This is a genomic window from Tenacibaculum larymnensis (assembly GCF_028829235.1).
GTDB classification, from domain to species: domain Bacteria; phylum Bacteroidota; class Bacteroidia; order Flavobacteriales; family Flavobacteriaceae; genus Polaribacter; species Polaribacter larymnensis.
In genome coordinates this window covers 57672-115342 of record NZ_JAIWJY010000011.1, presented here as the reverse complement: position 1 = coordinate 115342, position 57671 = coordinate 57672, and the positions used below count along the sequence as shown (strand labels likewise).

The following is a 57671-nucleotide window of genomic DNA, read 5'->3' as shown; positions in this document are numbered from 1 at the left end:
GTTAATCAACTAATTCAAATAATTTACACAATGAAAACAATGTTACTTGCTTACGGTATTGTTGTTTCCAATATCTGTGCCAAAATTATAAATAAAAAGGCGTACTTTATTTAATTTTTAATTATTTGACATTTTTTTAACGTTAAACCGTTAAAAAGTTAAGGATATTTTAATTTAAGGTTAGCTAGCGTGTTTATGTGCTTTATATGAAGAACGTACTAAAGCACCGCTTTCTACATACATAAAGCCCATTTCTAATCCTAATGTTTCGTATTTTTTGAACTGTTCAGGAGTTATGAATTCCTTAACAGGTAAGTGTTTTTTACTAGGTTGTAAATATTGTCCGATAGTAATAACATCTAATCCAACACCACGTAAATCTTTCATAGTTTGTATTACTTCATCTTCTGTTTCTCCTAAACCAAGCATAATTCCAGATTTAGTACGCATTCCGTTTTCTTTTAGGTATTTTAAAACACCTAAACTACGATCATATTTTGCTTGAATACGAACTTCACGAGTTAAACGGCGTACTGTTTCCATATTATGAGAAACTACTTCAGGTGCTACTTCAATGATTCGATCTATTAATTTTTCGTTTCCTTGAAAGTCAGGGATTAGAGTTTCTAAAGTGGTATTAGGATTTGCTCTACGAATAGCTTGTACTGTTTCAGACCAAATAATAGAACCTCCATCTTTCAAGTCATCACGGTCAACCGAAGTGATTACAGCATGCTTAATATTCATTAATTTAATAGAACGAGCTACTTTTTCAGGTTCATCCCATTCAACAGTATCTGGACGTCCTGTTTTAACACCACAAAATCCACAAGAGCGTGTACAGGTGTTACCTAAAATCATAAAGGTAGCAGTACCTTCTCCCCAGCATTCTCCCATATTAGGACAACTTCCGCTAGTACAAATGGTGTTCAGTTTATATTTATCAACTAGTCCTCTTAGTTCCGTGTATTTTTTTCCTACAGGTAATTTTACACGTAACCATTTTGGTTTTTTCGTTCTTTCTGGTGTTGCTAAAGTTTCGTTTGCCATTCCATAAAAATTGAACTGCAAATTTACGAAGAAAAGATTTATAAACTAAGTAAAAACCAAATACTAAATCCGAACAAAAAAACAATACCTATAAGACTCAAAATACGTAACCCTATACTTGGTCTGTATTTTTTAGGAGTGTGTTTACCAGTAATTAATATATAGTTGAGAATAGCATAAAAAGGAGCTGTTAAAAAAGATAAAACTGTAGCTATTCTTACAAGAAAAACCATATCACTTAAAAAGTAATATAGAATAACAGAAGTTCCAAGTGTTAACAATATCAACCAAAACCAATACCCTAGTTTTATTTTTTTTGAAAAAAGTAAAAAAGAAGATTTTTCCATGGCTCTAGGTGAAGCATCTAACGTTGTAATGGTAGTGCTAAACATAGTAGTAAAAGCTGCTACTCCAATAAACACAGAAGAAAACTCTCCTAAGTTTTTAGTGTATAAATTAATTAATTGAGAAGCAAAAACAGTTCCTTTACTAGAGAATGATTCCCCAGATTGATACATTACCAATGCTCCTAGCATAACGAAACAAACCCCTAAAAATAAAGCTCCAATATATCCAATATTAAAATCAAAAATAGCTTGCTTGGGTTTAATTTTTACAAAAGTAGTTTTATCTTTTTCTACCGACCATAATGAGTGCCAAATAGAAATATCTAACGGAGCTGGCATCCATCCTAAAAAGGCAATTAAAAAAGTAACTTGGGCAGTTCCGCTTGGTACTATTTGTTGAAAACTAAAACCTTTATCAGTTTTAAATAAAGCAATGTTTACAGCTACTATGGTGCTAATGGTTAAAATAGCAATAATATACTTCATTAAGTTATCTAAAAACTTGTACTTACCAATACCCAAAAAAACAATGCTAACGAGCATAATTAATACTGACCATGTAACTAAATCAAGAGAAATACCAAAAAGGTTAGAAGCTAAACTAGCTGTAACAATGGTAACTGCTGCTTGAATGGTAAACATGGTAGCAAGGTTTAAGATAAAATAACTTACTAAGACTCCTTTACCTAGTTTTTTATAGCCGTCTAACAGTGTTTCACCGGTTGCTGTAGCATATCGAGGACCAAATTGAAAAAAAGGATACTTAATAATATGTACTAGAAGAAGTGCCCAAAGTAAACCAAAACCAAAATCGGCACCAGCTCTGGTAGATTGTACTAAATGAGAAACACCTATAGCAGCTCCAGCAAATAATATTCCAGGACCCAATAAGTTTAAAAGAGATTTTTTCATTGAGGGGATAGGAGTTTAGTTTGCTATAAAACCTGCTTAGGTTCTTCGAAGCTGTTAGTAAATAATTTAAAAATCATAAAAACCTGAATTTTAAAGGTTTTGCAATTTATGATTTCTTTATTATTTCAGCTAATAATTTTTTTGCACGTAATAACTTTACCTTAACATTGTTCATAGGTTCTCCTATTTGCTCAGAAATTTCCTTATAACTCAACTCTTGAAAATATCGAAGATTAATAACTTCTTGATACTTTGGTTTTAGCTTTTTAATGTCTTTTAGAAGCTTTGCTAAATTTTGTTCAGTAATAATTTTGTCTTCAGGAGAAGGGGCATCATCAACAACAGCATAAACTTCTTTTTCTTGTTCTTCTGTTGTTTGAGTGTATATACTAGACTTTTTCTTTCGAAGAGAGTCAATATATACATTTTTAGAAATTGTAATCAACCAAGTTTTAAATTGGTAACTTTCATCAAAAGTATCTATTCTATCAAAAGCTTTAGAAAAAGTTTGAATGGTAATATCTTCAGCATCGTTATCATTCTTAGTTTTTTTTAGTTGAAAAGCGTATACAGTTCCCCAAAAAGTATCTAATAAATAATTAAAAGATATCTGATTTCCTTTTTTTGCTTGTTGAATGTGATGAAGTACTTTTTCTTGATTTATTTCCAATGCTTAGGTTCGAAATTTGATTTGATATAAAGATACTAATTTGCAGCAATACTAAACAAATATCAAGAAATGGTAATAAGAAAACAAAACTTTCTTATGCTGATTTTCCAAGAGAGATAAGTTAATACACTATCTGCATAGCCATAGCTACATAAGTAGCGTAGAGTAGGAGTATGTGTTGTAAAGAAAGTAAAAGGTTAGTTGAGTGATGTTTACTTAGTTATGTTGAGGCTCATTACAAGTATCAAACTGGTCTGGGGTTTTACCACAAAATCCGCAAGCTTCACCGCTTTCGTTTAACATTGGGTTTTGACTAGCACAAGTACCAGCAAACTCTCCGTCTTTTTTTGCCCAAATTTTAATGGCAATTCCAGCAAATGCTAAAGCTAATAATCCTATGGTAACAAAAATTAATTTCATGATGTATTGTTTTGTACTGCAAAGATACAAACTTCCAGTTTTTCTATATAGAATAAAGAGAGATTTATAAAGTTGTGACTTTTATCTGTTGGAGTGTCTTATGTTATATAATCAATTAATTTAAAAACATGGATATGAAAAAATATTTTGCTGAATTCTTCGGAACATTTTGGTTAGTTTTTGGAGGTTGTGGTAGTGCAATTTTTGCAGCTGGTTTCCCTGAACTAGGAATAGGTTTTGCGGGAGTCGCCTTAGCATTTGGTTTAACAGTATTAACAATGGCATATGCTGTAGGGCACATTTCTGGAGGTCATTTTAACCCCGCAGTTACTATTGGGCTTTGGGTTGGCGGAAATCATACAGCTAAAGAAGTAGTACCATATATTGTATCACAATTAGTAGGTGCTGTATTAGCAGCTACTTTTTTATATTTAATAGTAACAGATAACGACGGATTTGAAACACTTGGGGGCTTTGCAGCTAATGGTTATGGAGAGTTATCTCCTGGCGGTTATAATTTAACAGCCGCTTTTATAGCTGAGTTTTTGTTAACTATGTTTTTCTTACTAATTATTTTAGGAAGTATTCATAAAAATGCTCCGAAAGGTTTTGCACCAATTGCAATTGGTTTAGGGCTAACTTTAATTCATTTAATTAGCATTCCTATAACCAATACATCTGTTAATCCAGCACGTTCTATGAGTCAAGCATTATTTGCTGGCGGAGGTTATTTGTCGCAGGTATGGTTGTTTTGGGTAGCGCCTATTGCAGGAGCAATTGTAGGAGGTTTAATTTATAAAGCTTTGTTTGAAAAAGAATAGAAAAAATAGGTGTAGAAATATAAAGGAGCGTAACTACTACGCTCCTTTTTTTATTGAATAATATTAACTTCTATTTCAAGATTAATATCAAATGTATCTTTAATAGTATGTTGAATTTTTTGCGCTAATTCATAAATTTCTTTTCCTGAGGCATCTCCATAATTTACTAAAACTAGGGCTTGTTTTTCATGAACCCCGAAGTTACCGAAACGCTTTCCTTTAAAGCCACTTTGTTCAATTAGCCAACCAGCAGGGACTTTAATTTCGGTATCTGAAATCACATAACTAGGAATGTTTGGATATTTTTTTTGAAGTTTTTCAAAATGTTCTTTAGAAATTACTGGGTTTTTAAAGAAACTTCCGCTATTACCAATCTCTTTTGGGTCGGGTAATTTAGATTGACGAATAGCAATAACAGCATCAGAAATATCTTTAATGGTTGGATTTGTTATTCCTTTTGAAGATAGTTCAGATTCTATTGCTCCGTAAGAAGTATTAAGCTTATGATTGTTTTTAGTTAATTTAAAACTAACAGAAGTTAATATATACTTTCCTTTAGCTTCGTTTTTAAAAATAGAATTTCTATATCCAAACTGGCATTCTTCAGCAGAAAAAGAAACGAGCTTTCCTGTTTTTATTTCAATAGCTTCTACTTTAGTTATAGTATCTTTTACTTCGACTCCGTAAGCTCCAATATTTTGAATAGGGCAAGTACCTACATTTCCAGGAATAAGCGATAAGTTTTCTAAGCCGCCATAATTTAGAGAAACACACCATAATACGAACTCATGCCAATTCTCGCCAGCATTTACAGTTATGTAGACATCGTTATGGTTTTGTTGATCTATTGAAATTCCTTTAAAATTAATATGTACAACTAAGGCTTCAATATCTTTGGTAAGTAACATGTTACTACCGCCAGAAATTAAAAAAATGTCTTTTTCCTCTTTTAAAAGTTGTTGTAATTGGTATACTGAAGTAATAGAAACAAAACGTTTGGCATTTACATCAATACCAAACGTGTTGTATTCTTTTAAAGATATGTTTTCTTGAATATTCAATTAACTATTGTATTTTTCTAAAGCGATTTTTAATATCTCAACTGAACGTTTTAAGTCCGCTTTGTTTAAAACATAGGCTATACGCACTTGGTTTTTTCCTTCCCCTTCGGTAGAGTAGAATCCACTTGCAGGAGCTACCATTACTGTTTCGTTATTATCACTAAATTTTTCTAAAATCCATTGCGCAAAATCATCAGTATCTTTAACTGGCAATTCAACAACACAGTAAAAAGCACCTTTAGGATTAGCAACTTTTACACCGTCTATTTTTTGTAATTCAGTGATTAACGTATTTCTACGATCTTCATACTCTTCTATAACTTCATCAAAATAACTTTGAGGCGTGTCTAAAGCAGCTTCACTGGCAATTAAAGCATACGTTGGTGGGCTTAAACGCGCTTGTGCAAACTTAAGAGCTGTATTTATAAACTCTTCGTTTTTAGAAACTATACAACCAATTCTTGCACCACACATACTATAACGTTTCGAAACAGAATCAATCATAATAGCATTTTGCTCTAGTCCTTCAAAAGCCATAACTGAGTTATGTTTTTCACCATCGTACGTAAACTCACGATATACTTCATCAGCAATTAAAAATAAATCGTGTTTTAACACAATTTGTTTTAGCTTTTCAATTTCCTCTTTACTGTATAAGTATCCAGTAGGATTCCCAGGGTTACAAATTAAGATAGCCTTTGTTTTAGGAGTAATTAACTTCTCAAAATCTTCAATTGCAGGTAAGGCAAAATTATTTTCAATTTTAGAAATAACAGGAACTACTTTCACACCTGAAGCAGTAGAAAAACCATTATAGTTAGCATAAAAAGGCTCAGGTATAATTATTTCATCTCCTGGATCAGTAATACTACCAATACTAAATAACAAAGCTTCAGATCCTCCAGTAGTAGCAATAATATTATTTGCAGTTACATGAATATCATTTTTAGCATAGTAATTAGCAAGTTTAGTTCTGTACTCTTCAGAACCTTCAGATCTAGCGTATGATAATACTTCAATAGTATTGTTTTTTACAGCATCTAAAGCAACTTGTGGTGTTTTAATATCAGGTTGACCAATGTTTAAATGATAAACTTTTGTTCCGTTCTTTTTAGCAGCCTCAGCAAAAGGAACCAATTTACGTATTGGTGATTGAGGCATGGCATTTCCTTTACTAGAAATTGATGGCATTTTTAAAATAAATTAGTTGTTTGAAAAGCAAAATTGCGAAATATATTTGAGAGTATCAGGATGTTTATTGGAAAAAAAACGGTTAAAAAAATCATAAAAATCAGAATTTCTAAAATGAAGATTGTATCTTTAAGAGTATAACCATAAAATAAGTTCTTTTGAATAGATTATTACTATACTTTTTTGCGCTTTTTTTTAGCGTGCCTGCCTTTACTCAACAAAATTTTCAGTTTTTAGGCAAGGAAACTGATAAACAATCTTTAAGATTTCAATTAATTAATAATTTAGTAGTCATTCCCTTAGAAATTAATGGACATCAGTTATCATTTATTTTAGATACGGGTGTAAATAAAACAATCTTATTCAATTTAACATCTAAAGATAGTGTAGGTTTAAATAATGTAAAAAAGGTGTTTATAAGAGGTTTGGGTAGTGGAGAACCAGTAGAAGCCTTGTTCTCTAGAGGTAATAATTTTAGAATTAAAAACATTGCTAGCTCTAATCAAGGATTATATGTCGTTTTAAAAGATGCTTTTGATATTTCTGCTAAAATGGGTACAACCATTCATGGAATTATAGGGTATGATTTATTGAAAGACGTAATAGTTAAAATTAATTATGTAAATAAACGAATAGATTTTTATAATCCTAAAACATATAACTTGAATGTATGTAATAAATGTGAAAGTTTTCCTTTGCAGTTTTACAGAAATAAACCTTATATAGATGTTAAGGTACAAGTTGATACAGTAGCTAATACAATGTTACCAGTAAAATTATTGATTGATACAGGTGGTAGTGATGCTGTTTGGTTGTTTGAAGGGACAAAAGAGGAGTTAAAAACGCCTAAAAAATTTTTTAAAGATATAATTGGAGAAGGTTTCAGTGGTACTATTTATGGGAACAGGAGTAGAGTTCCTAAAGTTTCTATAGGGAAGTTTAAAATAAGGGAACCAACAGTATCTTTTTTAGATTCTTCATCAACTTTTAATGCTAGACAATTTAAAGAAAGAAATGGTAGTATTGGAGGAGGAATTTTAAAACGTTTTAAGGTATGGCTTGATTATCCTAATAAAAGAGTCGTGCTAAAAAAGAATGCTTCATTAAATAAAGGTTTTTATTACAATATGAGTGGCTTACATATAGTATATGACGGACAAGAGTTAATAAAAGAAAAAGGAGCGACTAAGTTTGAAGATGCTTATGGTTCAGATAATCAAACACAAAAGAGTAATGTAATTTCTTTAGTTAGTACTTTCTTTTATCGCTTTAAGCCTAAGTACAAAATAGATAAAGTAGTAGAAAACTCACCTGCTTTTAAAGCAGGTCTTCAAGTTGGAGATGTAATAAAGAGAATTAATGGAAAGGCGGCACATGAATATCATTTAAATGAAATTATAGACATGTTTCATACAAAACCAGGAAAAAAAATAAGAATAGAGGTTGAGAGAGTAGGAGTTAGGCTTAAATTTATGTTTAAACTTGAACAAAGGATATAAAAAAAAGCTCAACTTAAGTTGAGCTTTTTTTTATATATAAAGTAAGTTTTTAGCTATCGCTTACTGTACTTTTCTCTTTGGCAGGAGTAGCATCCTTTACAATGAATCCTTTAATTTTAACTCTTTTTCTTTTGTTTTTAGCATTTGAAATAACAGTTAAAGTTTTAGAGAAACCACCTAATCTTTTAGTGTCATAAGAAACTTCAATTTGTCCTTTTTTACCTGGCATAATTGGTTCTTCAGGTTTAGTAGGTACTGTACATCCACAAGGAGATACGATATCCTTAATTATAATAGGAGCTTCACCTACGTTTGTAAATTCAAATACGCGTTTTCCTTCAGACCCATAAGCTATTTTTCCATAGTCAATAGTTTCAGTTTCAAATTTAAATTCTTGAGCGCTTACTGTTAAGGTGATAAAGCAAACAGCGATAAATGATAAAATTGTTCTCATAATGTTAAAAATTAATTTTTTAGGGTATTAACCGCTACAAATTTAGTATTATTTCTTTAAGTTCTAAAAAAACAACCTCTAATTTTCTGTACCTCATAGATAGTTGTATTTTTGCTAATCGAATTTCAAAAACAATGCCAAAGGTTAAAAAATGTTAAATTATTAACCATAAAGATACACATAACATATGAATATTCCATCAAAATATAATTCTAAAGAAGTAGAAGGAAAATGGTACGATTACTGGATGAAGCACAATTACTTTCATTCAGAAGTAGATGAACGCGAACCCTATACAATTGTTATACCGCCGCCAAACGTTACAGGAGTATTGCATATGGGACATATGTTAAATAATACTATTCAAGATGTGTTAATTCGTCGTGCCCGTTTGCAAGGAAAAAATGCATGTTGGGTTCCAGGTACCGATCATGCTTCAATTGCTACAGAAGCGAAAGTAGTAGCGAAGTTAAAAGAACAAGGTATTGATAAAAATGATTTAACTCGTGAAGAATTCTTGGCACATGCTTGGGAATGGAAAAATGAATACGGTGGTATTATTTTAGATCAATTAAAAAAGTTAGGAGCCTCTTGTGATTGGGAGCGTACAGCTTTTACAATGGATCCAGCCTTGTCAGAATCAGTAATTAAAGTATTTGTAGACTTATATAATAAAGGTTACATCTATCGAGGATATCGTATGGTAAACTGGGATCCAGAGGCTAAAACTACACTTTCTGATGAAGAGGTTATTTATGAAGAGCGTCAAGGGAACTTATATTACTTACAATATGATATTGTTGACTCTGATGAAAAAGTAATTATAGCAACAACACGTCCTGAAACTATTTTAGGAGATACTGCTATTTGTATCAACCCAAACGATGAACGTTTTACTCATTTAAAAGGTAAGAAAGCTATTGTTCCTCTTTGTAATAGAGAAATCCCAATTATTGAAGATGAATATGTAGATGTTGAGTTTGGTACAGGGTGTTTAAAAGTAACTCCTGCACACGATGAAAATGATAAAGCTTTAGGAGATAAGCACAACTTAGAGGTAATAGATATCTTTAATGAAGATGCTAGTTTAAATTCTTTTGGTTTACATTATGAAGGAAAAGATCGTTTTGTGGTTCGTAAAGAAATTACCAAAGAGTTAGAAGAAAAAGGATTTTTAGTTAAAACAGAAGTTCATACTAACAAAGTTGGTACATCTGAAAGAACTAAAGCAGTAATTGAACCAAGATTATCAGATCAATGGTTCTTAAAAATGGAAGAGCTAGTAAAGCCAGCTATTGAAGCTGTTTTAGGTGAAGATAGAGAGGTGAAGTTATTCCCAAAAAAGTTTGAAAACACTTACCGTCATTGGATGGAAAATATTCGTGATTGGAATATTTCTCGTCAGTTATGGTGGGGGCAACAAATTCCTGCTTTCTACTTTGGAGACGGAAAAGAAGATTTTGTAGTTGCAGAGAAAATTGAAGATGCAGTAAAATTAGCTCAAGAAAAAACAGGGAATACATCATTAACTGCTTCTGACTTAAAACAAGAATCAGATGTAGTAGATACATGGTTCTCTGCTTGGTTATGGCCAATGAATGTTTTTGACGGAATTCGTAATCCTGAGAATGAAGAAATCAAGTATTATTACCCAACCAACGATTTAGTTACCGGACCAGATATTTTATTCTTCTGGGTAGCACGTATGATTATTGCTGGATATGAGTACAAAGATGAGCGTCCGTTTGAAAATGTATACCTAACAGGGTTAGTACGCGACAAACAACGTAGAAAAATGAGTAAATCTTTAGGGAACTCACCAGATGCTTTAAAGCTAATTGAAGATTTTGGAGCTGACGGAGTTCGTGTAGGGCTGTTATTAAGTGCAGCGGCTGGAAACGATTTATTGTTTGATGAAGATTTATGCCAACAAGGAAAAGGGTTTGCAAATAAAATTTGGAATACCTTCCGTTTGATTAAAGGTTGGGTAATAGATGAAAGTTTAGCGCAACCAGAGACAGCTAAAATAGGATTAGCTTGGTATGAAGCTAAGTTTAATAAAGTGTTGTTAGAAATAGAAGATCACTTTAGTAAGTATCGTTTGTCAGATGCATTAATGGCAATTTATAAGTTAATTACAGATGATTTTTCATCATGGTTATTAGAAATTGTAAAGCCAGGATACCAACAACCAATTGATGCAAAAACCTATAAGGCTGTAATAGAAGTATTAGAGAATAACTTAAAAGTATTACATCCATTTATGCCTTTCTTAACAGAAGAGATATGGCAACACATTATTGAAAGAGCTCCTGAAGATGCACTAATTATAGCTAAATATCCAACTGTAGGAGATACAAATGAAGAGTTGATTACTAATTTTGAGTTTGCTACAGGTGTAGTTTCTGGAATTAGAACGATTAGAAAGAACAAAAATATTTCGTTTAAAGATGCTATAGAGTTATCAGTTGTAAATAACGAAAACTTCACTAAAGAGTTTGATGTAGTAATTCAAAAGTTAACAAATGCTTCAGAAATTAGTTATGTTTCTGATAAAGTTGAAGGAGCAGCATCTTTCCGTGTGAAGTCAAATGAATATTTTGTTCCAATTTCATTAGATACCATTGATGTAGAAGCAGAAATAACTAAACTAAATGCGGAGTTAAAAAGAGCGGAAGGTTTCTTAACAGGAATCCAAAAGAAGTTATCTAACGAGCGTTTTGTAAGTAATGCACCAGAAAAAGTAATTACTTTAGAACGTAAAAAAGAATCAGATACATTAGCAAAAATTGAAACGATTAAAGCTAGTTTAGCTTCGTTGCAATAATGAAAGTAAATCTAGATAAATAAAAAATCCGCTGTAAACTTACAGCGGATTTTTTTATTGCGGTTATTTAATTTTAATTTCTGTCAATAACATCTCCAGAACCTAAAGAGTTACTATCTATTTGTGAAGGTTTTCCTTTGTAATATACACTTCCAGAACCCACTACTGTAGCTTTTATTTTATTACTAACAGTAGCTAACACATCACCAGAACCAGCAATGCTAGCTTTTAAAGAATTGGTTTTTAAATCGTAACCTTTTACATTTCCAGAGCCACCAATAGCACATTTTAAGTTATCAGTTTTTCCTTTAAGCTTAATATTTCCAGAACCACCTATAGATGCTTTAACAGTATTAGCGTCAACACTAGCAACGATATTTCCTGAACCACCTAAAGCAAAAGAAGCTTCATCAGCTTTTATGCGTTTTTTGGCAATTACATTTCCTGAACCTCCTAAAGCAACCGATTCAATATTTTCAAAAGGAACAGTAACTATTAATTTTTTAGTGGTTTTAATATTGGTGTTTTCTTTAAAGTTAATATTTAACTTTCCTTTTTTAACCTCTGTTTCAATATATTTTAAAATATTTTCTTCTCCTTCTAAAGTTATTTTATCTTCAGTTCCGTCAATTAAATAAACATCAAAGGAACCTCCAACGTTCACTTTGTCAAAAGAGCTAATCTTTCTAGTTTCTGTAATAACCTTTCCATTACCTTTAACTTTTTTAGAACTCCACCAGCTTTGTGCTTGTGTTTGAAAGCTAAAAGAAAGTGTTAATAATAAGATTGCTAATTTTTTCATTGTAGTATAATTTGTAAGTTGTTGGTTAATCATTTAATTTTAAAGAAACGCCTCCGTATCTAGATTTTATAGTAATAGAAGAGTTAGAGTTGTCTTTACCAAAAGTTCCTTCGTAATACTTTTTAGAAGATTTACTAATGCTTTTAAACATTTTTACATGGTTATCAGGATATCCAAACCCGGCATAACCTAGATCAATAGTAAAATTAAAGTTGTTATTACTACTAGTACCAAGTTTAATACCGGCATAACTTCCATCAATAACAATGCTTTCAAAACCTTTTTCAATATTTCTAACTCTGACACCACCATAATCAGTATCAATTTTTAAGTTTTTTCTAAGAGTTCCAATTTTTATACTAGCATAATCAGAATTACCATTAATATTTGAGGCATCATCTACAGAAATACTTCCGTAATCACTATTAAAGTCAACATTGTTTGCTGTACCTATTTTCATGGTAGAATAGTCGGCATTTACTTTTAAGTTTTCTGACTTTATAATAGTTAGTTTAGAGTAATCAACACTTAGGTTTCCTGATTTCATAAAATTAATTTCAGAAGTACCACAGTAATCTAAATTAATGTTATTAGTTTCATTTAGTAATTGGTCAATTTGTATTTTACCATAATCACAATTAATATTGGATTTACCTTCTAGTTTGTCTAATTCAATATTTCCGTACTTATTGTTTAAATCGGCATTATTGGTAACTGGCATTTTAACAAAGTAATTAATCTTATAGTTTGTGTTATTGCTACCCCACCAAGACCAGCTAGATTTTGTTTTTTCAATAATAGTTCTAGCTTCTACTAAACTAGGAGTAGACTCAAATCGAACATCAATCGCTTTTAATTTACGTTCAACGTTAGACAAATCATTACCTTTTACAGTTATTTTTACATTAATCTCTATTCTGTTTTCGTTCCAAGTAGTCACGTTTACATTACCATATTTATTGTTAATATATAAGGTAGCGTTTTTGTTAACAGCAAAAGTTTTACGTATGTTTTTGCTTTTTTCGTGTTTTTTATCATTCGCTACTAAAAGAGTAGGAATGAATAGTAGTAGGAAAAATAATTTATATAATTTCATCTTCTAATATTTCTATTTTAGCGGGGTTTTGTTGTAATTCTAATCGTAAAAGAAGCTTTTCTAACACATCTAATCTTTGTTGATAATTTTGTATCATTTCTCTGATAATTTGATGTTTATTTTCTCTTTTAGATAATTCTTTTACAAGGGTTTTATATTGGTCCTCTAGTTCTTCAATTTCGTTTAAAGAATCTTCAATAACCGTTTCAGTTTCTAAATTTCTATATTGTTCAACCTCTTTTAACTCTTGATTTATAGTTGTTACAAAAAAGTTTTGAGCTTCAGCCATTTTAGGCGAAATATCAGCTAAATCGTAGGTGTTTTTTTGCTGATAACTACCTAGATAAAAACCTAAAACTAATACCACAGATGCTGCAATACTCATCCAAAAATAAGATGGTCTTTTAGCTCTTTTCGGTGTTTCTAGTTTTCGTTGAAAGCGATTTAAATGCCCTTGATGAGGCTCAAAAACATCAAAGTCATTTTCTTTAAAAAATTGATGCAGTTTATCCTCCATATACTTCTGTTTTATTAGTATTACTTGCTAATACCTGTTTTAACTTCTTTTTTGCTCTAGATACCGTTGTACGTACATTTTCATTAGTATAGTTTAGTATTTGAGCGATTTCCTCATAATCATAGCCTTCAATTAGGTTTAAAGTCAATACAATTCTGTAATTATCCTTTAAGCTCTGTAAACAGTTTATAACTCTTTTAACTTCAAGTGAGCTATAATCTATTTCTATATCTTCAACTTCATAGCTAGGAATCACATCCATCCTTACTTCATCATATCGAGTAACTTTTTTTAACTGGGTTAAACTTTTATTAATTACAATTCTTTTTAACCACGCACCAAAAGTAACTTCACCTTTAAAAGTATCTAATTTCGTAAAAGCAGTTAAAAATGCTTCTTGAATTAAATCTTCTGCTTCGAACTCGTCTTTTAATATACGATACGATGTGTTATACATAGCTTTGTAATAGCCCTGATAAACCTGCATTTGAGCAGAGTTATCGTTCTTTTTACAGCGTTCGATTAGTTGGTTGATATGTGTTTGTTGCGACTCCAATGAAATCATTCTATATTAGAGACAATTTAACTTTTAAATTGTGACAGTTTATATCATTAAAAATAAATATTTTTCATAATTCAATCTTTTATTTATTGTATTTTATTGATAATTAAATGGTTGTGTGTTTGTTTTTTTGTTAAAGTTGAGTGAGCAATGCTAAGTAAAAAAAATGAATCAAAATATGTATATTTGACACAATGGTTAACAGTGTTAAAATTATTGAATGTCCAAGGGATGCAATGCAAGGAATTAAAAGCCATTTTATTCCCACAGAGACGAAGGCTAAATACATCAATTCACTGTTAAAAGTGGGATTTGATACGATTGATTTTGGAAGTTTTGTGTCACCAAAGGCAATTCCGCAAATGAGAGATACAGCTGAAGTTTTATCGAAGTTAGATTTATCTACTACTACAAGCAAACTTTTAGCAATTGTAGCAAATGTGCGAGGAGCAAATGATGCTTCACAGTTTGAAGAAATTGATTATTTAGGATATCCTTTTTCGATATCAGAAAATTTTCAAATGCGTAATACGCATAAAACAATAGATCAATCTATAGATACTTTAAGAGAGGTATTAGCAATAGCAAACCGAACAAATAAAGAGGTAGTAGCTTATTTATCAATGGGGTTTGGAAACCCTTATGGAGACCCTTGGAGTGTTGAAATAGTAGGAGAATGGACAGAAAAACTTTCGTCGTTTGGTGTTAAAATCTTATCTTTGTCAGACACAATTGGGAGCTCAACACCTGAAGATATAGACTACTTGTTTTCAAACTTAATACCTAGTTATCCTCAAATAGAATTTGGAGCTCATTTACATACAACACCAACTAAATGGCATGAAAAAGTTGACAGTGCTTTTAAAGCAGGTTGCCGACGTTTTGATGGAGCTATTAAAGGTTATGGAGGTTGTCCAATGGCTAAAGATGAGTTAACAGGTAATATGCCAACTGAAAAGTTATTGTCTTATTTTACAGCAAATAAAGTAGCAACTAATATTAAACCAATGAGTTTTGAAAGTGCTTATAATAAAGCACTAGAAGTTTTTTAAAAGATTATGAAACTAAATATTATTTTTCTTTTTTTCTTTTTCTCAGTTTTTTCACAATCTACAGATAGTGAAAGAATAGGGGTGTGGGATGTGAAAGGTAGTAAAGTGATTAAAAATCAAACAGTAAGTGATGATTTAGCTGCTTATTATTGGGGAGAATTTAACAGGATATTCCCAAAAGAACTCACTCAGAAATATATAAAACGTATCGTTTTAATGACGGATGGGGTAGATGAAAAAACGGGTGCTTTAGTTGCATTGAGTTCAAAAAACGATAAATGGCAGTTAGAAATAGACATTAGAGATGTTAATTTTGAAACTAAAGATAAAAGAAGGTTACACGAGTCAGTATATACTTTAGTACATGAGTTTGGACATTTACTAACACTAAATAGAACTCAGATAAGACCAACAGATAAGAGGCAACAAGAAGAAGGAGAGTTATATTTAACTCTTGAAGGAGAAGCCTATAAAAACAGTTATATAAATAGGTTTGTTAACATATTTTGGAAAGGAGCATTATTAAATCGTTGGGATGTTATTCAAAGAAAATATTGTTATACAGAAGCAAACTGTGTAGAAAAACTGTATGATTTATATTTAAATAATAGAACAGAGTTTCTTACAGATTACGCAGCTGAAAGTCCAGAAGAAGATATTGTTGAAAGCTGGACAGCCTTTGTGTTAAGACCTAAGATTAAAAAACCTAGAACTATAGCACATAAAAAAATAAACTTTTTTTATCAATTTCCAGAATTGGTAGAATATAGAAAAATGATAAGACAAAACACTCGTCAATATCTTCATTAGAATTCGTAAATTTGGTTTTCTTATAAAAAAAGCCAAATGAAGCAATTTAAAACCCTATTACTACTTTTAATAACTTACACTTTAGTTAGTTGTGGTTCTCCTCAAAAGAAAATAAATACAACTACATCAGAGACAACGTATCAGTTTAAAAAAGATACTGATAAAATCTATTTCACAATATTACAGTTAAATGATGTATATGAAATAGCTCCAATTCAAGGAGGAATGTATGGAGGAATGGCAAGAGTAGAAACAGTTCACAAACAACTTTTAAAAGAAGATAAAAACACCATGCTAGTATTAGCAGGAGATTTTTTATCACCATCTTTACTAGGAACAATGAAGTATAATGGTGAACGAGTAAGAGGGAAACAAATGGTAGAAGTAATGAATACTATGAACTTTGACCTTGTTGCATTTGGAAACCACGAATTCGATTTAAGTTTTACACATTTACAAGATCGTTTGAATGAGAGTAAGTTTGATTGGATATCAGCCAATGTATTACATAATGTTGATGGTAAACACTCTTATTTTCATAAAATCGTTGATGGAAAAAAAGAAACGTTAAAGGATTTTTTCATTAAAGAATTTAAGAATTCAGATGGAACTACTTTAAAAGTAGGGTTTATAAGTGTTTGTATTCCATCAAACCCCAAAAGTTACGTGTATTATGGAGATATGTATAAAGAAATAAAACGTTCTTATAACGAAATAAAAGATAAAGTTGACATCGTACTAGGGTTAACTCATGCATCACTTAAACAGGATAAAGAAATAGCAAAACTTTTACCAAATGTGCCATTAATTATGGGAGGGCACGAACACACAAATAGTTACACAAAAGTAGGAGAGGTTACAATTACAAAAGCAGATGCTAACGCAAAAACAGCCTATATTCATAGGTTTGAATATAACCCAAAAACCAAAAAAGTTAACTTTAAATCTGAGTTAAAAGAAATTAATAAATCAATCCCTTTTGATACGAGTGTAAAAGAAGTTGTAGATAAATGGCAAGCAGTCTTAGAAGATAAAATTCAAGAAGTAGTATCGAATCCTTATGAAGTAATATACAAGGCAGCTGAACCTTTAGATGCAAGAGAAAGTACAATTAGAGTTGTACAAACCAATATGGGTAAAATTATTGCAGAATCAATGAGCTTAGCTTATAATAATGAAGTAGACTGTGCCTTGGTAAATGGAGGGTCTGTACGAATAGATGATAAATTATCAGGAGATATAAATGCTGTTGATATTTTTAGAGTATTACCATATGGAGGAGAGATTTTAAAAGTTGAAATTAAAGGAAGCTTATTAAAGAAGGTGTTAGATTTTGGTGTAGAATCTTCAGGAACAGGAGCCTATTTACAAAGATTTAATGCTAATAAACATAATGGGGAATGGATACTTAAGAATGGTAAACTTCAAGAAAACCAAACTTATACAGTTGCTTTTTCAGATTATTTATTAAGAGGACTTGATATTCCGATGCTTTCAAGTAAAAGTAAAGGGGTTTTAAGTATTTATACGCCAAAAAAAGAAGAAGTAGCATATGATATACGTAAAGCAGTTGTTAATTTCCTTAAGCTAAAATAGTTTTAAAGTCTTGTTTATTAGTGATATAATTAGAAGTGTTAAAATTTATTTAAAATAAGTCTTAATAAGATTTGTGAGGTTGGATTTCTTATATAAATTTGCCAAATAAAATTAATTAAAACTTAATCTAAATAAGATGAAAAGAGTAATCCTTTCTATGATAGCTGTATCAGCTTTAGTGTTTACTTCTTGTTCGAGTGATGACGAGCCAGTAAATTCAGTAAAAGCACCAGCAACTTACAAGTTTGAAAGAAATAATGAATCCTCAGTAAGTTTTTCAGGTCAAACGACTCGAATTAAAATGGCTACTGAATTAATTACAGCATTAAAAAATACTGTAAAAACTGAAGCTGATTTAGATAACATGTTTGCACATGCTGAAGGAGATGCAGACTTTACCGATGCAACATTAAACGCTTCAGGTAAAAATGTACGTAGTAAAACAGCAGCTTCAACCGATTTCTTTTCTGCAAATACAACAGAAGCTAATGCAATTAAAGCTCAATTTGATGCTTGGATAAAAGAGCAAGTAGATGATGTATTTCCAAACAGGGATGTTGACGCAGTAGCAGGAACAGCAGGTAAACTTCAACAAAATGGAGGAGGTTCTATTAGATACATAAACGGAAAAGGAGTTGAGCTGAATCAAATTTTTGCAAAATCATTAATCGGAGGTTTAATGGTTGATCAAATGTTAAACAACTACTTAGGTACAGCTGTATTAGATGCAGGAAATAATATTACTAACAACGATAATGATGTTGTTGAGGAAGGAAAAAGTTATACAACAATGGAGCATAAGTGGGATGAGGCTTACGGTTACTTATATGGTAACGAAGCTAACCCAGCTGAACCAGTATTAGAAGCTGATAAGTTTTTAAACGAATATTTATCAAAAGTAAATGGTGACGCTGATTTTGCTGGTATAGCAGATGATATTTACAATGCATTTAAGTTAGGAAGAGCAGCTATTGTTGCTAAAAATTATGATGTTCGTAATGAGCAAGCAGAAATTATTCGTGAAAAAATTTCAAATGTAATTGCAATTAGAGGAGTATATTACTTACAACAAGGTAAAAATTTATGGGCGACCGATAAGGCAGCAGCATTTCATGCTATTTCAGAAGGTTTAGGATTTGTTTACAGTTTACAATTTACTCGTAAAAATAATGCTACAGAAGCATACTTTACCAAAACAGAAGTAGAAGGTTTATTAGAAGACTTATTAGGAACAGGAAATGGTTTATGGGAAGATACTACACCAACAACATTAGATACTGTTTCTGAAACTATCGCTGCTAAATTTAACTTCACCGTAACAGAAGCAGGGAGCTAACAAGCAAATAATTTAAGAATTCTTATAAAAAGTAGTTATGATTTCATAGCTACTTTTTATATTTGCAAAAGTTTTATTTAGAATAAATAGAAATAAAAATGATTAAAAAGTTTTTACCTTTCCTATTACTTGCAGTTGTAGTTTATGCTTGTAGTTCAGATAGTTCAGATAACCCAACAACATCAGATGGCTTTGATAGAGGAGCAATGCTAACACATTTAGCAGATAATATAATTATACCTTCTTTTGAAGCGTTTGATAGCCAGTTAACTACGTTAGAAACAAAAGCAACTTCTTTTACTGATACTCCAAATGCAACAACTTTAGCAGAAGTACGTACAGCTTGGTTAAATGCTTACAAAGCATGGCAACACGTGGAAATGTTTAATATAGGTAAGGCCGAAGAATTAGGTTTCGTAAACTTTTTTAATATTTATCCGCTTACGGTTATAGATGTAGAAAGTAATATAAGTAACGGAACATACGATTTAAATAGTTCTAACAACCATGACGCACAAGGTTTTCCAGCGTTAGATTATTTATTGTACGGTGTAGCAGCAAATGATACTGCTATTTTAGAAAAATACACAACGGATGCAAATGCAGCTAATTACAAAAAGTATATAACTGATGTGATTGCTCAAATGAGCGGATTAACAACTACAATTCTAAACGATTGGAAAGGAAGTTATAAAGATCAGTTTGTAGCATCTACAGGAAATACAGCTAGCTCATCATTAAATAAATTGGTTAATGATTTTATTTTTTATTACGAAAAAGGATTAAGAGCTAATAAGTTTGGAATTCCAGCAGGAAACTTTTCATCAACACCATTACCAGAAAAAGTTGAAGCATATTACAATCGAGTAGCATCAAAAGCATTAGCATTAGAAGCATTAAATGCTGTTCAAGATTTTTTCAACGGAAATAACTTTAACGCAGCGGGTTCTGGAATTAGTTTTAAAAGTTATTTAGAGTACTTAAAAAGAGGTGATTTAGTAAACTTAATAAACACACAGTTTAATACAGCTGAAACACAAGTAGATACATTAAACGATGATTTCTATCAACAAATAAACACAGATAATACTCAAATGACAAAATCATTTGATGAGCTACAAAAAGTAGTAGTGTATTTAAAAGTAGATATGCTACAGGCTTTTAATGTTAGTGTAGATTATGTTGATGCCGACGGAGATTAATCATTGAAAACAAAATAACAAAGCTGTCTATGAAAATAGGCAGCTTTTATTAAAATAACTATTTAGTCATACTTTTTGTAGGTGAAGCATATCATAAAAATGATTTCTAAAAATTACCTTTCAAAGCAAATAAATTCAGCCCCTTTGGCTGTTTTTCGTGTTTTTTTTGGGGTTATGATGCTTTTTGGTATCCTACGATTTTGGTATCATGGCTGGATAGAAAAACTATATTTACAACCTACATTTCACTTTTCATATTACGGTTTTGAATGGGTAAAACCTATTGGAAATTATACATATTTACTATTTATAATTAGTGGTTTATCAGCAGCATTGGTGGCTTTAGGGTTTAAATATAGATTCGCCATTATAACATTCTTTCTAAGCTTTACCTATATAGAGTTAATGGATAAAACAACCTATTTAAACCATTACTACTTTATAAGCATCCTAAGTTTTGTACTAATCTTTTTACCCGCAAACGCTCGTTTTTCTTTAGATGCTTACCTAAGAAAAAGAGAATATACAAATGTGCCAAAATGGACAATAGATAGTGTAAAATTGCTTTTAGGAATTGTATACTTTTATGCAGGTTTAGCAAAATTAAATTCCGATTGGTTATTTAGAGCACAACCCCTAAAAATATGGTTACCATCAAAATATGATTTACCATTTATAGGAAATAATTTAATGCAACAAGAATGGTTTCACTACACAATGAGTTGGTGTGGAGCTTTGTATGATTTATCAATTCCTTTTTTATTATTGTATAAAAGAACACGTTTGTTAGCTTTCGGGTTGGTTGTGTTTTTTCATGTATTTACTAGGGTTTTATTTCCTATAGGTATGTTTCCTTTTATAATGATTGTTGCGACACTCATTTTTTTCGATGCCTCTTTACATGAAAAAATTATTCAATATATAAAACGAGTGTTCTCAATTTCATCAGAAACAGTTCAACAAGTTAAAGAATATACATATCCAAAACTTAAAAAGAAAGTCATCTTATCAATCTTAGGAACTCTTTTTATACTTCAAATTCTATTGCCATGGCGTTACTTATTGTATCCAGGAGAATTATTCTGGACAGAAGAAGGTTTTCGTTTTTCGTGGCGAGTTATGTTAATGGAGAAAGCAGGTTATGCAAACTTTAAAATTGTTGATGGGGAAACAGGGAAGTTTTTTTATGTAAACAATACTGATTTTTTAACCTCTTTTCAAGAAAAGCAAATGAGCTTTCAGCCTGATTTTATTTTAGAATACGCCCATTATTTAGGAGATCACTTTAAAAAAGACGGTCATAAAAATATAGAAGTCTACGTGGAGAGTTTTGTAGCATTAAACGGACGATTAAGTCAACCATATATAAACCCTAACATAGATTTATATAAACAAAAAGAAAGCTTTAAACATAAAGATTGGATATTACCTTTTAATGATAAAATTAAAATTTATGGACTATAAACATATGTTCAAACACACAAAATTAGCTCAGAATATACTAAAGTTAATATGTGTATTATTCTTTACTGCCTCAACTTTTGCTCAAAACAAAGTTTCAGGTGTGGTAACTTCTGAAATGCATACGAAGTTGCAAAATGTAAAAGTATATAATAAAACAGGTAGATTGTTAGCAGAGACTAACAGTAAAGGATTTTATCAATTTTCAACAGAAAAAGAACAATTAGAATTGTTATTTTATGTTGAAGAGTACCAATTAAAAGAGCTTAAAATTACAGTTGTAAAAGACGTTGTATTAAACGTTCAATTAAACTCTTTTTCAGAAGAGTTATCAGAAATACAAATCAAAACACAACGAAGAAAAGTATTTGAGTTAAAACGCTTAAAAGATGTAGAAGAAACAGCCATTTTTGCCGGAAAAAAGACCGAAGTTGTTTTAGTAAATCAATCTACAGCAGCATTAGCTTCTAATAACGCACGTCAGTTATACAGTCAAGTAGCAGGATTAAATATTTTTCAGAATGATGATGCAGGTTTACAGTTAAATATTGGTGGTAGAGGATTAGATCCAAACAGAACCTCTAATTTTAATACACGCCAAAACGGATACGATATTAGTGCAGATGTGTTAGGGTACCCAGAAAGTTATTATACACCACCGGCAGAAGCATTGAATGAAATTCAAATTGTAAGAGGAGCAGCTTCGTTACAATATGGAACTCAGTTTGGAGGGCTAGTAAACTTTATAATGAAGAAACCGAACCCTAACAAACCATTAGAAATCATTACAAGAAATACTTTAGGAAGTAATAATTTATTTACCAACTTTACAAGTGTGGGAGGAACCAAAGGTAAATTTAGCTATTACGGATATTACAATTACAAGCAAGGAGATGGTTTCCGTTCGAATTCAGAATTCGATTCAAAAAATGCCTTTGCACATTTAGGATATGAGATCTCAGACAGAACAAAGCTAGAAGCAGAAATTACATATTTGAAATATGTAGCTCAACAAGCAGGTGGATTAACTGATGCAATGTTTGTAGAAAACCCTTTTCAGAGTAATAGAGAACGTAATTGGTTTCAAGTAGATTGGTTTTTGTACAATCTTAAGTTAGCACATCGTTTTTCAGATAAAACAAATTTCACATTTAATTTCTTTGGTTTAAATGCTTCTAGAGATGCCGTAGGGTATAGAACTAATAGAGTTAGTGATGAAGATCCTGGTAGAGAAAGACAAGTTATAAAGGGAGATTTTAATAACTTCGGATTTGAAGCTAGGTTATTATCAGAATATGAGTTATTCAATAAAAAAGCTACTTTTTTAATAGGAAGTAAGTTTTATAAAGCAAACAACACATCAGCGCAAGGCCCGGGATCTGAATTATCAGATGCTGACTTTAAAATTTATTCAGAAGAGTATCCAAACTACCCAAGACAATCAAACAGTACATTTCCTAATTTAAATATCGCATTGTTTGGAGAAAATATTTTCTATTTAAATGATCAATGGTCAATAACTCCAGGTTTTCGTTTAGAACATATAAAAACCGAAAGAGAAGAATTCATAACAGATATTACCACCGATGCAGCAGGGAATGTTATCAATAGAAATGAAAGAGACGAGGAAGAAACAAAAGAACGTACTTTTTTATTATTAGGAGTAGGAACTAGTTATAAGCCTAACACCTCAATAGAATTTTATGGGAATGTTTCACAAAACTATCGTTCAGTAACCTTTGCAGATATAAGTACCGCGAATCCTGCTTTTGCAATAGCAGAAGATATTACAGATGAAAGAGGATTTACAGCCGATATAGGAGTAAGGGGAGATTTTAACAAAGTAGTATCATATGATGTAAGTGTTTTTGGACTTTTTTACAATGACAGAATAGGTATTTATACAAGACCAGATGGTAAACCAGAAAGAGATAATATTGGAGATGCAAGGATTCTTGGTATAGAGAGTCTTTTTGATTTGAATATAAAAAAGATGTTTGATATAAATAGCGATTATAACTTTAATTACTTCGTAAATACATCATATACAAACTCAGAGTATACCTCTTCAATAGCAAATGGAATTGTAGGTAATAAAGTAGAATTTGTACCAGAATTTAACTTTAAAACTGGTGTTAAGTTTGGATATAAAAACTTATTATCAAGCTTACAATATACTTACCTAACACAACAATTTTCTGATGCATCGAATGCTGTTATAGCAGATTCAAATTCAAGTATAGCTAAAATAAGTGGAGTAGTAGGAGAAATTCCTGCTTATGGAGTATTAGATTTCTCAGTTTCTTACAAATACAAAATTTTCAAGTTAGAAGCAGGAGTAAATAATCTGTTAGACGAAAAATACTTTACACGTAGAGCAACAGGATACCCTGGACCAGGTATTATACCATCCGCTCCGAGAAATTGGTACGTAACATTACAGTTTAAAATTTAAAATAAAGGGAGAAGCTTCGGTTTCTCCCTTTTTTTAATCGGTAGAAATAAGAGAAGTTTTGTTAAAGATAATTTTCTCTATAACTGCTATAAATTATTAACAAACTATTTTTTCTTTTCTTTTTATAATTGTAATTTTAGCCAAATAACCAAATTAAAAAATTATAGAAGATGGGAAACCCAGTAAACGTTAATGGAGTTACATTAGAGTTAAAGTACTTTAGAAAATTTGATACAAATATTAGTGCAGATAATGTACCTACAGGTCCTTTAGTAAACATGTCTAGAGATGAATCAGGAAACAGTGCAACTCCTAACACCGTGACGGTTTTAGCATACTTACCAGACAATACATTAAACCCAGTAGATAATACAAGTGGATTGCAATTAGAAGGAAACGAAGTTTATTTAAATTACTATGGAGTTACACCAACTAAAATCTTAAACAAAGATGGTGGGTACGATACTGTAAGTTGTAGAGACTTTAGAGTAGAGTTTAATTGCGATGAAGTAGCTAGCCAATACGATTTATATTATGTACAGTTTGCCTATCAATTAGATGAAGGAACTCCTTCTGTAGATATGATTTTAGTACGTAGTGAAAATGATGATCCAGAAACAGATAGAGGAACTGTGACTGCGCCTGCTGATGGAGATTAGTAAGTATTGTTTAAGTATTCTACTTTTTATAGTTTTCAATTTCAATGTTTTTTCTCAAAGTCAAGAAAAAATTAAAGATTTAGATTTATTTATTAATAGGGCAGAAACATTAAGTACAAACCATAGCAATAAATTTTTTTCTAAAGCTTTCGAGTTTTATAAAAAAAGAAATTTTGATTCGTGCTACGCCTATAGTGGTAGAGCATTACTTGGTGAGTTAAGACAAGAAGAAAAAGATATTGTAAATTATATACAGTCAGTATCAGCAGCAAAGAAGAAACTTTATAAGAAAGCTTTATCTAGTGTTTTGAACATGTCAGAAAATGGCTTGTATGAAAGTTTAAAGGAACAAAAGTTAGGACAAGTTTATTTAAGCCTTAAAAAATTTGATAAAGCAATTTATCATTATGAAAAATGGTCAAAAAAAAATGAGAGTTCTGTTTTAAAAATTAGAAGAGCTTCATTTCATAATTTAGGCTTAAGTTATTTACATAAAAAAGAATATTCAAAAGCAAAAGAATACTTTTCAAAAGAACTTTCTTTGATTGAACAAAGAGATACAGCTGCAATTATAAGAACTAAAATGGATTTAGCAAATGTCTATTATAATCAATACTTAGATGATGATGCAATTCCGTTATTTGTAGAGGCATATGACTTAGCAAAATTATTTTCTGATTTAGAGCTTAAACAATACACAGCCAAAAACATGGCGGTTGTAGAGAAGAATAGAAAAAACTACCAAAAAAGTGTTGATTATTATATAGAATACGGTCGTTGGAAAGATTCTATATGGAACCGCGATAAAATTTGGGAGCTTACAGAAAAAGACAAACAATTAGCCGTAGCTCAAAAGCAACAAGAAATCGTTTTACAAGAAGAACAGCTAAAACGTCAAGCAGTGGTGCAAAAGAGTTTGGTTATAGGAGCTTCAGGTTTATTAGTTTTTCTCGGGTTTTTAGGTTATTTTTATAGAGAGTTAAAAAGTAAAAATAGGTTTATAACCCAGCAAAAAGAAGAGTTAAACGTAGCTAACAAAACGAAAGACTATTTATTTTCTGTAGTGTCTCATGATTTACGTTCACCAATTAATACAATTAAGCGACAACACGAAAAGCTAAAACGACAGTTAAAAAACAAAGAGTATGATGCGGTAAGTGAAACGACTAACAATGCGATTGCATTAACAGAAAGTACGAGTCATTTATTAAATAATGTATTGCATTGGTCGTTAGAGCAAAACAATCAGTTATCGTTTAAAGCAGAAGAATATGCTTTAAAACCATTGGTAGAGCAGGCTGTTTATAACTTTGAAGAAATTGCAGAAGCTAAAAACATTGCATTAACAACCATGTTAGAAGCTACTATTTTGGTAAAAGCAGATAAGGAATCCTTAAAAATAGTATTGAGAAATTTGTTAGATAATGCACTAAAATACACAGGAGAAAACGGTAAAATAGCAATAAAAACCTATAACGACTCTGAAGAATTTAGTGTAATTGAAATTAAAGACACAGGTTTTGGAATTTCAGAAGAAAAACTAGCAAAAATTAAAGGATTAGAAGATTTAAGTATTGACAAAATTAACAGATCTGAGGGCGTAGGGCTAGGTATGTTACTGTGTCAAACACTTATTAAAAAGAATAATGGAAAATTACTCATAGATAGTGAGTTGGAAGTGGGGACAACTATACGAATTTTGTTACCCAACGCAAGCGCATAAATTATGAAAAGACTACAATTACTATTGCTAGAAGATTCAGGAGAGGAAGCTTTAGAACTTTCTTCTTTTTTAGAAGATAATGACTATGAAATATCATTAGCAAAAAATGCGGTAGAAGCAGAAAAACTGATTAGAAACCGCTTTTTTGATGTTATTATTTTAGACATCATGATAAACGGAAGACCAGACGGAATTTCGTTAGCACACCGTTTGAATAAAGAAGGAATTAATGTGCCTTTTTTATTCTTAACAAGTATGCAAGGAAGAGAAATTTTTGATGAAGCAAAATTAACCAATCCGTTAGTATATCTTTTAAAGCCATATAACAAGCTAGAATTGTTATTCTCTTTAGAATTGGCAATTGAGTCGTGTTATCAGCAAAACAACAGTATTAGTTTAGCATCAGATAATGGTGTAATAAGTCCAGCTTTTTTATTCATAAAGAAAAAAAGAAGCGTAGTAAAAGTTGATGTAGCTGCTATTAATTATGTAGAAGTAAAAGAAAAATACTGTAGTATAATTTGCGACTCAGGAAACTATCTAATAAAGTTATCGTTAACCAAGCTAAAAGACATGCTGTCTAATCCAGATTTTAGACAAGTGCATAGAAATTACTTGGTAAACGTTAAGAAAATCAAAGAAATTTACTTTGAAGATAACCTTATAGTATTAGACAATGAAGAGAAAATTCTCTTTAGTGAGCGTTATAAAACAGCATTTATAAAAGACAATACAATTTTTAGATAGTTATACAATTTTAGAAACTAAACTAATAACAAAGCCAAAGCCATTTTCGATATTAGAAATAGCTTTGGCTTTTTCGTTATTACTAATAGTAGCATCATCAATAAGTTTAAGTGTTTTTATGGCATTAGCATTGGTAATTTTACTTTCCTTAATAAAAGTATCCACTTCACTAAGTTTTAAGTTAGTTAAACTAGCTAATTGTTTGTTAAACTCAGCATCAGTTTGTGAAGCAGCCTCTTTAGCTATATTGTTCCAATCTATAGAATTCATAATTGTTATTTTTCAGTAATTACTTTTTCAATATTTATCAATTTATTTAGAGTATTCCCAGTTTTATCAATACTCTGATTAATGGTGTTTTCAACTTTTTTTATGTTAATTCTGTCACCTGTAAGTTGATCTATAGCAGATAAAGCATCACTTTCTGTAGTTTTTACCTTTACAACAGAATTAATTAAATTTTGAAGTGAAGTAGTAGCTTTACTATAATCGCTATAATTAGAATTTAGTTGGTTTAAAATATCTTGCCTTTGTAAATCCAATACACTTTGAAGAGAGTCTTTTTTACGATTAATAATAGGAACAATACTATTTAGAATATTAGGCAATTCCTTTTTATAATCTAAAGAATCAGGTAATAAACCCTCAAACTTTTTTAGTAGAGTAGGGGTGTATTTGTTCTCAATAAATAAATTGATTTTTTCTTTTCGTTCATCAAAAAGTCTGTTGACTAAAGAAACATTTAGCTGATGCATATTATCTGCCTCTTTAATAACCTCTTTCGTTAATGTTACAGTAGAGCTTGGAATACTGGCACAGGAAAAAAGAAAAAAAGAAAAAACAGATACGTAAAAGTATTTCATAAGTGTAGTTAGTTTATAATTAAAAAGAGGTTGTTACAGTATTGAGCTAAGTTCGGTTAGTATGCTGTAAGCTCTATTATAAATAATCACTTAACGTAACAACCTCTTTGTTTTTAAGTATAATTAATTTGTATTAGTTTTTGGTATGATAAAAATGGACTTAACTCTATCTATAATACCCTGTAGGATACTAAAAATAGCTTCTGAAGAAAAACCTCCAATAAGAGCTAAAACTCCTTTGTTAAACAAGTTAATATCTTCAGGGCTTTTGGTGTAAAACGAAATAATTTCAGACATAATAAGTCCGGCAATAATACCAAGTACTATTTGGGCTAAATAAGAAATAGATTCTTCTGAAACCATGGTAGATTCTCTAATAGAATCGCTAACTCTTTTCAATAAATAAAAAATAACCCCCAAACCAGCAACAGATGCTAAATAAGAGAGGTTTAAAAGGAGTGGCAATCCAGAGTTATTCATTAAGCCTTTATCTAATGAGTCATTATTTACATCAGGAGAAAGTGCAGTAACAATGAATAAAACCAAAAAGAAAAGCGCTAAGAAAATAAGATTCCTAACTATAGGAAGCTTACTGAAAATAGATTTATTTTGACCTTCATCACGAAGAGCTTTCGTGTATTCTATCGATTTTGGTGTTGCAGGAGCAATATTTTTAACAAGAATGTTATGAGCATTTATCAAATCGTTCAGATTCTTACTTTCAATTAAAGAGTTCACTTCAGTATTAATAACAATACCATTATAAATAGCGTATGATAGCATGTTGTTAATCTCAGTAATTAATTCTATAGATACTTTAGGGTAAACACCATTACTATTAGTGCTAACAATTTTTTTACTGTCTTTTTGAAGGGTGTTATTTTCCATTGCTTTGTTTTACGAGTTCTAATATATGCAAAAGCAATATAAATTTAAAAAAAAGGTGAAAAAGAAAATAGAAGAAAAACCCTCAACGTATAAAACTTGATTATTAACGTAATAGAAAAAAGGTTTAAATAAAATGCTACTAAAAAAATAAACATTTAAAAAATGATTTTCTTAACTTAAATTTAAAGGTTGTTTTTGCATTATTTGTAGTATATTTGCATGCAATTAATTAACAACACACTAAATTGATTGCATATGCAAGCTCATCAATCTAAAATACTAGGCGAAGGATTAACGTATGATGACGTTTTATTAGTTCCAGCTTATTCAGAAGTACTTCCAAGAGAAGTTTCAATTCAAACAAAATTTACAAGAAATATAACAATCAATGTTCCTATTGTATCTGCAGCAATGGATACGGTAACTGAGTCTGCTATGGCAATTGCTATTGCAAGAGAAGGAGGAATAGGAGTGTTACATAAAAACATGACAATTGAGCAACAAGCTCAAGAAGTTCGTAAGGTAAAGCGTGCAGAAAGCGGAATGATAATCGACCCGATTACCTTATCATTAAGTGCAATTGTTTTAGATGCAAAACAAGCAATGCGTGAGCATAAAATTGGAGGTATTCCAATTGTTGATGAAGCAGGGAAATTAGTAGGAATTGTAACTAATCGTGACTTACGTTTCGAAAAAAATAACGAGCGCCCTATAGTTGAAGTTATGACCTCTGAAAACTTAGTAACAGTTGCAGAAGGAACTTCTTTAAAAGATGCTGAAGTTATTTTACAAGAAAATAAGATTGAAAAGTTGCCAGTTGTTAATGACGATGATAAGCTTGTGGGGTTAATTACCTTTAGAGATATAACAAAACTTACACAGAAACCAACAGCAAACAAAGATACTTTTGGACGTTTACGTGTAGCTGCGGCATTAGGAGTAACACACGATGCGGTTGATAGAGCAGAAGCATTGGTTAATGCAGGAGTAGATGCTGTGATTATTGATACGGCTCACGGACATACCAAAGGAGTAGTTTCTGTATTAAAAGAAGTAAAAGCAAAGTTTCCTGAATTAGATGTAGTTGTAGGAAACATAGCAACTCCTGAAGCAGCTAAATATTTAGTAGAAGCAGGAGCTGATGCGGTAAAAGTAGGAATAGGACCAGGGTCTATTTGTACAACACGTGTAGTTGCTGGTGTAGGATTTCCACAATTTTCAGCAGTATTAGAAGTAGCCGCTGCAATTAAAGGAAGTGGAGTTCCTGTAATTGCTGATGGAGGTATTCGTTATACAGGAGATATTCCAAAAGCGGTTGCTGCAGGAGCAGATTGTGTGATGTTAGGATCTTTATTAGCAGGAACTAAAGAATCACCAGGAGAAACTATTATTTACGAAGGAAGAAAATTCAAATCGTACCGTGGAATGGGGTCTGTTGAAGCAATGAAACAAGGTTCAAAAGATCGTTATTTCCAAGATGTAGAAGACGATATTAAAAAGTTAGTTCCAGAAGGAATTGTAGGTCGTGTTGCTTACAAAGGAGAATTACAAGAAAGTATTCACCAGTTTGTAGGTGGATTACGTGCAGGAATGGGATACTGTGGAGCAAAAGATATTGAAACACTAAAAAATACAGGAAAATTTATCCGTATTACTGCAAGTGGAATTAACGAAAGTCACCCACACGATGTTGCTATAACTAAAGAAGCACCTAACTATAGTAGACGATAAAATATAAAGTTATTATTACCTTAATTAAGGTAAAGACAAAAGCTGTTAATTTAAATATTAACAGCTTTTTTAATTATATTTTAAAAAGTAAGAAGTAAAATTGTTTTTTGAATTAAAAAATCTTTTTTTTGCTATCAAATTAAAATTGTTTTTTGAATAGTAAGAAAAATACACTACTACTTTTTTTGTTATGTCCCCTTTTTATCTTTAGTCAAAATTTAGATAAGATAGGGAAGTCTCCGTTGTTTAAGTTAACGGGAGGTGTTGGAGTAAATACAGTGTATTATGACGGAAATTCTAATAGAGAGCCTTTTACCTATTTTTTGTCTGGAAATGTAAACGTAAATATCAGTGATATTTATAATATTCCAGTTTCTTTTTCATATTCAAATAGTAAATTTCAAACAAATACGCCGTTCACTTTTAATAGGTTGAGTCTTCATCCGAGTTATAAGTGGGTTACCGCACATATTGGAGATGTAAATATGAGCTTTTCGCCTTATACATTAAATGGACATCAATTTACAGGGGTTGGTTTTGATTTGTCTCCTAAAGATAAATTAAAAATAAGTTTAATGTATGGTAGATTGTTAAAAGAGAGAGAGTTTAACGAAGAAAATTTAAATGGAGAGGCAAATTACAAGCGAATAGGTTATGGTATTAAAGCTTCTTATAAGTTTGATAAGTTAACAGCAGGAGTTATATTTTTTAGAGCAAAAGATGATATAGAGTCTTTAAGAAATCCAATTCCAATTGAAAGAGAAATACTACCTAAAGACAATACAGTAGTAAGCTTTAATACAGAATTAGATTTTTTTAAAGATTTAAAACTTAAGGGAGAAGTAGCTTTATCAGCATTAACAGAAGATACAAGAGTTGAAGGGAAAAGTGACCATTTTGCTTCATTTTTATTATCAAGTAATCCAACAACCCAATATTATAAAGCATATAATTTAAACTTTGTTTACAAGGTAGGAAGAGGAGCAATAGGATTAGGATATGAATTAATTGACCCTAATTATAGAACTTTAGGAGGTTATTTTTTCAACAATGATTTAGAGAACTTAACCGTTAATGCATCTCAAACTATTTTCAAAGATAAACTATCTATAAACTTAAATGCAGGTTTACAAAACGATGATATTGATAATACAAAAGCTACTCAGTTAAGTAGATTGGTTAGTTCTATTAACTTAGGGTACAATGCAAGTGAAAAGTTAAATGTTAGTGCAGGCTATTCTAATTTTCAATCTTATACTAATATTAAAAACCAATTCGATTTTATTAATGGTGTATCTCAAATAGAGGAAGAGTTGGATCAAGATAATATAAGTCAGATTTCACAAAATGCAAATGTGAATGTAAATTATATTTTAGAAGAAACTCCAAGTACTAGACAAAATTTAAACCTTAGTTTGTCTTTTCAAGATGCTGTAAACAAAATAGGCGATGAAGTTAGAGAAGAAGACGCATCTTCGTTTTATAATTTTACAGGAGCATATACCATTGGATATCCAGATTCAGATTTAACAATTTCAGGAGCTGTTAATGCTAGTTATAGTGAACTAGGAATAACAGATGAAAATTTAATTTTTGGTCCTACAATATCTGCAACTAAAGGTTTTCTTGAAAAGAGACTGAAATTAAACGGTTCATTAAGTTACAATGAAAGTATTAATAACGGAAACAGAGAAAGTCAGGTAACTAATTTAAGAACGGGAGCTAGGTATGTACATCAAAAAAGACACAATTTTAATTTAAACGGACTTTTTCAATTAAGAAACTCAACCAATATTTCGAATAATAGTTTTACCGTAACATTTGGATACACATATAATTTTGGAATTTTTAATTCTAAAAATATCAAGTTTAAAAGAAAACCAAAGACAAAAAAAGAGAAAAAAGTAAAGAAGGTTAAAAAGCCTATTAGATTTATTTACAAAGACTCTTTATATGAAGGAACAATTCCTGAAATAAGTTCTAAAATAAAAAAACTATTAGATTCAGAAAATTTTAAGAGCATACCAAAACAGATAAATCAGAAATTGCAAGATGAGAGAGTACTAATAGCAAAGGAAAAAAGTAAAAGAGTATATAAAATAAAAGCAATTCAATTACTTGATGATATATATAAGTCTAAAGAATATTTAAAAGATTATAATGAGCTAATATATCAAGCTTTAATAGGTGTTTATAAAAGTGCTGTGTATTTAGATTATCCAACAGAACAAGATTACTTGAAAAATAAAAAAGAAATAAGAAAACATACTTTATGGAGTAAGACACCAGAAGAAAGAATAAAGTACTCTAGAGCATTACAAACTGAATTTAGTAGAATGAATAAAGTGTATAAGAGGTCTCTTAAAAAATTACTTGTACATAGGTGGATTGTTTCAAAGATAGAAGAATATGAAACTATAAAGAAGGTTGAAGAAGACTCAGATGTGTTTGAAAAATTTAGAGAGGTCAATGCATCTAAAGTTTATAAGATGTTTAAAATGAATGAGAAAAGAAAGAAAATAAAATTATATTTGCAAGGACTCGTAATAGAGTTTTTAGCGAAAGAATCAGAAAAACATATTGATGAAAGTCAATATGAATTAAAATATATGGACTAACCCCTTTACCCTATTGTATGAAAAGAAAGCTACTCTTTGCTACATTTTTATTAGTTTTTTTTAATAGCATTTTTGCTCAGCAGTTTCCAGTCAGTATTATTCCAAGAGTAAAAGCACCGGCACCAGTTAATTTTTATAACTATGCAGATGATGCTAGTTTAAATAGCCCTTTAACAGTACAAATTTTTTTAAACGATTTAACCATACCAAGTCGTCAAATAAGACTAAAAACGTATTTTGAAGGAGGTAACATACGTTTTTCAAGTAAGGATTTTGTAGTTGGAGCACAAGACTTGTTTTTAGAAGGAGGAATACCTTTAACATTAAGAAATACAGAGTTAGCACCATATTATAGGCTTGAAAATATACAAGGAATAAGTTCTTCTGTTTATGGACAAACAATACCAGAAGGAAGTTATAATTTTTGTTTTGAGGTATATGATTACATATCAGGAGCAAAATTATCAGCAAAAAAATGTGCTACTGTATTTATATTTAAAAATGAACCACCAATACTAAACATTCCATTAACAGGAAGTAATATTGAACCCACAGATTTTGAAAACATTATTTTTCAATGGACACCTCGTCACATCAATGTTAGCAATGTAGAGTATGAATTTAGTATTGTTGAAGTTTGGGATAATTCAGTAAACCCTCAAACAGCATTTTTATCACAAATCCCTATTTATGAGGAAACAACTAGAAGAACAACCTTAATTTATGGGCCAGACAAGCCTTTATTATTACCTGGGAGAAAATATGCTTGGAGAGTAAGAGCTAAAGCGTTACAAGGCTTAGAAGAAATAGGATTGTTCAAAAACCAAGGATACAGTGAGGTTTTTTGGTTTTCAAGAACAGCACCGTGCCAAGTACCACAAGGGATATCAGCAGAAGCTAAAGGAACTTCAAAAATTAATGTTTTTTGGGGACAAGATCCAACAGTTTATTCAGAATATATTATAGCATATAGAGAAAATGGAAAGGCAAATGCCAATTGGTTTACTAAAAGAACTAACAGTAGTTGGGCAACTATATGGAACTTAAAACCAGGAACTACTTATGAATATAAAATAAAAGGAAAATGTAGTTATCAGTTTAGTGATTATTCAGAATTACAATATGTAACTACAGACTTGATACAAAATGAAGATGCTAATTATAATTGTGGTATAGTTCCCGATGAAATAGCCATTTCTAATAGAAATCCACATGCAGGATTAACTATAGGTGATGAAATTACTGCTGGAGATTTTAAAGTAATTATAACAGAAATTCAAAGCCAATCAAACGGAAGGATTTCAGGAAAAGGTTATGTGGCTATTCCATACTTAAAGTTTGCTAGGTTTGGTGTGACTTTTTCAAACATTTTAATAAATACAGCTAATCAATTAGCAGAGGGAGAAATAGTAACATTATACGATCCAGAATTTGGAAAGGGGGCATCAGCTGATGTGGATGTAGATGTGGATATTTCTGATGGAATTAATGGAGATGATGGAATTAAGGATGATTTAGTAGAAGTTGATTTTGTAATAGATGAAGTAAAAATAGATGCAAACGGGGCAATCGTCGTTACAGGAACAAATGGAGAAGAAGCGATTATACCAGGTGATGATGATATAAGTATAAAAAGTGCTAATGGAGATGTATGGTCGGTAGGAGAAGATGGAACTATTACAAAAGAAGAAGGAGCAGAAGGAGGTGCTGTTGCTGAGAATACGACAAATGGTATAGATAATGAAGGTAATGTTAATTCAATAACAGCAACAGGAGTTACAGTTGTTTTTCAAGAATCTGGAGATTATTACTTCGATGCATTACCAGAAAACACTTCTACAACTTTTGAAAAAGAATACAAAATCTTAGAGGCAAATGGTACAAAATATAAAGTACCATATAAAGCAGTATCAGATATAGAAGGAGAAGATTTTATTACAGCTAAGGTTGCTATCAACGATGCTAGTATTTCAAAAGAAGATATCATTTTTAAAACAAAAGACGGAGCAAAAGTAGAAGCTAACTGGAATAATAATAGTACAGAAGTAACATTAAAACTAAAAAGAAAGTTTGATTATGCAGATGAGGAAATTTTTGCGGTTGTAAAGTCTAAAGAGGATAATGAAAAATATGATATAGCGGGTAGTTTAATAACAACACACTTAGCATCTAAAGAATTAGAAGCTATAAATGTAACCTTAATACCAGTTGGAGATGGTGTTGTAATTAATGATGCATTAAAAGAAAAAACAGCAGAAATATATAGCAAAGCAGGAGTTCGATTAAATATTCAAACAGGACAAAGTATTTTGCCAGATGAGGTGTATGGTTGGGATAAAGATGGAAACAAAAGATTAAAGGTAGGAGATAGTTCTATACTATCACATTACACGGATGAACAGCTGATGTTTAATAACTATGTTAAGCAACAAGAGTATTATACAGATAAAACATATTATGTTTTTGTTACGAATATATCTATAACTAACGCCAATGTTTCTGGTTTTATGCCATTGAAAAGGCAGTTCGGTTTTGTGTTTACTCAAAATGCAACCACAGTAACAAAACAATCTAGAACTTTAGCACACGAATTAGGACACGGAATTTTTGGATTAGAACATACTTGGGATGAGTACCAATTTGGGCAAGGTGCTACTAACTTCTTAATGGATTATGGTAGTGGTACTGTTCTAAATCATTTAGATTGGAAAAAAATGCATGCTCCAGGTGTGCAATTGTATTGGTTCCAAGGAGATGAAGATGGAGAGTATAATGATGAAGAGTTTACAGACAAGGTTTTCCAATTAATAAGGTGCGCATATATCAATTCCGAAGATGGATATATGAAGTTTAACACCAACATATTTGGCAAGAAAGGAAAGTATTCTTTTAGGTGGAAAGGTAGTCTTGTTGGTATAATAATAGGAGAAGGAACTTTTGAAGGACAGTCAGTATATGAACCAGTACGTTTAACAAAGGCTGTAATAGACAACCATAATCCAGGAGATCGTTTTAGTCTACTGTATAAAAATGTAGAAATTTATACACCAAGATATGATTCAGGAGCCTCTCCAGAAACATTAAAAAAACTAAAAGAGTACTTATTTCCAGAAGATAAGTCAGAAATAGAGAGAGAATCAAGACAAATTTTAGCAGAAATATTAAATGAAAATAAACAAGAGTTTACTGAGGAAGATTTCGAAAAAATAAAAAGTATAGCTAATTGTGGTGTACAATACTTTACTGCTAAAGAGAGGTACGAAATCATAGCAAGAACAATAAAGTACCTTAATAGAGAAAAGAAATGGGTTACCGAATATTATGAAGATTTATTTTTAGATCTTATTGAGACAGCTCCGAAAAAAGGTACATCTGTATGGGCGTATTCTAATAATTTTCTGGAATATTTATTAGAAGATATTGGAGTATTTCAAAAGTTATTCATGCAATTAAGTGACGACACAGCAGGTAATTTATGGGTTGGAAATGAAGATAATTTCACAAGATTTATTGGTGCAATATATAAACTATGGGCTGGAAGCAAATATGCAGATACGGATAAGTTTAAATATATTGAAAGAATAACTAATGAAGGTTCAAGTTTAACTCCGTATTGGATACACTACGATGGTAACTCATGGTTTCCAAAAGTATCTTATGAAAATCCTGTTTTTTTATCAGATGGTTTTACTATTAAACAAAAGAAAGGAAGTAAAACTATTGCAGACTTAAAGTTTGAATATTACCAACCAATTCAAATAACTTTTGAAGGAAATAGTAACTCTAAAGTAACAAAAGTAATACCTGCAATTTTCTTTGGAGGCACTATAAAAAAAGATAATTTATCGAAGAGTTTAGATCAGGCAGGATTAGCGTTTGATGTTGCTTTAACATTAACAGCTATAGGTAATTTTACAAAACTCAGACACTTGTCTACTTTACATAAAGTAGGAAGAGTTACAATAGGAACGGTTGATATAACAAATAGTTTCCTTTCAATGATGGTTAAGTATGGGGATTTAGAATATTGCCAAAAAAATAAAGAGTTCTGTAATACTTTTCTAGAATACAGTACATATCTCCAGCTAGGACTTATGGGAGGAGGTATTATTGATGCTAAAATCACCGCTAGTAGGATTAAGACTAAAGAATTATATGAGTCAGCCAGAGGAGATTTAGATGACGCTGATGAGATAAAAAAAGTATTAGATGAACATTTTGCTATCAATGCTCCAACAAATTGGTTAGAAAATCTTCCAAGTAAGTTGAAAAATGACCTAGCAGAAAATAAACTGTTAGAGGATCTCTTTAAAAAAGCTACGAATTTCCAAAGAGAGGATTTAATAGAAGCATGGAAAGTATTAGAAGGTTTCCCGAAAATAAGAATCATAGAGAGTAATCTTGAGGTTTTAGCTAAAGTAAGTTCTCGATTCACATATAGAGGAGAAACTTCGTATCAAGGATTAAAGAAATTATTTACAGGAGCAGAGAGTAAACAAAAGCTAATAAATGGATTAGAAGAAGCAGATAAACTTTTCGATATAAACCTTCCAGTTTCTTTTAGTGGGGTACAAAAAGGTGATGTTACTGTAAACTTAAAGGAAGAATATGCAAAAGTAATTGATCAATACGGTAGAGGAGATGAAGTAGCAAGATATGTTGATGGTGTTTTACAAAAAAAGAAAGTCATACCCGAAGAAGATGGAGCTAAAGTTGTTCAAAAAGGTGATGCTCCAGAAAATGATATTTTACAAAAAGGAGAAGAGATAGGGTTTAGAAGCCTTGGTATTAATGGTAATAACTCTAAGTTTAACAAATCTTATATAAATACTATTAATGGTTTCTCTGATAATATTTCTTCATTAGTAAGTAGCCATGGTTTAACATTAGATGATTTTCATTATATGATGCAAAAAACATCAGGAGCATTAACTAGTAGTGAAAAAGCAATAATGCAAAGTATTAGATCTAGTATTCCAAAACCTATTTCTACAACGGTAATGCAAAAAATCATTCCTAAAGATGATATTATAAAATACTTAAGAGAAAATAAACCATATAATAATGTAGGTGGTTATGTAGCAAGAGCTTCAGATACTAAACATTTAGAAAGTTATGATGATATATATCATGGTTTAAGAATGGATTATAATGGTACTCCTTTTTTTATAGAAGATGGTAGTTGTGGAGTAATTAGATTTACGTCTAAAAATACTAAAAGTGTTATTATACCTTCAGGTGTAGACTATGCAAAGTACGATTACCCTTTTACAGCTCATGGTTTTACAGCTGGTAAGAGTGGAAGACTAGGGGCTCCTGAATGGCACCTTCAAACTCGCTTAGATTTTGATGAAGGAGCAGAGTTATGGGAGGTTTTTAGTGATGGAACAGAGGTTTTAAGAGGTAAGTTTGTTAAAGATAGGTTTCAAAAAATAGAATAATTATGAATATTAGGTCAGGATATTATGGAGATTATATGGGAGAAGAATATAAGATGTATGGAAAGTCCTCAGGTTGGATAATTTGTAAGAAGAGGGGGAAGGATATTGAATTAACAAATAAAGAAGCAAAGAATAGTATAAAATCCGCTTACAGTGTTACAACATTTTGTAATTATAAATCAGGAAAATATTCAATAGAGTTTCTTTCAGATAAAGAAGTGTCATTAAACCCAGATATTAATACTTTAACAGAGGTACTAGGTAAGCACCCATATGATCACGGAATATATAAGCTAGAAATTTCATATAATGAATTCATAGCTAACGTTTCAATAATATGGGAAGAACGTAAAAAAATATCTGGTTTTCCTTTTAAGATAGAAAAAATAGCATATTTAAAAACAGATTGTAAATAAAAAAACTGCATAAGCTTTTTATATTAAGAGATTTAATATGAATTAGAAAAACAATAAACCAACCAAACTAAATGAATAAAAAATTACCCCTAAGTTTTTTAATACTATTATTTATAAGTGTTTCGTTGTTCGCTACACCAAATTTTACAGAGCGTGACAGTTTAACTGTAAAAGAAGCAGATAAACCAACATTAAATCTAGAAACTAAAACACTTCGTAACTTTTCTTCACTCGATAAATTTGATGAATTAGAAGAAGCTTTAGAACCAGAAATACAACAACGATTTACCCAGCAAGGTTTTCAGTTTAATACAGCAGATTCACTAGTCAACAAAAAATGGTTAGATATGGCTACCAATACATTTAAAAGTATTGAAGAGTCAGAAAATTATATAGATGTTTTAACAAAAGACGGGTTAAGTCAGCTTCCTGTAGCAATTAAACCTGTTAGCATTAGTAATGTAAAATATACAGTAGGAATAGCAAAAGCTGTATTTAAACCATCGTACTCAGAACTAACAGTTTTTTTAAAAGTAGAGCTACCTAATACAAATCCTGATAGGGGAGAACAGGTGTTAATTTTAGGAGCTTCCGATGTAAAGTTATCTCATGAAGGAGGAATTATAGGAGATGCGAGACTACATTTAATATCGAAATTTACAGTTAATTTCAATAGCGGAACATTACTACTTACCTTAAATGGAAGTATGGAAGAACCAGGAACCTATGCAATTATTGATTGCTCTGGGTTTAAAGAAATGGGACTGGATGCAAATGTGAAATTTGCCAATGGCTTATTACATCCTGTTGATGAAAATGGAAAAAAGAAGATAGGTTATGTAGAAGCAGATTTTAAAACTTCGATTTCAGATTGGAATGATATGGTTGTGAATATATCACTACCAGAGTTTGGAATTAAAGGTATAGAAGGAACTACGTTCAAATTAAATACAGCTGTGTTTGATTTTAGCGATTTAAGAAATGATGAAGAAACTCCAAAGGCATACTTAGATAAGTTTTATAGTACGGAGCCGAATTTGTGGAGAGGAGTATATGTGAAATCACTTCAAGTAGTTTTACCACCTGAATTTAAAAAGAAAAATGAAGATAAAAGAGTTGCCTTTGGTGCTACAGATTTAATTATAGATGGGCAAGGAGTAACTGGTAAGTTTACAGGAGAAAATGTAATTGGATTGAACGAAGGAAGCGCTTCAGGTTGGGACTTTTCATTAGATTACTTTTTGTTAGATATAGAAACAAATCATTTAAAAGCAGGAGAGTTTGATGGAAAGCTAGTGCTCCCTGTATCTCAGCTAGACAGTCTACAATACAATGCTATTTTTCAACCAGGAGAATATAAATTGGCAGTTAAAACAGAAAAAGATATCAAGTTTAATGTTTGGAAGGCAAATGTTCATTTAACCAAAGATTCATATGTAGAAATGAAGGTTAAAGAAGGGAAGTTTAGACCTAAAGCAAATTTAAACGGATCTATGAGCCTTGCTTCTGGATTAAAAAAGGATGAAAAGGAGAGTAATGATACATCAAAAAGTATCATAAACTTTAAAGGAATAACATTCCAAAAAATGGTGTTACAAACAGAGTCACCTAAATTCTCTGTTGATTATTTCGGAGTTAAAGGGAAGTTACAACTAGCAAACTTTCCTATAGTAATTAATGAAATAGGTTTAAGAACCCCTGCGGATAATAAAGCAGAATTAGTTTTTGATTTTGCAGTGAATTTAACATCAGAATCAGATGGAGGAAACGGAGGAGCTTCAAAACTAGCTTTCAAAGCTAAAATGGATGAATCCGGAAACAAATGGGAGTTTGACGGTGTACGATTAGAGCACCTGTATATAAAAATGGATGTTGCTGGTATGCAGTTAAAGGGGGCAATTTTCATTTTTGAAGATGACCCAACCTACGGAACTGGATTTGCAGGTGCGGTTGGAGCTAAGTTTTCTACAGGAATAAAGCTAGAAGTAGAAGCAAAAGCTCTTTTTGGAAGAACAGATTCGTTTAGATATTGGTATGCAGATGCTAAAGTAACATTGCCACAAGGAATTCCAATTTTCCCTGGTTTTGCATTAAACGCTTTTGGAGGAGGTTTCTACAATAAAATGCGTATGGCAGGGAATTCAAATGCACAAGATGCTGCTTTCACAGAAATTGGAGCTTCAACTTCAGGAGTAATTTACGAACCGTATGAGCAAAACTCATTTGGAATGAAGGCGTCGGTAGGAATCATTACTCAAAACTCAGAAGAACTTTTTCATGCTACAGTAGAGTTTGGTATGGCTTTTAGAAAGTCAGGAGGATTACAAGAAGTATATATGAAAGGTTTTGGAGAACTAATAGCTTCTTTACCAGGTGATTTTTTTGATACTGTAAATAGTAATTTGTCTAGTATTGCAGCAGTAGGAAGCCAAGGAATTCCTGCACAAAGTCCTACAGCAGCAATTTCAGCAAATGTTTTTATTGGATTTGACTTTGTCAATGATATTTTCCATTCCACATCCGAAGTATATATAAATTTTGGAGTTTTAAAAGGAATTGGTCCTTCAGGAAGAGCAGGTTGGTTAGATTTTTATGTAGCACCAGATGAATGGCACATGCTTGTTGGAACTCCAGAAGACAGAGTAGGAGTAAAAATTGATTTAGGAATTCTAAAGATTAAAATGGATAGTTATTTCATGACAGGAGAAAACTTACCAGGAAGTCCGCCTCCACCTCCAATTGTTGCTGATATTTTAGGAGTTGATGTTGCTGAGCTCAACTATATGAGAGATGCTAATATGTTAGAATCTGGAAAAGGATTAGCTTTTGGTTCTAGCATGAGTGTTTCAACAGGAGATTTAAAGTTTTTAATCTTCTATGCTCGATTTGATGCAGGAATAGGGTTTGATATCATGTTAAAAGACTATGGAGAAGCTTATTGTAAAGGGTCTTCAGAAGTTATAGGAATGAATGGTTGGTATGCCAATGGACAAGCGTATGCATATTTGCAGGGAGTTTTAGGCGTGAAATTCAAACTCTTTGGAATTAAAAAGAAGCTACCTATCATAGCAGGTGGAGGTGCGGTATTGTTACAAGCAAGGCTACCAAATCCAGCATGGTTTAGAGGTTATTTGGCTGGAAAATATAACTTATTAGGAGGCTTAATTAAAGGAAGGTTTAGGTTTAAAATAGAGTTAGGAGATAAGTGTGAAATAGTAGGAGGAAGCCCGATAGATGGTATTGTTGTAATTAGTGATTTAAAACCAAAAGAAGGAAGTACAGATGTAGATGTATTTGCTGCTCCACAGGCAGTATTCAATTTACAGATTAATAAAATTTTTGAAATTCCTGACGATACGGGAGATAGAAAGTATAAAATTTTATTGGATGATTTTTCTGTAACAAAAGATGGGCAAAATATTGTAGGGGAGATAAAATGGAATGATCGAAATGATGTGGCAGTATTTTATTCACATGAAATTTTGCCACCACATGCTCAATTAAAAGCTAGGGTTCAATTACATTTTGAAGAATATAAAGAAGGAAGATGGCAAAAAATGAAGTCAGGAGGACAAATAGCTACAGAAGTTAAAGAGGTAAACTTCACAACAGGAGAAGCACCAGAAACAATACCATTAACTAATATAGATTATATGTACCCTGTACTAGGGCAAAAAAACTTCTTTATTGATGAGTATAATACAGCATATGTAAAATTAAAAAGAGGTCAAACATACTTGTTTGATGCCGCTCCAGATTGGAAAAAAGAAATGATAATGACCAGTGAATCTGGAGAAAGTTTCTATAAAGAGTTTACATATAACTCAGCTAAAAAGCAGTTAGTTTATACGCTACCAGCAAATCAAATGCAGACACAAACGCAATATGATGTAAGCTTGAAACTAACATCAGAAGCAGATGATTTGGATGATAATGTATCAGAAACATATGCTTCTAAAAATATTGGGGGAAGCTCTGAAAATACAGTTGAAGTAAAATCAAGGAAAGCAGAAGGAAATGTAAGTAAAGAAGGGGAGAAAGAATTGTTGGTGTATGATTTTAGAACAAGTAAGTACGAAACCTTCAGAGATAAAATGCGAGATATGAATAAAAGTAAAGATTTATATCAACACATTGTTTATCCCTATGGATTAACATTATTGTCAAGCATTGATTACCAAGAAGCATTTGATTTGGCAGAGTTGAGAGGAAATGAATATACTAGGTATCAGCCTTTAGTAGTATCAAGAGCAACTTTAGATGATAGTTACTATAGAAATCAGATTTATCCGTTAATTTATAACAACTACCCCTATGAAGGAAATATTTCAGTAAGTAGAGAAATTAATAAGGTAGGAGTACCACCAGTAGAAGGAGTGGAACCGATGACTTGGTATGTAACTTATTTAGAGAATAATTATTCGGGAGAAATAAATTTATATAATCCGTACAGGTATAATCTAACGTATTACTATTTAGAAGATTACGAAGATTTGAGATACCAATTAGTTAGTTCAAATATTAATTGGAATGGAAATCCTCAGTATATAAAATTAATAACGGAAGCTTTTCCTTATATGCGTCAAGGAAGATACAAGGCAACGTTACAATACGTTTTACCGGGTCAGGTAAAAAAGAGCAGAATAAATTCATTAAAATATTTAAACCCATTAAATGATTAAGAAGAAGAGTACACCTATCATCTTTATGCTTCTGATGTTGGGTATTACAGTAAAAATCTATGCCCAAAAAGAGATAGGTAATATTAAAGCAGAGGTAAAAGCAATTGCAACAGTATCCGAAAATAAAATATTACTACGTTGGGGAGTAACGACTCCAACAGCTTGGAAATATGCTAATAAGTATGGATATATAATTGAAAGAAAAACAATAGCGGTAGATAAAGAAATACTGGAGGAACCCGTAATAAAACAATTAACTCACATTCCTTTGAAACCTTATCCAATGATGGAATGGAAAGAGTTTTCAGAAGAAAATGATTATGCTGCATTAGCAGCGCAAGCATTATATGGAGAAGAGTTTGATGTAGAGATGAATGATGGAGGAGATGGATTGCTGAGTATTATAAATAAGGCACAAGTACTAGAACAGAGGTTCACTTTTGCCCTTTATGCGGCAGATCAGGATTTTAAAGTAGCAAAATTTTCAGGGTTGGCATTTACTGATGATACGGTAAAACCTACAGAACGCTATTTATATACCATACGAGTAGCTTTGCCAGAAGAGAAGAAAGATCTGATCAAAGCAGGAGGAGTATATTTAGGACTGCTAGATAAAAAACCACTGCCTGAGCCACAAGAATTTGTTGGGGTTTTTAAAGATAAAACAGTTATTCTAAGTTGGAATAAAACAATCTTAAAAAAGTACTATACTAATTACATTATTGAGAAATCGGAGGATGAAGGAAAAACTTTTAAAAAACTACTAGGTACACCAGTAGCAACTTTAGGAGAAAAAGAAAAGAATCCATCAAATAGAATGATGTATATAGATAGTCTTTCTCAAAACAATAAAACATACTCCTATAGGATTAAAGGAATATCTCCTTTTGGTATTGAAGGACCTTATTCAAAAATTGTTTCAGGTAAAGGAATAAAACCATTAACACACACACCATTTATTACAGATGTAAAATTGAATAATGAAGGAGGAATTTTAAGTTGGGAGTTTCCTTCGGAAGGAGTTAGTACGCTCAGTAATTTTAAGTTAGCAAGAGCTAATACCCCAAAAGGTAAGTTCCTTACTGTAAAAGAAAACATATCAAAGAACAAAAGAACTGTTAAGTTAGAAAACTTACAAGCCATAAATTATTATAAAATTGTAGCTGTAGGTAATGATGGAGGTACCCGAGAATCTTTTCCAAAAATGGTACAACCTGATGATAGTACACCTCCTGCTGTTCCAATTATGTTAAAAGGAACTATAGATTCCCTTGGAGTAGTAAGGTTACAATGGAAACAAAATGAAGAAATAGATTTTTTAGGGTATAGAGTATTCAAAGCTAATTTAAAAACAGATGAATTTACTCAAGTAACATTTGAACCTATACCAAACAATACGTTTATAGATACAATAAACATTAAAACATTAAATAAAAAGATTTATTACAAACTTCAAGCTTTTGACAAAAGATATAATCCATCAGAATTTTCTGAAGTTTTAGAATTAAATAGACCGGATATAGTACCTCCAACTGCACCCGTTTTCACTTCTTTTAAATCAGATAAAGGTAGAGTTGAAATAGAATGGATATCAAGTACTAGTAATGATGCTCAATCTACCGTAATTTATAGAAAAGAAAAGGGTGTAAAAGAGCCATGGTTGATGTTAAAGAGTTTACCGCTATTAGAAAATAAATTTATAGATGAAACTGGAGTTGTTGGAAAAACATATCTGTATACAGCTTTGACTATAGATGAATCTGGACTTGAATCAGAACCTATTACACCTTTAAAAATAACAGTTTTAGATAATTCACCTAAGTCAAGTATAGAAAAATTTACAGGATATGTAAATAGAGAAGAGAGATATATTGAGCTGAATTGGAATTACAAAGAAGCAAATACTAAAGAGTTTGTTTTATACAAAGCAGAAGAAGGTAAAAAGCCAACGATGTATAAAGTTTTTAAAGCAGATACTAATAAGTTTAAAGATAAAGATTTATTAATAAACACAAAATATACATTTTTAATTCAAGCAATTTTTGAGTCAGGAGCAAAATCTCCACTTAACAAAATTGAAATAAACTATTAAAAGGAAGCTATATGAAAAGAAATATACTCTTAATTATATTCTTATTTTTTTCAATTATATCGCAAGCACAAAAGTATACCATAAAAGTTGAAGGTTATATAGGACAAGGAAGGTCTTCTTGTGGTTCTAACAAAAATGGTTTAGGAGGAATAAAAATGTTTTTCTCTGATGGAACCACAAAATATTTAAGAGATCCTGCGATTTATGGGTTACGCTTTATTAATCAAATGTATTCACATGAAGACACTTTTAATGTATCTAAAAAAGTAACCAAAGTAGAGTTTCATACAATCACTAGAAGAAATGGAACTTTTGGATGTAAAAGTTCTAAAGAATCTTGGATTTCGGTAAATGTAACTTCTCCTTGTTTTTATAAACAATATCAGAAAGATGAAGTATACAGAAGTGATATAAATAGAGGTTGGGCACGGATCTCTATAGAACCTGATATTTCTCTATCATATCCCGATGGATCAAGTACTTCAAGAGTAAAAACAGTTTGCGAAAGTAGTCCAGTTAGAATTAAGGCAACTTCAGGTTTTACTCCAGCTTCAGGTGTATATGTTTGGGAATTCTTTGATCCAGTAAATACTGAGACTAGAACACATCCAGATTATCAAGATTTATTAAATGCTGTATCTTCAGCAGAAGCAGCTTATGATGATTGTGTAAGAAGAGAGAGAGACATTGACAGGTGTTCAGGTTTTATGATGGCTTTATTTGAGGCGAGGAGAAATTTGAATAATTACACAGGTCCTAAAACGATACAGGTAAGTGTTTGGAGAACTATCACGAATAAAACAGGGCAAGCCACAATTGATTTAAAACTATCTGATTTGTATTCTTCAGCTACAGATAGAAAAAAGGCATTGACTAAAAATATAAACATACATGTAAAACCAAGCTGCAACAGCTCTATTACTACGAACAATGTTACTCTACAATTTTTACCTGATGCTCCGCAGATAGCAAAAGCTCCAACAATAAAGCAACCTACTTGTTCTTACAGTACAGATGCAGACTTTAAACTGTATTTCACAAGACAACTTTTTAGTTATGAAAAAATAGATTTTAATCTTTTAAAGAAAACATTAACAAATGAATATGTAGCTGTTGATAATAACCCAGGAATTACTTCATTTGTAAGTTCAGGAGGATATTGGATGTATGATTGGAAGCCAAGTTCAGGAACATTAACATCAGGAGATTATAGGGTTGAGGTAACTGGATTTAATAGAAGTACAGGTTCTCCTCTATGTGAGAAGTACTCGTATGATTTTCAAATAAAGTCTCCACCAAAAGTAGTTTTTAGTGCTTCAAAAGTTCAGAATGAAACATGTTATAATAGTAAAGATGGAAAAATTAAAATAGAGGGATCAGGAGGATCAGGTAGTTTTTACTATAGTTTAAATAATGGAGCTACTTGGAGTTCGTCAACGTTTTCAGGTCAAATTACAATTAACGGATTATCACCAGCTAATTATGTAGTAAGGATAAAAGACACTAAAGGTTGTATAGATAAAAATAAGACTTCACAATCAATAACAATAAGTGGAAAAAATAAAATAACACATACTTTACCGTCCAATGCAGTTACGCATCCTAGCGCAGTAGGAAGCACTGATGCTTCTATAAAAATAAGTAGTGTAAGTGGAGGCACGCCTTTTAGTAACTATTACAATTATACAGTTTTACTAAATGGAAGCACAACCAATACTAGAAGTGGTAGGGCCTATGTAGGAGGTTTTACAATACCTAATTTACCTGCAGGAACCCACCAAATTAGATACACAGATAAAAATAACTGTACGCAAGAATATACACTTCCTAAGATTATAGATCCAAAACCAATAACATTTTCTGTTAGTTCAGTAAAACCAGATTGCTATCAAGGTAAAGGAACAATTAATGTAACAAGTATTACAGGAGGGTACCCTAACTATACTGTTATTTTAAAAAGAGGTTCAACAATACTAAGTACATTAACAGGAAGAACAAATAGTGCCTCTTTTAATATTGAGGCAGGAAACTATACTGTTTTAGTTAAAGATAGTAAACAAGGTAGCTTAGAAAAATCTATTGCAGTAATAGAACAATCAGAGGTAGTTATTTCAAGAGTAAACTTGACAGCTCCAATAAAATGTAGTGGAGGTAGAGCCTCTGTAAGTATTACAGCTACAGGAGGAAAGTCAAATGCATATCAATATGCAGTATACAAGAGCTCGGGAATCTTATGGCAAAATAGTAATGTGTTTTCGTTACCAGCAAGTAGTACTGGATATAGGTTTATAGTGAGAGATAAAAATATAACTACTTGTAGATCTAAAGTTTCCTCGTCAATAACAATAACAGAACCTTTACCAATTGAAATGATGGTTAACTCTGTAAAACATAATAATGTGTTCGGAGAGGCTAAAGGGGAAATATCATTAACCATAGATGGTGGAATTCCAAACTATACTATAACATGGAGAAAGAAATATGATACTTCTTTTTCTAGAACAGGAAATACAATTACAGGACTAAGGGCAGGGTTTTATATAGCTACCATTAAAGATAGTAACGGGTGTACAATAACTTCTAATGAAATACAAGTTAGAGAAAACCCTCAATTAGTTGCTTCTCTTACTGTTAGTAAAGCCATTAGTTGTAATGGTGGTGTAGGCTCGTTAATAGTGAATCCATCTGGAGGATCAAATAGTTATTCATATAAATGGTTTAAAGGAGGTACAGAATTGATAGGGAAAACAACCAATCAGTTGGTAAATATTAGTAAGGGTAATTACTCTGTTACTATCAATGATGGATTTACAAGTATTTCAAGAAGTATTTCATTAATAGAACCAAGCTCGATTACTTTAAACATAACTAAAACAGATATTTCTTGTTATGGAGCTGAGGATGGAAAAATAAAACTTACCATCGGAGGAGGAACTCCACCGTATGAATACTCTATTGATAATCAAACATCGTTTCAAACAGTAAGTAGTTTAGTTAATAATACAATTGATGGATTAACGGTTGGAAATTTTACTGTTTTGATTAGAGATAGTAAAGGGTGTTTAGTTAGTACACCAGCAACTACCATAATAAAACAGCCGACTCAAATTAAAATTGATAGTTTTTCTATAATAAATTGTGAAGTAGCAGGGAATAATGAAGGAGCTATAACAATAGAAACATCAGGAGGTGAAGGAGCGCATAACTATAAATGGACAAAAGAAGGTGATGCGTCTTTTACTAGTAATACTAAAGATATAAATAATCTATTTGCAGGAATTTATCATGTAGTTATAAGAGATGCAAAAGGATGTGAAATAACTCAGTCATATGAAGTAAAGGAACCACAGCCTATACAAGTAGCTATAAAACAAACAAAAAATATTTTATGTAATGGTGATGAAACTGGTGAATTGCTAGCTGAGGTATCAGGTGGATATCCAATATATTCAACTCCAATTGACTTTGATTATAAATGGTATGATATATCTTCAGGGGCACCGGTTTTATTAAATTCAGACCTAAAACAAAATAAAATAAGCAACCTTAAAGCAGGAAGTTATAGAGTGGTAGTAAATGATATAAAAGGAGCTACTACACAAAAAGAGATTATAATTAGCCAACCAGCTAAAATTGAAGTAAACTTAGCGTCGAGTACAAACGTGAGTTGTTTTGGAGGAGGAGATGGTAGTATTGATATTACTATTTTAGGAGGAACTAAACCATATAATTTTTCTTGGAAGAGTACTAATAACACAGCCTTTAATAAAACAACGGAAGATGTTACAGAGTTAAAAGAAGGAACTTATTATGTAGAGGTTACTGATAGTAATGGGTGTACATTTACTTCTAATAACTTTACGATAGAACAGCCTTTAGCAGCGTTGGAAGTGTCTAGCTATACAGTTAATAACTTAACAGGTTTTGAAACAAAAAATGGAAGCATATCTGTTGATGTTGTTGGAGGAACACCAAGCTATACATATGAATGGAGACAAAAAGGAAACACGACTATCTTAGGAACAGCCAACCCGTTTAAGAATATAGAAGCAGGAGAATATGAATTAACTGTTAAAGATGCTAATGGTTGTATTACAACTGGAAGTTATACTGTTACAGAACCAGAATTATTAGTGGTTGATAATATAATTGAACAAGGAGAAAACCTTTGTTTTGGAGATAATGATGTAAACTTAACAGCTGAAGTTAGCGGAGGAGTAACTCCATATAGTTATTCATGGAAATTAAAAGGAGGAGGTGTAGAACTAGGTACTATCAATAAACTTAGTAATATAGGTGCAGGAATTTATGTAATAACAGTAACAGATAAAAATGGAAATATTGCTACAAAAGAATATGAAGTAATAGAACCATTACAGTTAGAAATTACAGGAATAACTAAAGTAGACGTGTCTTGTAATGGAGGAGCAGATGGTTTCATAGATGTAAACGTTTCAGGAGGAACTGCACCATATACATATAGTTGGAAGCATGGAACAATTGGTAGTAGTTTAAACTCTTTACAAGCTGGTATATATGAAGTGGTTGTTAGAGATAAAAACCTATGTGAGGTTACAACAAAGGTTACAATTAAAGAACCAACAATTTTAGCTATAGATAATTCAGTAATAAAAGATGTTACAGGTTTTGGGTTATCAAATGGAGAAATAAGTATAAATGTTGTTGGAGGAACACCAAACTATACTTATGAATGGAAAAATTCAAGCGGAATTGTACAAAGCAGTACAACCTCTAAATTATCAGGAGTTAAAGCAGGAGAATATTCGATAAAAATAACAGACACCAAAGGATGTTTAGTGGAAAAAACATATACAGTTAATGAACCAGAATTGTTAACGGTAAATGTAAGCGAAACTTCAATTTTATGTAAAAATGGAGTAGGAACACTAACAGCTGAAGTTAAGGGAGGAGTAATACCATATATGTATTCGTGGAAGTTAAAAGGAAATGCTACAGTAGTAAGTACTACTAATGCACTTAAGGATGTAGGAGTAGGAATTTATGTGGTAATAATCACCGATAAAAACGGAAATACAGCCACCAAAGAGTATGGGTTAACCGAGCCATCATTACTTGAAATTACAGGGATAAGCAAAGGAGATGTAGCATGTTATGGAGGTACGGATGGATTTATAGATATAACAGTTTCAGGAGGAGTAGCACCTTATACCTATAGTTGGAATCATACAAGTTTAGACACTAGAAAAGTAGAAAACTTATCTTCAGGTATATACTCAGTTGTAGTTACTGACAAGAACGGGTGCAAAACAACAAAAGAGGTAACAATCAATCAACCAGAAAAGTATGATATAACGAATGTAAAATTAATAAGACCTTCATCAAACTTAGTAGATGATGGTAGTATTGAAGTGTTTTTCGTAGGAGGAGTAGCACCTTATTCATTTGAGTGGAAAAATGAAACAGGGAATACAGTTTCTACAAAAGCATCTAGTGATTTATCCGATAAAATAGAGAACCTACCAGAAGGTATCTATACAATTATAATAAAAGACGCTGAAGGCTGTATAATTGAAGAAACATACAATTTAGCAAGTCCAGGAGAATTATTAGTAGAAATAACACAGGTACAAGAAGTAAAATGTCATGATGCCTCAAACGGTATCTTAGACGTAATTACCGTTGGTGGAGTTGGAGGAAACAATTATGCATGGTATAATGCAGATAGTAATGAGCTTATAGGGACAGAAAAACAGCTTAAAAATATTTCAGCAGGTAATTATTATGTAATAGTAAATAACGCAGAAGGAATAGAAGAAAAAAGTTCAATTTTTACAGTTTCAGAACCCACAGAAATTCAGTTAGCAATCAAAGAAATAGATTTAAGTTGTTTCAATTCCAATGATGGAAGTTTTGAGGTAGAAGTACAAGGAGGAACAGGAAATTATCAATTTAGATATAGAGATGTATCAAGCTTTAGTGATTGGATAAGTGTAGCAGGAAATACTATAAAAGTGAATAACTTAAAGAAGAACACTTACACACTTCAAGTAAGAGATGCAAACAATTGTTTAGCTCTAAATACAGATGGAGGCTCAGACTTTACAATAGAAATCACTCAGCCATTACCACTATCAGTTTCAAATGTATTGATAGAAGAAGTTACAGGGTTTGGATTATCAAACGGATCAATTTCTGTGGGAATAGTAGGAGGAACACCACCTTATGCTTATGAATGGAAAGATAGCTCAGGGACGACGATTTTAACAGGCAGTAATAAAATTGCATCTATCTCAGCAGGCAAATATCAATTAATTACAACAGATAGTAAAGGCTGTACTTTAATTAAAGAATATGTAATAAGTCAGCCGTTAAAATTGGAAGTAACTATAGTAAAGACTTCAGTAATTAGTTGTAATGGAGAGGAAGACGGAACTTTAACAGCTCAAGTTGTTGGAGGAGTAAAAGGATACACTTATAAGTGGTATAAAGAATCAAGTAGTCCTTTACCATTAGGAACTTCGCAATCAGTTTCAGGTTTAGGTGAGGGAGTATATTATGTAGTAGTTGAAGATTCAAAAGCAAATACAGTAAAAAGCGCTTTATATAATTTAAAAGAGCCTGAAATATTAGCATTACAGTTAGGTTCAGACTATACTTTATGTGGAACAGGAAATGATTGGACAGTAAATACAACAGTAACTGGAGGGACTGCACCATATAGCTATCTGTGGAATACAGGAGATAACAATGCTATGTTACAAAGTGTACCTATTGGAGAGTATAGTGTAACAATTGTAGATGCTAATGGTTGTAGAGTATCAGGAGCAATAAAATTAACACTACCACCAGAAATATCAATAGTAAGTGAAACTATAACAAAACCAACTTGTTTTCAAGGAAATGATGGTAGTATTGCATTAGAAGTTACTGGAGGAGCTCCTCCTTATGAATATACTTGGAGTAATTCAAGAAAAGGTAAGGTAGTTACAGGACTAACTTCAGGAGAATATACTGTAGAAGTAAAAGATAGTAAAGGGTGCTTTATAACAAAATCTTTTACAGTTGAAGATCCAGAGCAAATAGAACTAGATTTAGGTACTGATGTAACACTGTGTGTAGATCAAACATATATTTTAGATGCAACTATTATTGATGGTGTAGCATATAGTTGGAGCTCAACAAGCGGATTTACAAGTAATGAAGCTATTGTTGAGGTAAAAGAAGAAGGAATTTATACTGTAATAGCAACAGATAAAAAAGGATGTGTGGTAGAAGATAGTATTGAAATTATACGCTCAAAACAAGAGATATCTGCAGATTTAGCTGTATCAACACAAGTGTTTACAGATGAAAGTTTTGTAGCAGTAAATATTAGTAGTGTTGTAGCAGATGAGGTAGTATGGATATTGCCAGACGAAGCAATTATTAATGAAAGTAACGATAGTTATACAGAAATAGAATTTGTAAAAGAGGGAGAGTATGAAATAACTATGGTAACTAGAATAGGAAGTTGTGAAGCAATGATAACAAAGAAAGTAATTGTCATCGATAGAGAAGTTACAACAACTGAAGAAGACCAAAGGAGTGCCTCGCCAATGATTACAGACCTAGTAATATATCCAAACCCATCTTCAGGTAAGTTTACGGTAGATATAGAATTAAAAGAACAAAACTTAGTTAGTATGAAGGTTTTAGAAATGCTAGGAGGTAGTTTAGTAGATGCTAAAACTATGAATGGTGCTGATAAGTATAAAGTTGATTACGATTTGAGTTTAGTTTCAGGAATATATTTTATCTTAATAGAAACAGAAGAACAAAGAATAATTCAGAAGTTAATAATTAACTAAATAAGAATTAGACATTATAAAAAGCCGTTAATAATTAAATTAACGGCTTTTTTTTATGGTCTGAAACCTTCTTTCTCCAAAATGTAAGGTGTAATAGGATCTAATTCTTTCAAAGTTTCAGGGTGTATGCCTCTATCTGTAAAAAACTCTCGTTTCCCTTCTGTATTACTTCCATACCAAAAGTTTGGGTTACCATTTGTGAAAAACTCCATGCCTTTGGTAAGTGTTACCTTTTTAAAGGTATCAATGTCTATAGAAAGTGCATCTCTACTTATAGCGTTTTTAGTAGTGCAAGAAGTTTTTTTATAGTGGTCTTTTTCCCAAACGAAGCAGTTACCACTATTAAGGAATGACACTCTGTAAATAAATAAAAAAGGGACAATTATAATAATCCCCACTACAATAATAGATTTTTGTTTTTTTACTTTTTCCTTACCAGGAGAATTCTCTATGTTATAATCAAACCCTTCATTTTTTTTAGAAGACTTATTCTTAGAAGAAGTGTGTTTGTTTACATAATCTTCATAATTCTCATAGTTTAAATACTTAGCTATAAAATCTCTTTGGTGGCTATTAGGCAAACTTACACTTACTCCTTCTTTTTCTTCCACATACTTTTCGTAATACCGTTTGGCCTTTCTTTCGCTTATATAATTTTCATCATTATAGCCTACTTCCTGTAACTCGTTAGCCCAAAAAACAGCCTTTGCATTTTTATTGGTTTTATACTCATTTTCCTCAATAGCATTAAAAAAATCGGTTATAAGTTGTTTAATCATGGTTATTTGGTGTTTGGCCAAAAGTATCCAAAGTGGTCACTTTTTGGTTACGGTTAACCATAAAGTGCACAAATACAGTATGGAGAAAAATTGGTTAAATAATGGTTCATTTTAAACCTTTTTCATTGTCAATATTTGCATCAGAATTAATCGAGAAAACAAAAAACAAAACAATCGATTGGTTCTAATTATAAGATAAACATTAGTGGATTTTCGTAGAGGGGGAGCTACTAAAAAATACTGATGTTCATCTTCACTTCCCGCAAAAGAGATGCGCACCTCTTTTAAAAATTCTACACCCAAACTCGGTGTAACTGTGCCCAAGCAAAGTGCTGGGACAGGATAAATACTATCAATTTTTAAAAGAAACAAAAATGAACAAGGTTTTATTAATTATAACATTTTTAGTAACAAATGGATTATACACTATAAATACAGATTCAACCACTGTAGCACCTGAAACAAACTCTACGGAAACAACGACAAGTGATACAGATACAGGTGGAGGAAATGGTGGAGGAAATGATATTGATCCTGATCCAGAACCAGAAGATTAAAAAAAAGTTAGTTTTATAAAGTAATTTAATAATTTAGGAGGATGAAAATAAACAAAGTAATCCTCCTGTTTTTATTATTTAATTACTTCACTAGCCTTAGTCAAGTAAAGGATGTAAATAGAAAAATATTAGATATAAAGAAAGAAATATCTAGTTTAAAAGATAGAGAATTAGCTAAAAAGTATTATAAATTAGGGTATTATTATAAAAAAGTAAATGAAATTGATAGTGCATATAAATATATAAATTTATCAAAGAAAGAATATGAAACTATAGGAGACAGTATAAAAATTTCAGAAAAATTATTCAGTTTAGCAAAAATAGAAACAGAAATAGAACTGTTTTTTAAAAGTGATTCTACATCAATAAAGGCTTTAAAATATCTGAAAAAGAATAAGAAAAGTAATGTTTTAACTTCTTCGTTATATAATCTTTTAGGAGTTAACTCCAATTTAAAAGAAAATTACAAAGAAGCTGTTTACTGGTATAGTAAAGCAATGGAGTTTACAAAAGATTCTATACAGAAGTACCGATATAAAAATAATATAGCAAATAATTATGTCTCTTTAAAAAACTACAAATCTGCTATCAAAATTTATGAAAATTTATTATCAAACCCATATAAAGATAGTATTGGAATTAATTTAAGAGCAAAAGTTATAGATAATTACAATTATGCCAGATTGTTAAATGGAGATAATGTAAAAGAAGAAGATTTTTTAAAAAACCAAGCTCTAAAAAAGAAAACTAAAGATTTTGGTTCTTTAGCGAGTAATTATTTTTATTTACATGTTTATTATAATAAAGTAAATAGACCTGAAGAAGCTGAAAAATATGCAGATCTAATTTATAAACTAGCTTTAAAGTATGAAATGCCAAAATATATACTTTTAGGAATTGATAGAATTTTATTATCAACAAAACCAACAAGGCTTCAAAAGTTAGCGTTGGAAAGAATAAAATTGAATGATAGTATTTCTTCTTCAAAAAGAAAATTGAGAAATAAATTTATAACTAATATATATAATTATGAAGAAGAAAAAAAACAAAAACTCGAAGCTAGAGCTCGTTTAGCAGAGTCAAACCTTAGTTTAGAACAACAAAAATCGCAAAAACAACTCTGGATTTTTATAGTTATTCTTACCATTCTATCCTCAATAGTCTATTTCTTTTACAAAAGAGAAAAAACTAGAAAAGAAAAAGCCATAGAAGTCTACAATACAGAAACCCGTTTGTCTAAAAAAATACACGATGAATTGGCGAATGATGTGTATTCAGTAATGAATACTTTACAAAATAAAGCAGAAACAGATACCAAACTACTAGCAAGGGTAGAAAAAATATACGCTCAAACTAGAGATATTTCTCATGAGAATAGTCCTGTACTTACAGGAGAACATTTTGAGAGCTTTTTAAAACAGTTGTTTATAGATTTCACGAACGATACTTGTAAAGTAATCCATAAAGGATTAAAAGAAGTAGTAGTAAATGAGTTACCAAAAGAAAAACAAATAGTACTATACAGAGTATTGCGAGAACTCTTAGTAAACATGAAAAAACACAGTGAAGCAAGTTTGGTGCTTATTACATTTTCGCTGTCTAAAAAAACATTATCTATTGCATATCAGGATAATGGGAGAGGTGTTAAAGACTTATCAATAAAAAACGGTTTGAAAAATATGGAAACCCGTATTAAATCAGTAGGAGGTATTATTACTTTTGAATCAAAGCAAGAAAAAGGATTTCAAGCAAAGTTTCACTTTAAAAAGTAGTTATGTTCAAAAAAATATTGATAGCAGAAGATGCCGATTTCATGTCAAGTGGAATTCAAGTAGCTTTAGAAGACATGCAAATACCTACTATAGAATATGCACAATACTGTGATGAAGCTTACTTAAAATTAAAAAAGGCATGGTTAGATAAAGAACCATTTGATTTATTAGTAAGCGATTTATCATTTAAAGATAACATACATGAGCAACGATTAGAATCAGGAGAAGATCTTATAACAGAAGCTAAAAAACTACAACCAGCTTTAAAAACTATAGTATTTTCTATAGAAGACAAACCATATCGAATACAGCAATTATGTAACGAGTTAGCAGTAAATGCGTATGTATGGAAATCTAACCATGGACAAAAAGAACTAAAAAAAGCAGTACAGTCTGTTTATAACGGCGAGTTTTTTATTACTCCGCAGTTAGCACATGCCTTGCGAAATAAAGAAGCATTTGAGATTACAGATTACGATGTGTTTTTACTAAAACATTTAGCTGAAGGATTAGATCAAAAAGAAATTAGCGGAGAACTAAAGAATCGGAACATTAAGCCAAGTAGTATAAGTTCAGTAGAAAAACGCTTAAAACTATTAAAAGAAAATTTTAATGCCAATAATCCTACCCAACTCATAGCTATTACTAAAGATTTTGGGCTTATTTAAAAGTGTAGTTTGCACAGGTATTTTTGTCTTAAACATCAGACAGTAGTGTATGAAGTCACAAGACA

The 57671-nt window shown here is 31.2% G+C and carries 38 protein-coding genes; 23 read left to right on the top strand and 15 right to left on the bottom strand.

Translation table 11 applies throughout. The annotated features are described in order from the left end of the window. Nucleotides 1-180: 180 nt before the first annotated feature. From lipA to LCI24_RS14645, 4 genes are all read right to left on the bottom strand, one after another. Nucleotides 181-1050 carry a lipoyl synthase gene (gene lipA, locus LCI24_RS14660; RefSeq protein ID WP_274641046.1) on the bottom strand — a complete coding sequence of 290 codons (870 nt, stop codon included), beginning with the start codon at nucleotides 1048-1050 and terminating at the stop codon, nucleotides 181-183. 38 nt (nucleotides 1051-1088) lie between these two features. After that, nucleotides 1089-2309: an Nramp family divalent metal transporter gene (locus LCI24_RS14655; protein ID WP_274641045.1), complete on the bottom strand. Its 1221-nt coding sequence runs from the start codon at nucleotides 2307-2309 to the stop codon at nucleotides 1089-1091. Between the two features lie 106 nt (nucleotides 2310-2415). After that, nucleotides 2416-2979, bottom strand: a complete 564-nt coding sequence (locus tag LCI24_RS14650; protein ID WP_274641044.1) for an RNA polymerase sigma factor — start codon at nucleotides 2977-2979, stop codon at nucleotides 2416-2418. A 216-nt stretch (nucleotides 2980-3195) separates the two neighbouring features. Then, nucleotides 3196-3399 carry a membrane or secreted protein gene (locus LCI24_RS14645; protein WP_099216576.1) on the bottom strand — a complete coding sequence of 68 codons (204 nt, stop codon included), beginning with the start codon at nucleotides 3397-3399 and terminating at the stop codon, nucleotides 3196-3198. Nucleotides 3400-3533: 134 nt separating this feature from the next. Between LCI24_RS14645 and aqpZ the strand changes: the two genes are divergently transcribed. Then, nucleotides 3534-4220 carry an aquaporin Z gene (gene aqpZ, locus LCI24_RS14640; protein WP_274641043.1) on the top strand — a complete coding sequence of 229 codons (687 nt, stop codon included), beginning with the start codon at nucleotides 3534-3536 and terminating at the stop codon, nucleotides 4218-4220. A 50-nt stretch (nucleotides 4221-4270) separates the two neighbouring features. On the opposite strand, the gene murB is transcribed toward aqpZ, so the two are convergent. Then, on the bottom strand, nucleotides 4271-5281 hold the full coding sequence (gene murB / locus LCI24_RS14635) for a UDP-N-acetylmuramate dehydrogenase (RefSeq protein ID WP_274641042.1): 1011 nt from the start codon (nucleotides 5279-5281) through the stop codon (nucleotides 4271-4273). Continuing rightward, nucleotides 5282-6472, bottom strand: coding sequence for a pyridoxal phosphate-dependent aminotransferase (locus LCI24_RS14630; protein ID WP_274641041.1), 1191 nt, complete (start codon nucleotides 6470-6472; stop codon nucleotides 5282-5284). Between the two features lie 158 nt (nucleotides 6473-6630). On the opposite strand from LCI24_RS14630, the gene LCI24_RS14625 reads away from it, so the two are divergent. Continuing rightward, on the top strand, nucleotides 6631-7971 hold the full coding sequence (locus LCI24_RS14625; protein ID WP_274641040.1) for a retropepsin-like aspartic protease: 1341 nt from the start codon (nucleotides 6631-6633) through the stop codon (nucleotides 7969-7971). Nucleotides 7972-8020: 49 nt separating this feature from the next. Here the strand turns inward: LCI24_RS14625 and LCI24_RS14620 are convergent, their stop codons facing one another. Beyond that, nucleotides 8021-8425, bottom strand: coding sequence for a DUF1573 domain-containing protein (locus LCI24_RS14620; RefSeq protein WP_047789497.1), 405 nt, complete (start codon nucleotides 8423-8425; stop codon nucleotides 8021-8023). A gap of 187 nt (nucleotides 8426-8612) precedes the next feature. Between LCI24_RS14620 and LCI24_RS14615 the strand changes: the two genes are divergently transcribed. Further along, nucleotides 8613-11252: a valine--tRNA ligase gene (locus LCI24_RS14615; protein ID WP_274641039.1), complete on the top strand. Its 2640-nt coding sequence runs from the start codon at nucleotides 8613-8615 to the stop codon at nucleotides 11250-11252. A 73-nt stretch (nucleotides 11253-11325) separates the two neighbouring features. Here the strand turns inward: LCI24_RS14615 and LCI24_RS14610 are convergent, their stop codons facing one another. From LCI24_RS14610 to LCI24_RS14595, 4 genes are read right to left on the bottom strand one after another with little or no spacing between them, the layout of a single operon-like run. Further along, nucleotides 11326-12054, bottom strand: coding sequence for a head GIN domain-containing protein (locus LCI24_RS14610; protein ID WP_274641038.1), 729 nt, complete (start codon nucleotides 12052-12054; stop codon nucleotides 11326-11328). A 25-nt stretch (nucleotides 12055-12079) separates the two neighbouring features. Further along, nucleotides 12080-13150, bottom strand: coding sequence for a hypothetical protein (locus tag LCI24_RS14605; protein WP_121147405.1), 1071 nt, complete (start codon nucleotides 13148-13150; stop codon nucleotides 12080-12082). Then, the gene (locus tag LCI24_RS14600) at nucleotides 13137-13667 is read right to left on the bottom strand and encodes a hypothetical protein (protein ID WP_274641037.1); all 531 of its coding nucleotides are present in this window, start codon (nucleotides 13665-13667) and stop codon (nucleotides 13137-13139) included. The genes LCI24_RS14605 and LCI24_RS14600 overlap by 14 nt, the downstream gene beginning before the upstream one ends. Continuing rightward, entirely contained in the window at nucleotides 13657-14232 is a 576-nt protein-coding gene (locus tag LCI24_RS14595) for an RNA polymerase sigma factor (protein WP_274641036.1), read from the bottom strand. Before LCI24_RS14595 ends, LCI24_RS14600 begins: the two co-directional genes overlap by 11 nt. Nucleotides 14233-14423: 191 nt before the next feature. Between LCI24_RS14595 and LCI24_RS14590 the strand changes: the two genes are divergently transcribed. The 10 genes from LCI24_RS14590 to LCI24_RS14545 all read left to right on the top strand — a co-directional run bounded on the left by LCI24_RS14590 (nucleotide 14424) and on the right by LCI24_RS14545 (nucleotide 27270). Continuing rightward, nucleotides 14424-15281: a hydroxymethylglutaryl-CoA lyase gene (locus LCI24_RS14590; protein WP_274641035.1), complete on the top strand. Its 858-nt coding sequence runs from the start codon at nucleotides 14424-14426 to the stop codon at nucleotides 15279-15281. Between the two features lie 6 nt (nucleotides 15282-15287). Continuing rightward, entirely contained in the window at nucleotides 15288-16091 is an 804-nt protein-coding gene (locus LCI24_RS14585; protein WP_274641034.1) for a hypothetical protein, read from the top strand. A 36-nt stretch (nucleotides 16092-16127) separates the two neighbouring features. After that, nucleotides 16128-17687: a bifunctional metallophosphatase/5'-nucleotidase gene (locus LCI24_RS14580; RefSeq protein WP_274641033.1), complete on the top strand. Its 1560-nt coding sequence runs from the start codon at nucleotides 16128-16130 to the stop codon at nucleotides 17685-17687. A gap of 136 nt (nucleotides 17688-17823) precedes the next feature. Then, complete coding sequence (locus LCI24_RS14575) at nucleotides 17824-19023, top strand: DUF4856 domain-containing protein (protein ID WP_274641032.1); 1200 nt, start codon at nucleotides 17824-17826, stop codon at nucleotides 19021-19023. Between the two features lie 98 nt (nucleotides 19024-19121). Then, nucleotides 19122-20225, top strand: a complete 1104-nt coding sequence (locus LCI24_RS14570) for an imelysin family protein (protein ID WP_274641031.1) — start codon at nucleotides 19122-19124, stop codon at nucleotides 20223-20225. 99 nt (nucleotides 20226-20324) lie between these two features. Further along, nucleotides 20325-21689 (top strand): HTTM domain-containing protein, encoded by a 1365-nt coding sequence (locus tag LCI24_RS14565; protein ID WP_274641074.1) that lies wholly within the window; start codon nucleotides 20325-20327, stop codon nucleotides 21687-21689. Beyond that, entirely contained in the window at nucleotides 21679-24141 is a 2463-nt protein-coding gene (locus tag LCI24_RS14560; protein WP_274641030.1) for a TonB-dependent receptor family protein, read from the top strand. Before LCI24_RS14565 ends, LCI24_RS14560 begins: the two co-directional genes overlap by 11 nt. A 170-nt stretch (nucleotides 24142-24311) precedes the next feature. Continuing rightward, nucleotides 24312-24800 carry a hypothetical protein gene (locus tag LCI24_RS14555; protein WP_274641029.1) on the top strand — a complete coding sequence of 163 codons (489 nt, stop codon included), beginning with the start codon at nucleotides 24312-24314 and terminating at the stop codon, nucleotides 24798-24800. After that, a complete protein-coding gene (locus tag LCI24_RS14550; protein ID WP_274641028.1) occupies nucleotides 24790-26523 on the top strand; it encodes a tetratricopeptide repeat-containing sensor histidine kinase in 1734 nt (577 codons plus the stop codon). Before LCI24_RS14555 ends, LCI24_RS14550 begins: the two co-directional genes overlap by 11 nt. 3 nt (nucleotides 26524-26526) lie before the next feature. Then, entirely contained in the window at nucleotides 26527-27270 is a 744-nt protein-coding gene (locus LCI24_RS14545) for a LytR/AlgR family response regulator transcription factor (protein WP_274641027.1), read from the top strand. Here LCI24_RS14545 and LCI24_RS14540 read toward each other — a convergent pair whose 3' ends face one another. The 3 genes from LCI24_RS14540 to LCI24_RS14530 all read right to left on the bottom strand — a co-directional run bounded on the left by LCI24_RS14540 (nucleotide 27271) and on the right by LCI24_RS14530 (nucleotide 29021). Continuing rightward, nucleotides 27271-27540, bottom strand: coding sequence for a hypothetical protein (locus LCI24_RS14540; protein WP_274641026.1), 270 nt, complete (start codon nucleotides 27538-27540; stop codon nucleotides 27271-27273). Between the two features lie 5 nt (nucleotides 27541-27545). Beyond that, entirely contained in the window at nucleotides 27546-28133 is a 588-nt protein-coding gene (locus tag LCI24_RS14535) for a hypothetical protein (protein WP_124589903.1), read from the bottom strand. Nucleotides 28134-28256: 123 nt separating this feature from the next. Next, nucleotides 28257-29021, bottom strand: coding sequence for a hypothetical protein (locus tag LCI24_RS14530; protein WP_273694414.1), 765 nt, complete (start codon nucleotides 29019-29021; stop codon nucleotides 28257-28259). A gap of 255 nt (nucleotides 29022-29276) precedes the next feature. Here LCI24_RS14530 and guaB point away from each other — a divergent pair, with 255 nt between their 5' ends. The 7 genes from guaB (at nucleotide 29277) to LCI24_RS14495 (ending at nucleotide 53830) form a co-directional block, all read left to right on the top strand. Next, on the top strand, nucleotides 29277-30752 hold the full coding sequence (guaB, locus tag LCI24_RS14525; RefSeq protein WP_274641025.1) for an IMP dehydrogenase: 1476 nt from the start codon (nucleotides 29277-29279) through the stop codon (nucleotides 30750-30752). 242 nt (nucleotides 30753-30994) lie between these two features. After that, a complete protein-coding gene (locus LCI24_RS14520; protein ID WP_274641024.1) occupies nucleotides 30995-33370 on the top strand; it encodes a TonB-dependent receptor in 2376 nt (791 codons plus the stop codon). 17 nt (nucleotides 33371-33387) lie between these two features. Beyond that, nucleotides 33388-38811 carry a fibronectin type III domain-containing protein gene (locus LCI24_RS14515; protein ID WP_274641023.1) on the top strand — a complete coding sequence of 1808 codons (5424 nt, stop codon included), beginning with the start codon at nucleotides 33388-33390 and terminating at the stop codon, nucleotides 38809-38811. Between the two features lie 2 nt (nucleotides 38812-38813). Continuing rightward, nucleotides 38814-39227 carry a hypothetical protein gene (locus LCI24_RS14510; RefSeq protein WP_274641022.1) on the top strand — a complete coding sequence of 138 codons (414 nt, stop codon included), beginning with the start codon at nucleotides 38814-38816 and terminating at the stop codon, nucleotides 39225-39227. A gap of 71 nt (nucleotides 39228-39298) precedes the next feature. Continuing rightward, nucleotides 39299-43909, top strand: coding sequence for a hypothetical protein (locus tag LCI24_RS14505; RefSeq protein ID WP_274641021.1), 4611 nt, complete (start codon nucleotides 39299-39301; stop codon nucleotides 43907-43909). Continuing rightward, nucleotides 43902-46001 (top strand): fibronectin type III domain-containing protein, encoded by a 2100-nt coding sequence (locus LCI24_RS14500; RefSeq protein ID WP_274641020.1) that lies wholly within the window; start codon nucleotides 43902-43904, stop codon nucleotides 45999-46001. Before LCI24_RS14505 ends, LCI24_RS14500 begins: the two co-directional genes overlap by 8 nt. An 11-nt stretch (nucleotides 46002-46012) precedes the next feature. After that, the gene (locus tag LCI24_RS14495; protein WP_274641019.1) at nucleotides 46013-53830 is read left to right on the top strand and encodes a T9SS type A sorting domain-containing protein; all 7818 of its coding nucleotides are present in this window, start codon (nucleotides 46013-46015) and stop codon (nucleotides 53828-53830) included. 53 nt (nucleotides 53831-53883) lie between these two features. On the opposite strand, the gene LCI24_RS14490 is transcribed toward LCI24_RS14495, so the two are convergent. Further along, nucleotides 53884-54609, bottom strand: coding sequence for a hypothetical protein (locus tag LCI24_RS14490; RefSeq protein WP_274641018.1), 726 nt, complete (start codon nucleotides 54607-54609; stop codon nucleotides 53884-53886). Between the two features lie 374 nt (nucleotides 54610-54983). Between LCI24_RS14490 and LCI24_RS14485 the strand changes: the two genes are divergently transcribed. The 3 genes from LCI24_RS14485 to LCI24_RS14475 are packed head-to-tail and all read left to right on the top strand — an operon-like array spanning nucleotide 54984 to nucleotide 57606. Further along, on the top strand, nucleotides 54984-55166 hold the full coding sequence (locus LCI24_RS14485; RefSeq protein WP_274641017.1) for a hypothetical protein: 183 nt from the start codon (nucleotides 54984-54986) through the stop codon (nucleotides 55164-55166). 41 nt (nucleotides 55167-55207) lie between these two features. Beyond that, nucleotides 55208-56938, top strand: coding sequence for a tetratricopeptide repeat-containing sensor histidine kinase (locus LCI24_RS14480; RefSeq protein ID WP_274641016.1), 1731 nt, complete (start codon nucleotides 55208-55210; stop codon nucleotides 56936-56938). A gap of 2 nt (nucleotides 56939-56940) precedes the next feature. After that, complete coding sequence (locus LCI24_RS14475; RefSeq protein WP_274641015.1) at nucleotides 56941-57606, top strand: helix-turn-helix domain-containing protein; 666 nt, start codon at nucleotides 56941-56943, stop codon at nucleotides 57604-57606. Nucleotides 57607-57671: the final 65 nt, after the last annotated feature.

Bases quoted from the DNA above. Each gene is read 5' to 3' on its own strand.
- lipA (WP_274641046.1), bottom strand. From the start codon at position 1,050: ATGGCAAACGAAACTTTAGCAACACCAGAAAGAACGAAAAAACCAAAA.
- LCI24_RS14655 (WP_274641045.1), bottom strand. From the start codon at position 2,309: ATGAAAAAATCTCTTTTAAACTTATTGGGTCCTGGAATATTATTTGCT.
- LCI24_RS14645 (WP_099216576.1), bottom strand. From the start codon at position 3,399: ATGAAATTAATTTTTGTTACCATAGGATTATTAGCTTTAGCATTTGCT.
- aqpZ (WP_274641043.1), top strand. From the start codon at position 3,534: ATGAAAAAATATTTTGCTGAATTCTTCGGAACATTTTGGTTAGTTTTT.
- LCI24_RS14630 (WP_274641041.1), bottom strand. From the start codon at position 6,472: ATGCCATCAATTTCTAGTAAAGGAAATGCCATGCCTCAATCACCAATA.
- LCI24_RS14620 (WP_047789497.1), bottom strand. From the start codon at position 8,425: ATGAGAACAATTTTATCATTTATCGCTGTTTGCTTTATCACCTTAACA.
- LCI24_RS14615 (WP_274641039.1), top strand. From the start codon at position 8,613: ATGAATATTCCATCAAAATATAATTCTAAAGAAGTAGAAGGAAAATGG.
- LCI24_RS14610 (WP_274641038.1), bottom strand. From the start codon at position 12,054: ATGAAAAAATTAGCAATCTTATTATTAACACTTTCTTTTAGCTTTCAA.
- LCI24_RS14605 (WP_121147405.1), bottom strand. From the start codon at position 13,150: ATGAAATTATATAAATTATTTTTCCTACTACTATTCATTCCTACTCTT.
- LCI24_RS14600 (WP_274641037.1), bottom strand. From the start codon at position 13,667: ATGGAGGATAAACTGCATCAATTTTTTAAAGAAAATGACTTTGATGTT.
- LCI24_RS14595 (WP_274641036.1), bottom strand. From the start codon at position 14,232: ATGATTTCATTGGAGTCGCAACAAACACATATCAACCAACTAATCGAA.
- LCI24_RS14590 (WP_274641035.1), top strand. From the start codon at position 14,424: ATGGTTAACAGTGTTAAAATTATTGAATGTCCAAGGGATGCAATGCAA.
- LCI24_RS14585 (WP_274641034.1), top strand. From the start codon at position 15,288: ATGAAACTAAATATTATTTTTCTTTTTTTCTTTTTCTCAGTTTTTTCA.
- LCI24_RS14580 (WP_274641033.1), top strand. From the start codon at position 16,128: ATGAAGCAATTTAAAACCCTATTACTACTTTTAATAACTTACACTTTA.
- LCI24_RS14575 (WP_274641032.1), top strand. From the start codon at position 17,824: ATGAAAAGAGTAATCCTTTCTATGATAGCTGTATCAGCTTTAGTGTTT.
- LCI24_RS14570 (WP_274641031.1), top strand. From the start codon at position 19,122: ATGATTAAAAAGTTTTTACCTTTCCTATTACTTGCAGTTGTAGTTTAT.
- LCI24_RS14565 (WP_274641074.1), top strand. From the start codon at position 20,325: ATGATTTCTAAAAATTACCTTTCAAAGCAAATAAATTCAGCCCCTTTG.
- LCI24_RS14560 (WP_274641030.1), top strand. From the start codon at position 21,679: ATGGACTATAAACATATGTTCAAACACACAAAATTAGCTCAGAATATA.
- LCI24_RS14555 (WP_274641029.1), top strand. From the start codon at position 24,312: ATGGGAAACCCAGTAAACGTTAATGGAGTTACATTAGAGTTAAAGTAC.
- LCI24_RS14550 (WP_274641028.1), top strand. From the start codon at position 24,790: ATGGAGATTAGTAAGTATTGTTTAAGTATTCTACTTTTTATAGTTTTC.
- LCI24_RS14545 (WP_274641027.1), top strand. From the start codon at position 26,527: ATGAAAAGACTACAATTACTATTGCTAGAAGATTCAGGAGAGGAAGCT.
- LCI24_RS14540 (WP_274641026.1), bottom strand. From the start codon at position 27,540: ATGAATTCTATAGATTGGAACAATATAGCTAAAGAGGCTGCTTCACAA.
- LCI24_RS14535 (WP_124589903.1), bottom strand. From the start codon at position 28,133: ATGAAATACTTTTACGTATCTGTTTTTTCTTTTTTTCTTTTTTCCTGT.
- LCI24_RS14530 (WP_273694414.1), bottom strand. From the start codon at position 29,021: ATGGAAAATAACACCCTTCAAAAAGACAGTAAAAAAATTGTTAGCACT.
- guaB (WP_274641025.1), top strand. From the start codon at position 29,277: ATGCAAGCTCATCAATCTAAAATACTAGGCGAAGGATTAACGTATGAT.
- LCI24_RS14515 (WP_274641023.1), top strand. From the start codon at position 33,388: ATGAAAAGAAAGCTACTCTTTGCTACATTTTTATTAGTTTTTTTTAAT.
- LCI24_RS14510 (WP_274641022.1), top strand. From the start codon at position 38,814: ATGAATATTAGGTCAGGATATTATGGAGATTATATGGGAGAAGAATAT.
- LCI24_RS14505 (WP_274641021.1), top strand. From the start codon at position 39,299: ATGAATAAAAAATTACCCCTAAGTTTTTTAATACTATTATTTATAAGT.
- LCI24_RS14500 (WP_274641020.1), top strand. From the start codon at position 43,902: ATGATTAAGAAGAAGAGTACACCTATCATCTTTATGCTTCTGATGTTG.
- LCI24_RS14495 (WP_274641019.1), top strand. From the start codon at position 46,013: ATGAAAAGAAATATACTCTTAATTATATTCTTATTTTTTTCAATTATA.
- LCI24_RS14490 (WP_274641018.1), bottom strand. From the start codon at position 54,609: ATGATTAAACAACTTATAACCGATTTTTTTAATGCTATTGAGGAAAAT.
- LCI24_RS14485 (WP_274641017.1), top strand. From the start codon at position 54,984: ATGAACAAGGTTTTATTAATTATAACATTTTTAGTAACAAATGGATTA.
- LCI24_RS14480 (WP_274641016.1), top strand. From the start codon at position 55,208: ATGAAAATAAACAAAGTAATCCTCCTGTTTTTATTATTTAATTACTTC.
- LCI24_RS14475 (WP_274641015.1), top strand. From the start codon at position 56,941: ATGTTCAAAAAAATATTGATAGCAGAAGATGCCGATTTCATGTCAAGT.